Source organism: Streptomyces sp. SCSIO ZS0520, assembly GCF_025643355.1.
Classification (GTDB): domain Bacteria; phylum Actinomycetota; class Actinomycetes; order Streptomycetales; family Streptomycetaceae; genus Streptomyces; species Streptomyces physcomitrii.
Genome location: NZ_CP092644.1, coordinates 4871183 through 4928853, shown reverse-complemented (window position 1 = coordinate 4928853; position 57671 = coordinate 4871183). Strand labels below are relative to the sequence as shown.

Annotated in this window: 41 protein-coding genes (1 of these 41 cut by a window edge); 13 read left to right on the top strand and 28 right to left on the bottom strand. The window is 73.7% G+C overall.

Translation table 11 applies throughout. The annotated features are described in order from the left end of the window. Positions 1–33: 33 nt before the first annotated feature. From MID12_RS19460 to rsmI, 12 genes are all read right to left on the bottom strand, one after another. Entirely contained in the window at positions 34–1017 is a 984-nt protein-coding gene (locus MID12_RS19460) for a helix-turn-helix transcriptional regulator (protein WP_040257771.1), read from the bottom strand. Between the two features lie 43 nt (positions 1018–1060). After that, the gene (locus MID12_RS19455) at positions 1061–3253 is read right to left on the bottom strand and encodes an alpha-galactosidase (RefSeq protein ID WP_263169211.1); all 2193 of its coding nucleotides are present in this window, start codon (positions 3251–3253) and stop codon (positions 1061–1063) included. Between the two features lie 235 nt (positions 3254–3488). Next, the gene (locus MID12_RS19450; protein WP_040252503.1) at positions 3489–4166 is read right to left on the bottom strand and encodes a LuxR C-terminal-related transcriptional regulator; all 678 of its coding nucleotides are present in this window, start codon (positions 4164–4166) and stop codon (positions 3489–3491) included. 248 nt (positions 4167–4414) lie between these two features. Beyond that, on the bottom strand, positions 4415–6310 hold the full coding sequence (locus tag MID12_RS19445; protein ID WP_263169207.1) for a PQQ-binding-like beta-propeller repeat protein: 1896 nt from the start codon (positions 6308–6310) through the stop codon (positions 4415–4417). 42 nt (positions 6311–6352) lie between these two features. Further along, a complete protein-coding gene (locus MID12_RS19440; protein ID WP_263169206.1) occupies positions 6353–8176 on the bottom strand; it encodes a PQQ-like beta-propeller repeat protein in 1824 nt (607 codons plus the stop codon). A gap of 191 nt (positions 8177–8367) precedes the next feature. Beyond that, the gene (locus MID12_RS19435) at positions 8368–10185 is read right to left on the bottom strand and encodes an ABC-F family ATP-binding cassette domain-containing protein (protein WP_040252498.1); all 1818 of its coding nucleotides are present in this window, start codon (positions 10183–10185) and stop codon (positions 8368–8370) included. A 203-nt stretch (positions 10186–10388) separates the two neighbouring features. Continuing rightward, a complete protein-coding gene (locus tag MID12_RS19430; RefSeq protein WP_263169204.1) occupies positions 10389–11282 on the bottom strand; it encodes a 4-(cytidine 5'-diphospho)-2-C-methyl-D-erythritol kinase in 894 nt (297 codons plus the stop codon). Between the two features lie 131 nt (positions 11283–11413). Beyond that, complete coding sequence (rsmA, locus tag MID12_RS19425; protein ID WP_263173286.1) at positions 11414–12250, bottom strand: 16S rRNA (adenine(1518)-N(6)/adenine(1519)-N(6))-dimethyltransferase RsmA; 837 nt, start codon at positions 12248–12250, stop codon at positions 11414–11416. 413 nt (positions 12251–12663) lie between these two features. Continuing rightward, the gene (locus MID12_RS19420; protein WP_263169201.1) at positions 12664–14064 is read right to left on the bottom strand and encodes a resuscitation-promoting factor; all 1401 of its coding nucleotides are present in this window, start codon (positions 14062–14064) and stop codon (positions 12664–12666) included. 130 nt (positions 14065–14194) lie between these two features. Continuing rightward, positions 14195–15079: a TatD family hydrolase gene (locus MID12_RS19415; protein WP_040252494.1), complete on the bottom strand. Its 885-nt coding sequence runs from the start codon at positions 15077–15079 to the stop codon at positions 14195–14197. 386 nt (positions 15080–15465) lie between these two features. Continuing rightward, positions 15466–15963 carry a hypothetical protein gene (locus tag MID12_RS19410; RefSeq protein WP_040252492.1) on the bottom strand — a complete coding sequence of 166 codons (498 nt, stop codon included), beginning with the start codon at positions 15961–15963 and terminating at the stop codon, positions 15466–15468. Between the two features lie 464 nt (positions 15964–16427). Continuing rightward, the gene (rsmI, locus tag MID12_RS19405) at positions 16428–17288 is read right to left on the bottom strand and encodes a 16S rRNA (cytidine(1402)-2'-O)-methyltransferase (RefSeq protein ID WP_040252490.1); all 861 of its coding nucleotides are present in this window, start codon (positions 17286–17288) and stop codon (positions 16428–16430) included. A gap of 242 nt (positions 17289–17530) precedes the next feature. On the opposite strand from rsmI, the gene MID12_RS19400 reads away from it, so the two are divergent. The 4 genes from MID12_RS19400 to MID12_RS19385 all read left to right on the top strand — a co-directional run bounded on the left by MID12_RS19400 (position 17531) and on the right by MID12_RS19385 (position 25432). Beyond that, complete coding sequence (locus tag MID12_RS19400; protein ID WP_263169193.1) at positions 17531–19267, top strand: dolichyl-phosphate-mannose--protein mannosyltransferase; 1737 nt, start codon at positions 17531–17533, stop codon at positions 19265–19267. Positions 19268–20480: 1213 nt separating this feature from the next. Continuing rightward, positions 20481–21083, top strand: coding sequence for a nitroreductase family protein (locus tag MID12_RS19395; protein ID WP_263169191.1), 603 nt, complete (start codon positions 20481–20483; stop codon positions 21081–21083). 72 nt (positions 21084–21155) lie between these two features. After that, complete coding sequence (locus MID12_RS19390) at positions 21156–22703, top strand: 3' terminal RNA ribose 2'-O-methyltransferase Hen1 (RefSeq protein WP_263169189.1); 1548 nt, start codon at positions 21156–21158, stop codon at positions 22701–22703. Then, positions 22700–25432, top strand: a complete 2733-nt coding sequence (locus tag MID12_RS19385; RefSeq protein ID WP_411576982.1) for a polynucleotide kinase-phosphatase — start codon at positions 22700–22702, stop codon at positions 25430–25432. Before MID12_RS19390 ends, MID12_RS19385 begins: the two co-directional genes overlap by 4 nt. A 68-nt stretch (positions 25433–25500) precedes the next feature. On the opposite strand, the gene MID12_RS19380 is transcribed toward MID12_RS19385, so the two are convergent. Next, on the bottom strand, positions 25501–28263 hold the full coding sequence (locus MID12_RS19380) for a SpoIIE family protein phosphatase (RefSeq protein WP_263169186.1): 2763 nt from the start codon (positions 28261–28263) through the stop codon (positions 25501–25503). Between the two features lie 433 nt (positions 28264–28696). Between MID12_RS19380 and MID12_RS19375 the strand changes: the two genes are divergently transcribed. After that, positions 28697–29398 (top strand): hypothetical protein, encoded by a 702-nt coding sequence (locus tag MID12_RS19375; RefSeq protein ID WP_263169183.1) that lies wholly within the window; start codon positions 28697–28699, stop codon positions 29396–29398. 341 nt (positions 29399–29739) lie between these two features. Continuing rightward, positions 29740–31440, top strand: a complete 1701-nt coding sequence (locus tag MID12_RS19370) for a penicillin-binding transpeptidase domain-containing protein (RefSeq protein ID WP_263169180.1) — start codon at positions 29740–29742, stop codon at positions 31438–31440. An 86-nt stretch (positions 31441–31526) separates the two neighbouring features. On the opposite strand, the gene MID12_RS19365 is transcribed toward MID12_RS19370, so the two are convergent. Continuing rightward, complete coding sequence (locus MID12_RS19365; protein WP_040252479.1) at positions 31527–32423, bottom strand: polysaccharide deacetylase family protein; 897 nt, start codon at positions 32421–32423, stop codon at positions 31527–31529. 106 nt (positions 32424–32529) lie between these two features. Between MID12_RS19365 and MID12_RS19360 the strand changes: the two genes are divergently transcribed. Further along, entirely contained in the window at positions 32530–33021 is a 492-nt protein-coding gene (locus tag MID12_RS19360; RefSeq protein ID WP_263169177.1) for a MerR family transcriptional regulator, read from the top strand. Between the two features lie 22 nt (positions 33022–33043). On the opposite strand, the gene MID12_RS19355 is transcribed toward MID12_RS19360, so the two are convergent. The 4 genes from MID12_RS19355 to MID12_RS19340 form a co-directional block, all read right to left on the bottom strand. Further along, positions 33044–34318: a serine hydrolase domain-containing protein gene (locus MID12_RS19355; protein ID WP_411576981.1), complete on the bottom strand. Its 1275-nt coding sequence runs from the start codon at positions 34316–34318 to the stop codon at positions 33044–33046. Beyond that, positions 34315–35073, bottom strand: a complete 759-nt coding sequence (locus MID12_RS19350) for an energy-coupling factor ABC transporter ATP-binding protein (protein ID WP_186095456.1) — start codon at positions 35071–35073, stop codon at positions 34315–34317. Before MID12_RS19350 ends, MID12_RS19355 begins: the two co-directional genes overlap by 4 nt. A 97-nt stretch (positions 35074–35170) precedes the next feature. Then, on the bottom strand, positions 35171–35932 hold the full coding sequence (gene cbiQ, locus MID12_RS19345) for a cobalt ECF transporter T component CbiQ (protein WP_040252474.1): 762 nt from the start codon (positions 35930–35932) through the stop codon (positions 35171–35173). Position 35933: 1 nt separating this feature from the next. Next, a complete protein-coding gene (locus tag MID12_RS19340) occupies positions 35934–37058 on the bottom strand; it encodes an energy-coupling factor ABC transporter permease (protein ID WP_040252473.1) in 1125 nt (374 codons plus the stop codon). 532 nt (positions 37059–37590) lie between these two features. Here MID12_RS19340 and MID12_RS19335 point away from each other — a divergent pair. After that, positions 37591–37950, top strand: a complete 360-nt coding sequence (locus MID12_RS19335) for an SsgA family sporulation/cell division regulator (protein WP_040252471.1) — start codon at positions 37591–37593, stop codon at positions 37948–37950. Positions 37951–38159: 209 nt separating this feature from the next. Here the strand turns inward: MID12_RS19335 and MID12_RS19330 are convergent, their stop codons facing one another. After that, a complete protein-coding gene (locus MID12_RS19330; RefSeq protein ID WP_040252468.1) occupies positions 38160–40391 on the bottom strand; it encodes an MMPL family transporter in 2232 nt (743 codons plus the stop codon). Between the two features lie 114 nt (positions 40392–40505). After that, complete coding sequence (locus MID12_RS19325) at positions 40506–41096, bottom strand: TetR/AcrR family transcriptional regulator (RefSeq protein WP_040252466.1); 591 nt, start codon at positions 41094–41096, stop codon at positions 40506–40508. 387 nt (positions 41097–41483) lie between these two features. Here MID12_RS19325 and MID12_RS19320 point away from each other — a divergent pair, with 387 nt between their 5' ends. Continuing rightward, complete coding sequence (locus MID12_RS19320) at positions 41484–44939, top strand: S41 family peptidase (RefSeq protein ID WP_263173278.1); 3456 nt, start codon at positions 41484–41486, stop codon at positions 44937–44939. A 170-nt stretch (positions 44940–45109) separates the two neighbouring features. On the opposite strand, the gene MID12_RS19315 is transcribed toward MID12_RS19320, so the two are convergent. The 4 genes from MID12_RS19315 to MID12_RS19300 all read right to left on the bottom strand — a co-directional run bounded on the left by MID12_RS19315 (position 45110) and on the right by MID12_RS19300 (position 48946). After that, positions 45110–45307 carry a hypothetical protein gene (locus tag MID12_RS19315; protein WP_263169170.1) on the bottom strand — a complete coding sequence of 66 codons (198 nt, stop codon included), beginning with the start codon at positions 45305–45307 and terminating at the stop codon, positions 45110–45112. Between the two features lie 263 nt (positions 45308–45570). Continuing rightward, positions 45571–46458, bottom strand: a complete 888-nt coding sequence (locus MID12_RS19310) for an SDR family oxidoreductase (protein WP_040252462.1) — start codon at positions 46456–46458, stop codon at positions 45571–45573. Then, a complete protein-coding gene (locus MID12_RS19305; RefSeq protein WP_263169166.1) occupies positions 46455–47378 on the bottom strand; it encodes an alpha/beta fold hydrolase in 924 nt (307 codons plus the stop codon). Before MID12_RS19305 ends, MID12_RS19310 begins: the two co-directional genes overlap by 4 nt. Beyond that, on the bottom strand, positions 47375–48946 hold the full coding sequence (locus MID12_RS19300) for a flavin-containing monooxygenase (RefSeq protein WP_263169164.1): 1572 nt from the start codon (positions 48944–48946) through the stop codon (positions 47375–47377). Before MID12_RS19300 ends, MID12_RS19305 begins: the two co-directional genes overlap by 4 nt. A 267-nt stretch (positions 48947–49213) precedes the next feature. On the opposite strand from MID12_RS19300, the gene MID12_RS19295 reads away from it, so the two are divergent. Then, entirely contained in the window at positions 49214–49909 is a 696-nt protein-coding gene (locus tag MID12_RS19295; protein ID WP_040252456.1) for a MerR family transcriptional regulator, read from the top strand. Between the two features lie 91 nt (positions 49910–50000). Here MID12_RS19295 and MID12_RS19290 read toward each other — a convergent pair whose 3' ends face one another. Next, complete coding sequence (locus MID12_RS19290) at positions 50001–50801, bottom strand: exodeoxyribonuclease III (protein WP_263173274.1); 801 nt, start codon at positions 50799–50801, stop codon at positions 50001–50003. Positions 50802–50976: 175 nt separating this feature from the next. Here MID12_RS19290 and MID12_RS19285 point away from each other — a divergent pair, with 175 nt between their 5' ends. Both MID12_RS19285 and MID12_RS19280 read left to right on the top strand, forming a co-directional pair. Next, the gene (locus tag MID12_RS19285) at positions 50977–51456 is read left to right on the top strand and encodes a GNAT family N-acetyltransferase (RefSeq protein WP_040252449.1); all 480 of its coding nucleotides are present in this window, start codon (positions 50977–50979) and stop codon (positions 51454–51456) included. A 101-nt stretch (positions 51457–51557) separates the two neighbouring features. Further along, positions 51558–52577 carry an aldo/keto reductase family oxidoreductase gene (locus MID12_RS19280; RefSeq protein ID WP_263169161.1) on the top strand — a complete coding sequence of 340 codons (1020 nt, stop codon included), beginning with the start codon at positions 51558–51560 and terminating at the stop codon, positions 52575–52577. 99 nt (positions 52578–52676) lie between these two features. Here the strand turns inward: MID12_RS19280 and MID12_RS19275 are convergent, their stop codons facing one another. Continuing rightward, positions 52677–53117 carry a hypothetical protein gene (locus tag MID12_RS19275; protein ID WP_263169159.1) on the bottom strand — a complete coding sequence of 147 codons (441 nt, stop codon included), beginning with the start codon at positions 53115–53117 and terminating at the stop codon, positions 52677–52679. A gap of 236 nt (positions 53118–53353) precedes the next feature. On the opposite strand from MID12_RS19275, the gene MID12_RS19270 reads away from it, so the two are divergent. After that, positions 53354–53791: a hypothetical protein gene (locus tag MID12_RS19270; protein WP_263169156.1), complete on the top strand. Its 438-nt coding sequence runs from the start codon at positions 53354–53356 to the stop codon at positions 53789–53791. A gap of 1378 nt (positions 53792–55169) precedes the next feature. On the opposite strand, the gene MID12_RS19265 is transcribed toward MID12_RS19270, so the two are convergent. Together MID12_RS19265 and MID12_RS19260 are read right to left on the bottom strand one after the other, a co-directional pair. Then, a complete protein-coding gene (locus tag MID12_RS19265; RefSeq protein WP_263169153.1) occupies positions 55170–57410 on the bottom strand; it encodes a tetratricopeptide repeat protein in 2241 nt (746 codons plus the stop codon). A 167-nt stretch (positions 57411–57577) separates the two neighbouring features. Further along, on the bottom strand, positions 57578–57671 hold the 3' end of the coding sequence (locus MID12_RS19260) for an enoyl-CoA hydratase-related protein (protein WP_263169149.1). 572 nt of this gene lie beyond the right edge of the window; only the last 94 of its 666 coding nucleotides appear in the window; the start codon falls outside the window, past its right edge; it ends in the stop codon at positions 57578–57580.

The window sequence follows — 57671 nt, the reverse complement described above, 5'->3', positions numbered from 1 at the left end:
TGTCCGGGATCCGCCCGGACCGGGGCAGAGGCCTCACAGCCACCCGCGGCGCTGCGCCTGGAGCGCCAGCTGGAAGCGGGTGCCGGCACCGAGCCGCGCCATCAGCACCTCCACCCGGCGGAACAGGGTGCGGCGGCTGATCCCGAGTTCGCGGGCGATGCCGTTGTCGCCGACGCCCGCCGCGAGCAGCGAGAGCAGCCGCCGGTCCGCGGGGGTCGGCCGCCCCGGCTCCGCGCCGCCGCTCCGCAAGGGCAGCGCGTCCCGCCACGACTGCTCGAAGAGGGCCACCAGCGCCGAGAACAGGCCGCAGGGCTGCACGATCAGCAGGGTGTTGTCCACCTCGGCCTCGGCGATCGACAGCGACACCAGCGCGTACGCCTCGTCGACGAGGATCAGCTTGACCGGCAGCGAGGGCAGCACCCGGGCCTGCTCCCCCGCCGCGATACAGGGCTCGATGTTGTCGACGAGATTGCCGGGGTACTCCAGCGAGGCCCGTGAGTAGACCACGCGGTGGGTGACGCCGCGGGCGAGGGTGGCGAGCGCGTCGCCGGTGCCGCCGCCGAAGGAGAAGTAGGGCGGGCTGTCCAGCTGGCGGATCTGCTCGCGCGCGCTGTTCCACGCCTGCTGGGAGCGGGGCCAGATGTCCTGCCCGGTCACCACCTCGACGACCTGGTCGCCGAGGGCCGCCGGCCTCTCCCGCCGGAAGGACTCGAAGGCCCCCGCCACGGCCAGACCGCAGGCGTCGATCTCGGCGGTCCGGTACCGGGTGAGGATGCGCAGCGCGGCACCCGGGGGCAGCGGGGCGACCGCCCGCTCCTCGCCCGCGACCGCTCCGGCCAGCCCCGCCTCGGCCAACTCCGCGTAGGCCGCGGCCAGTTCCTCACCCGCGAGTCCGGTACGCTCCGCCAGCCCGGACAGCGGAAGGGGCGCCAGTTCGAGCAGGGCGAGGTAGACCCGCACGGCCCCGGCTCCGATGCCCAGCCCGCGCAGCGCCTCGCCCACCTTCGTACGCGTCATGGCCCCGGAGAATACGCGCGCCCCCGGCCCGGGCACGGCGCTCTCACCGGGCGGCCCGGTCCACGGCGGAGACATGCACGAGCACCGAGTGCTCGGGGTGCATGACGGGCACCTGGAGGCCCACCCGGGCGAGCACCGCCCCGGTGATCTCGACGCCCTCCTCGTCCCACCACTCGGGAGGCGCGAAGCCGGGCGGCGGGCCACCGGTGAGCAGCGGCCGTACGCGGTAGCGGCGCCGGGGGTCGAGGCCGGTGAGGCGGGCGTGCGGCGGCGCCGCCGGGGCGCACCAGGTGAGCGAGACCAGTGCGTAGAGCGCCTCGGAGCCGTCCTCGGCGATCACGCCGTGCGTCTGGAGGCTGTCGTCCGGGTCGGGCCCGCGCCACACCCGGCCGGTGTGCAGCAGTCGGCGGTGCTCCTTGTGGAGGGCGATCCACCCGGCCAGCTCCCGCCGCTCCTCCTCACTGGCGGCGGCGAGGTCCCACTCCACCCCGAGGTGGCCGAAGAGCGCGGTGGCGCCGCGGAAGGAGAGGTCGAGCCGCCGGCCGGTGGTGTGCGAGCGGGGCGAGGAGATGTGCGAGCCCATCAGCTCGGGCGGCAGCAACTGGCCGGTCCAGCGCAGCAACCGCTGCTGCTCGACGGCGTCGATGCAGTCCGAGACCCAGACCCGGTCGGTCAGCTCCAGGATCCCGAGGTCGACCCGTCCGCCGCCGCCGGAGCAGGACTCGATCTCCAGCCCCGGATGGGCCTCCTTGATCTCGCGGAGCATGCGGTAGAGGGCCAGGGTCTGCGCGTGCTCGGCGGGCACCCCGCCCTCCGGCCGCGAACCCGCCTCGACGTGGTCGCGGTTGTGGTCCCACTTCAGACTGCCGATCGGGTACGTGTCCAGGATCGCCAGGAGCTGGCCGAGGACCGCCTCGTAGCAGGCGGGCAGGGACAGGTTCAGGACCTGCTGGTGGCGCTGTTCGAGGGGCGGTTCGCCGCGGGCCGCCATGATCCACTCGGGGTGGGCGCGCGCCAGGTCGGAGTCGGGGTTGACCATCTCCGGCTCCACCCACAGCCCGAACTCCATGCCCAGCCCGCGTACGGCGTCGACCAGCGGGTGCAGTCCCTCGGGCCAGACCTCCGGGGAGACCTGCCAATCGCCGAGCCCCGCGCGGGCGTCGCGGCGGGCTCCGAACCAGCCGTCGTCCAGGACGAAGCGCTCGACCCCGGCCTCGGCGGCCAGCTCCGCGAGCCGGATCAGGCGGTCGGGCTCGTGGGCGAAGTAGACCGCCTCCCAGACGTTGAGGGTGACCGGCCGGGGGCGCCGGGCATGGTGCGCGCGCCCGCGCAGATGGTCGTGGAAGCGGTGCGCGACCCGGTCGAGGCCCTCGCCGTAGGCGCCGTACACCCAGGGGGTGCGGTACGACTCGCCGGTGGCCAGGCGGACTTCGCCGGGCAGCAGGAGTTCGCCGCCGCCGAGCAGCCGTACGCCGGTGCTGTCGTGTTCGGCCAGGTGCCGGTGGTTGCCGCTCCACGCCACGTGCACCGCCCAGCTCTCGCCGTGCCCGAAGCCGCTGCCGCGCTCGGTGGCGTGCAGGACGTGGGCGGCGTCGAAGCCGGTCCGTCCCCTGCGGTTCTCGCGCAGATGCGTGCCCACCCCGAACGCGCGGCGCTGGGCGAGGCGTTCCATGCCCCAGCGGCCGGAGAAGTCGAGCAGCTCGGTGGCGTGCGCGGGCACCGGCAGATGGACGGACAGCTCGGAGAGCTCCAACTCCTCGCCCTCGTTGGTGAGTTCGGCGCGCAGCCGGACCAGCCCCGAGTCGAGCAGCTCGATCCCGGTGACCAGCCTGAGGCGGCTCTCCGGGTCGACCGCGGTGGCCTCGACGAGTCCGGCGCCCCGCTCGGCCCAGCCGGGGACCGGGGCGCCGTCGAAGGTGACCCGGGTGAGGGTGAAGGCGGGCGACCAGTCGCGGCCCCGGCGGGAGGCGAGCAGCCCGGGGCGCCCCGTCCAGCCGGTCCACGGCTCGGGCACGACCGAGGTCAGCTCCGCGTCCAGCTCCCCCGGCCGGCGCCCGACCCGGGCGGCGGCGCGGCTCGCCCCGGCCGCGGCGGTCTCGTCCAGCGGGCCGAGGTCCGCGCCCCAGTGCCGGACCAGCGGGAGCCGCCGGGGGGTGAGTTCGAGCAGCAGCGAACAGCCCGCCGCCCGCAAGTGCAGCCTCGACGCGGGTACGGGGGCGGACTTCGGATCGGGCACCTGGGCTCCTGCGGGTCTGCGGTACGGCGGGCGGGCCCCCGCACCCTCTCCGGTCCGGCCGAGCGCCACCTCGGAAATTCCCCCTGAATCGACACGCAAGGTACCCGGGTCCGGCCGGGCTCAGGACACGGATCGGCCATGACGCGATCTCGCCACGCCCGCGACGACATCCGAGAGCGTGCGACGACATCCGAGGGCGTGCGACGGCGTCCGAGGGCGCCGCGGCTCGCGGCCCTCACGCGCCGTGCCGCGCCCCGGCCCGTTCGAGCAGCCCCGTCCGGGCCGCGAGGGCCGCCGCCTCCAGGCGGGAGCCCACGCCGAGTTTCATCAGCACCCGCTGCACATGGGTGCGGGCGGTGGACGGGGCGATGCCCATCCCGGCCGCGATCAGCCGGGTGTCCTCGCCCTCGGCCACCCGGACCAGGACCTCGGCCTCCCGGGAGGTCAGCACCTCCAGCAGCCGGGCGGCCTCGTCGTCGGGGCGGGCCGCCGGGTTCAGCAGCTCGCAGAAAGCTTCCTCCAGGAGCGCCGGGGCGACCGCGGCCTCCCCCGCCCGCGCCTTGAGCATGGCCCGCTCGACCCCCTCGATGCGCTCGTCGGACCGTACGTAGCCGGAGGCGCCCGCGGCGAAGGCCTCCGCGATGCCCCGGGGCGCGGGCACCGGGCCGAGCACCACCACGGCCACCTGCGGCCGCTCCTTCTTGATCCGCCGGACCGGATCGAAGACCCCGGCCCTGCCGGGCTCCCGGGTGCCGAGCAGGCAGACCTCCGGGGCACGGCTGATCACCAGCTCCGCCGCCCCCGCCGCCGGGGCCGCCGCGGCGAGCACCCGGTGCCCGCGCTGCTTGAGCGCGGAGGCCAGCGCCTCGGCGAGGAGCCGGTGATCGTCGAGAACCATCAGCCGCACACTCATCGCATCCCCCAGTCCCCCGCCGGGCGCCCCCAGGCAGATCCCGGCCCGCTGTGCTGGGGAAGCTACACGGATGCGGCGCCGAAGGGACCCACTATCGCGGAGTACGTCCGCCTCCGGCGGGCCCGCCCGCGGCCGTACCGCACCGGGGACCCGCGGCCGGACACCCGGGAGCGGGCACGCGGAAGGGGCCCGGCCCCGCCCTGGCAGGCGGTTCCGGGCCCCTTCGCCGCGAGGGCCGGAGCCGGGCGTCAGTTCCTGCTGAAGCCCATCCCCAGGTAGTTGAACTCGCTGCCCGCGGACGGCTTGCTGATCAGCTCCTCGCTGAGGAACATATGGCCGTTCCTGTACCGCAGTTCGGCCCGGTCGGGCGAGAGCCCGATCAGCGCGCGCAGCACCTGCCGGTCGTCCGTGGTCTCCAGGAGCTTGGTCTGCTTCATCGTCTTGCTGTCGATGGAGACGACCTGGTGCCCCTTGTCGTACGGACCGCTCTTGTACGCGAGGAGGTTGGTGCCGTCCATGCGCATCGGGAAGAGCTTGTAGCCGTTGCCGCCGTCCATCCGGTCGCCGGTGAGCTTGCCGGTGGCCAGCGAGAAGGCGACGACCTCGTTGGTGCGCTCGTAGGACTCGCCGCCGGTGCCCTCGTGCTCCTCGGTCGGGACGTAGAGCTTGTCGTTGCCGACCACGATGCCGCTGCAGCTGTAGACCTTGTTCACCTCGCAGCGGTGCATGCTGTACCGCTCCGGGTCGAGGGAGATCTTGAAGCGCAGCTTGCCCGCGTCGTCGAAGGAGAAGACGTCGGAGGTGCCGGGCAGGGTCTGCTCACCGGAGTCCACGCCGACGACGACCGGCTTGGTGGAGATCACCTTGGCGTTGTCGACGCCCGCGGCGAGCGGGTACTTCCAGATCGGCGAGCCGTCCTTCGGGTTCAGCCGCTGGATCTCGTACTTGTAGTCGCCGTAACTGCCGCACCGGTAGAGGGTGATGAGCTGCTCGCCGCCCGCGTAGCCGACGTCCTCGCAGGGGTCGCCGACGCCCGGGCTCCACAGCTTCTTGCCGGTCTTCACGTCCCAGGCCGCGCCGCCGCTGAGGCCCGAACCGGCCGCGACGGTGTCACCGACGATGGTGACCTCCTCGAACTTCATCGGCTGGTCGGAGACCTCGAGGTGCTTGGTCCACTTCTGGCTGCCGTCGTTCAGGTCGAAGGCGGTGACCTCGGTGCAGGGGTTGTACTTCTCCTTCTTGGACGCGGCGTGCAGCACCACGGCCACGCCGTCCGCGGAGAGCTCCTTGGAGCCGCCGCAGGTCTCGCCCTTGAGCGGCAGGGTCCAGCTCTCCTTGCCGGTGCCGAGGGCGTAGCCCTTGACCTCGGCGTAGGAGGACTTCGCGTAGATCTTGTCGTTCAGCCAGGAGCCGGAGACGTTGCGGACCTCGTCCTTGGGCACCTCGGGCTGGGGGATCTGGAGCGAGACCTTGGCCGAGGGGTCCGAGGGGACCTTCTCCTCGCCGCCGTAGCCGCCCTTCTCCCCTTCGCCGCCCTTGCCGCCGTCGCTGCCGCCGGAGCTGGAGCCCGCCTCGTCCTTGCCGTCGTCGGAGCTGTTGGCGTAGAGCACGCCGCCGCCGATGATCAGCGCCATGGCGGCGACCGCCGCGGTGATGATCCAGACCACCGGGCTGACCTTCTTGCCGCCGCCGGGGCCCTGGCCGCCGCTGAGCACGGTGTGGGGCTGGGCGTAGCCGCCGGGCTGCTGGCCCGGGTAGCCGTAGCCCGGCTGGCCGCCCTGCACGGTGCCCGGCGGCGGGGGCGGGGCGGTGCCCGGTCCGCCCGGGTAGCCGTACGCGGACTGCCCCGCGATCATCGTCGGCTGCTGGGAGATCTGGGTGGGCTGCTGGGCGGGCGGCGGCGGAGGCGCCGGGGCGCCCGCGGGCGGCGGCGGGGTGGCCGGAGGACCGGCGGGCGGCGGCGGGGTGCCGGGGGCCTGGCCGGGCTGCTGCGGGTAGCCGTAGCCCGGTTCCGGCGCCTTCTCGAAGCTCGGCGGGTTCTGGCCCTGCTGCGGGTTCTGGCCCGGCGGGTTCGGCGGCGGGTCCTGCGGGGCGCCGAAGCCGCCCTGCGGGGGCTGGTTCGGCGGCTGGGGCGGCTGCGTCATGGCGTGTCTACCTCTGGGGACGTGGTGGTCAGGAGCGGGCGGTCAGTTGCCGTAGGCCAGCATGAGTTTCTGCTGGGTGCCGGAGTTGCTGAGCCGCGTGCTGGAGATGTAGAAGCGCCCGTCCACGTAGTCGATGTCCCGGGAGAAGAAGCTGTTCTCGATCTCCGAGGGGCCCGAGGGGTTCTGCAGGAGCTTCTTCGGCGTGTGGCTCTTGCCGCCGGCCGGGATCGCGTAGACGGTGCCGCCGCCGTCGTAGGTGGGCTCCAGATACGCGATCAGGTTGCCGTCCTCGACCTTCATCGGGAGCAGCGTGCTGTCGCCGGGCGCCTTGGTGCGCCACTTCTCCTTGCCGGTGTCCAGGTCGATCGCCACGACCTCGTTGGCGCCGCCGGTCTTGTCGGTCGGCAGGTAGAGCGTGTCGGCGTCGGCGGCGACCCCGGAGCAGCTGCTCAGCTCGCGGCCGATGGAGAACATCCCGCACTCCGGGGCGAAGGGCCCGTCGACGCTGACCTCACTGCGGGCCGCGCTGCTGTTCTCCTTGAAGGTGGTGATGTTCCACTGCTTCTTGTCCTTGTTGGTGAGGTACACCACGACCGGCTTGGTCGAGTACACCTTGTCGACCGTCCAGCCCTTGGGGAACGCCTTGTTCCACTTGGTCTTGCCGGTCTTGGCGTCGATCTCCTCCAGCTCGTCGTGCTCGTTGGGCTGGCTCGCCGCGCAGGACAGCGAGACGAGGATCTTCTCGCCCCCGGCGAAGCCGTTGGGGAAGCAGACGCCCTCCTCCTTCTTGCCCTTCTCCCAGATCTTGTCGCCGCTGGAGAGGTCGTAGCCGGTCCCGGACATCGAGCGCCCGACGACCAGGGTGTTGCCGGTGATGCCGAGGCTGACGCTGATGGTGCTGTCGAACATCCCGCCCTCGCCGAGGGTCCGGGTCCAGCCCTTCTTGCCGGTCTTGAGGTCGATCAGCTGGAGCTTGTTGCAGCGGGCGGAGGTGGACCGGCCGTTCTCGTAGGCCACCACGACCTTGCCGTCGGCGCTGGCGGTCTGCGTCGCCCCGCAGATCTTCGCCGGGAAGGTGATCTTCTCCCAGGCCGGCTGGCCGCCGTCGATCTTGTAGCCGACGACCTCCTTGTACGCGGCCTTCACCGCGACCTGGTCGGTGATCCACATGCCGGGGGCGTCGCCGCCCGAACCGGGCACGTCCGGGGCCTCCTTGTACCAGAGGACCTTCGCCTCGCCGTCCTTGCGGCCCTCGTTGAGGTCCTCCTGCTCCTCCTTGCCGTCACCGCTGCCGTCACCGGGGTTGATCGGCGCGGAGGCGGAGGGCTTGGGGTCCTTCTCCTTGGCCTCGGGCTTCTTGTCGTCGTCGCCGCTCAAGGTCACCGCGGCGACCACACCGCCCGCCACCAGGAGCACCGCGACGGCCGCGGCGATCACGATGCCGGTCTTGCCCTTGAAGAAGCCGCCGGGACCGCCACCGGGACCGCCGGGACCGGGAGCGCCCGGGAACTGCTGCTGCGGATAGCCGTATCCGGGCTGCTGGCCGTAGGGACCGGGCTGCGTCGGCGCGTTGTACGGACCCGGCTGCCCCGGCTGCTGACCGTAGGGCCCGGGCTGCTGGCCGTAGGGACCCTGCTGGGTCGGCTGGCCGTACGGGCCCGGGGCGCCCGGAGGCTGCTGCGGGTAGCCGTAGCCGGGCTGGCCCGCGGTGGGCGGGGTGTTCGGGGGCGGGGTCGGCGGCATGCCGGGCGGCGCGGCGGGCGGCGGGCCCGCCGGGCTCTGCGGCGGCCGGCCGGACTGGCCCTGCTGCGGATCCTGCGGTGGTCCGAAACCGCCGGAGGGCGGCTGGTTGGGCGGCTGAGTCATCAGCGCTTCCCCCTTCACTGATTTTTCGGCACGCCAGTCATGCACAGGTCGTTTCTCGGTCGTCTTTCTATCACCCGGGGGTGCCCGGGTTTGCCGCCGGTGCGCCCCCTGTACCCAAGGGAGGACCGGCTTGTGATGCCGCTGTTACGCGGCGGCGCGCGCGGTGAGCGGGCGCAAACGGGGCGTACCGCTCAGGCGTCCTCGGCGAGTTCGAGCCAGCGCATTTCCAACTCCTCGCGCTCGGCGACGAGTTCCCGCAGCTCCGCATCCCATTTCGCCACCTTTTCGAAATCAGTGGCATTGTCGGCGATCTGCTGGTGCTTGTCGGATTCCTTCTGGGAAATCCGGTCGAGTTGCCGCTCGATCTTCTGCAATTCCTTCTTCGCGGCCCGCTGTTCGGCCGCCGAGACCTTCTTCTCCTGCTTCTCCTCGGCCGCGGGACCGCTCGCGGGCACCGCCGGGGTGCTCGCCTCGGCCATCCGCGCCCGGCGCTCCAGGTACTCGTCGATGCCGCGCGGCAGCATCCGCAGCGTGGTGTCGCCGAGCAGGGCGAAGACCCGGTCGGTGGTGCGCTCCAGGAAGAAGCGGTCGTGGGAGATGACGACCAGGGAGCCGGGCCAGCCGTCGAGCAGGTCCTCCAGCTGGGTCAGGGTCTCGATGTCGAGGTCGTTGGTCGGCTCGTCGAGGAAGAGCACGTTCGGCTCGTCCATCAGGAGCCGCAGCAGCTGGAGCCTGCGCCGCTCGCCGCCGGAGAGGTCGCCGACCGGGGTCCACTGCTTCTCCTTGGAGAAGCCGAAGGTCTCGCAGAGCTGCCCCGCGGTCATCTCGCGCCCCTTGCCGAGGTCGACGCGCTCGCGGACCTCGGAGACCGCCTGGAGGACCCTGAGCGCCGGGTCGAGTTCGGAGACCTCCTGGGAGAGGTAGGCGAGCTTCACCGTGCGGCCGACCTTGATCCGCCCGGCCGCGGGCTGCACCTCGCCCTCGCTGCGCGCGGCCTCGGCCAGCGCCCGCAGCAGCGAGGTCTTGCCCGCGCCGTTCACCCCGACCAGGCCGATGCGGTCACCGGGCCCGAGCTGCCAGGTCAGGTGCCGCAGCAGCAGTTTGGGTCCGGCCTGGACGCTGACGTCGGCCAGTTCGAAGACGGTCTTGCCGAGCCGGGAGGAGGCGAACTTCATCAGCTCGGAGCTGTCCCGCGGCGGCGGTACGTCCTTGATCAGCTCGTTGGCCGCCTCCACCCGGAACCGCGGCTTGGAGGTGCGCGCCGGTGCCCCGCGGCGCAGCCAGGCCAGCTCCTTGCGGACCAGGTTCTGCCGCTTGGCCTCCTCGGTGGCGGCGATCCGCTCGCGTTCGGCGCGCGCGAAGACGTAGTCGGAGTAGCCGCCCTCGTACTCGTAGACCGTGCCGCGCTGGACGTCCCACATACGGGTGCAGACCTGGTCGAGGAACCAGCGGTCGTGGGTGACGCAGACCAGGGCGGAGCGGCGGACCCGCAGATGGCCCGCGAGCCAGGAGATGCCCTCCACGTCGAGGTGGTTGGTGGGCTCGTCCAGGACGATCAGGTCCTGTTCGGCGATGAGCAGCTTGGCGAGGGCGATCCGGCGCCGCTCGCCGCCGGAGAGCGGGCCGATGACGGTGTCCAGGCCCTGCGGGAAGCCGGGCAGCGCGAGCCCGCCGAAGAGCCCGGTGAGCACATCGCGGATCCGGGCGTCGCCCGCCCACTCGTGGTCGGCGAGGTCCCCGACCACCTCGTGCCGCACGGTCGCCGCCGGGTCGAGGGAGTCGTGCTGGGTCAGCACCCCGGTCCGCAGCCCGCCGCTGTGCGTGACCCGCCCGGTGTCGGCCTCCTCCAGCTTGGCGAGCAGCCGGATCAGGGTGGTCTTGCCGTCGCCGTTGCGCCCGACGACACCGATCCGGTCACCCTCCGAGACGCCGAGGGACACCCCGTCGAGCAGGGCGCGGGTGCCGTAGACCTTGCTGACGGTCTCGACATTGACCAGATTGACGGCCACCAGGACTCCTTCTTGCGGTTCGGCCGCACCGCAGCGCGCGGGGCGGCTCGGCGTTCCAGCCTAGGCGTTCGGCCGGGGGGCGGGCGAAGCCGCAGCCGCCGGTCCCTCCGGTACCGGTCCTGCGCGCCGCTCCCGTACGAGCACGTCCGGCCCGCCGTACGAAAGCGTCCCGGCTGCCGTACGAAAGCGCCCGGGCCCGGCGGTCAGACGACCGTGGCCCCCGGGGCGGGCGAGGTGGCGGTGCGGGCGGTGCGGCAGTGGCCGGAGGCGGTCAGGGCGGCGGCGATCCGCTCGGCGGCGCTCTCGTCGGCGGCGAGGAAGGCCGTGGTGGGCCCCGAGCCGGAGACCAGGGCGGCGAGCGCGCCCGCGGCGGTGCCGGTGGCCAGGGTGTCCCGCAGCGCGGGGAAGAGCGAGAGGGCGGCGGGCTGGAGGTCGTTGGCCAGCCGGGCGGCGAGGGCCTGCGTGTCCCCGGTGCGCAGCGCCGCGAGGAGCTGCTCGTCGGCGGCGGGCGCGGGCACCCGGCGGCCCTCGGCGAGCCGGTCGAACTCCCGGTAGACGGCCGGGGTGGAGAGCCCGCCCTCGGCCGCGGCGAAGACCCAGTGGAAGCCGCCGCCGACGTCGAGCGGCTCCAGCTTCTCGCCCCGCCCGGTGCCGAGCGCGGCCCCGCCGACCAGAGCGAAGGGCACATCGCTGCCCAACTCGGCGCAGATGTCGAGCAGTTCGGCCCGCGAGGCCCCGATCCCCCACAGCCGGTCGCAGGCGAGCAGGGCCCCGGCCGCGTCCGCGCTGCCGCCCGCCATGCCGCCGGCGACCGGGATGTCCTTGGCGATGTGCAGCTGGACGTCGGCCGGGCGCCCGTACCGCGCGGCCAGGGCGAGCGCGGCGCGGGCGGCCAGGTTGGTCTCGTCCAGCGGCACCAGCTCGCTGCCCGGTCCGGTGCAGCTCAGCGCGAGCGCGGGCGCGGGGGTCGCGGTGACCTCGTCGTACAGGCCGACCGCGAGGAAGACATTGGCGAGGTCGTGGAAGCCGTCGGGGCGCGCGGACCCCACCGCGAGCTGGACGTTGACCTTCGCCGGAACCCGGACCGTGACCCCCACCGCGTACCGCCTCTCCCCGTGTGCCGCTGCTGCCGTTGCCTGTGCTGTTGCTTCCGCCGCTGCTGGTGCTGTTCCCGCTGCTTCGGCTACTTCCGTTGACGCCGCTTCCGGTGGCCGGCCCGCCGCCTCGCTCACCCGCGGGCCTCCGCGATCCGGGCGAACTCCTCGACGGTGAGCGCCTCCCCGCGGGCCTGCGGGGAGACCCCGGCCGCGCGCAGCGCCTCCTCGGCGGCGGCGGCCGAGCCCGCCCAGCCCGCGAGGGCGGCGCGCAGGGTCTTGCGGCGCTGGGCGAAGGCCGCGTCGACCACCGCGAAGACCTGCTTGCGGGTGGCGGTGGTCACCGGCGGCGACTCCCGGCGGACCAGCGAGACCAGTCCGCTGTCGACGTTCGGCGCGGGCCAGAAGACCGAGCGCCCGATCGCCCCGGCCCGCTTCACCTCGGCGTACCAGTTGGCCTTCACCGAGGGCACCCCGTACACCTTCGAGCCGGGTGCGGCGGCGAGCCGGTCGGCGACCTCGGACTGCACCATCACCAGGGTGCGTTCGATGCTCGGGAAGGTCTCCAGCATGTGCAGCAGGACCGGCACGGCGACGTTGTACGGGAGGTTGGCGACCAGCGCGGTCGGCGGCGGCCCCGGCAGTTCGGTGACCCGCAGGGCGTCCTGATGCACCAGGGCGAAGCGCTCGGCGCGCTCGGGCAGCCGGGCGGCGACGGTGGCGGGCAGGGCGGCGGCGAGCACCTCGTCGATCTCCACGGCGGTGACCCGGTCCGCGGCCTCCAGGAGCGCCAGGGTCAGCGAGCCGAGGCCCGGGCCGACCTCGACGACCACGTCCTCGGGCCGTACGTCCGCGGTGCGCACGATCCGCCGCACGGTGTTGGCGTCGATGACGAAGTTCTGGCCGCGCTGCTTGGTCGGGCGGACGCCGAGGGCGGCGGCCAGTTCGCGGACGTCGGCGGGCCCGAGCAGGGCGCCGGACTCCGCGGCGGCGCTGTCGGTGGGGCCGGCGGCGCGGCCCTCGGTGCGGTCGGCCGCGGCGTGGTCCGCGCCGGCCCCGGGGCCTGCTGCCGCGCCGGATCGGTCCGCGCCGGATTCAGTGGTGCTCACCGCACCAGGTTACGGGGGCCCGGGCACCCGCCCCGCCACCGCATCCGACCACCACCGCACACCGCACCCGCACCCCCGCCCGGGGCGGACACCGAGGCGCCCGGGTACCGCCCTCGCGGGGGCGGTACCCGGGCGCCGGGTGGGTGCGGGCACAAGGCGCGACCCCGCACCCCGGACGGGAGGACCGCCCCGCCGCGCGGACGGGAAGGCCCCGGGGCGGCGGGCTCAGCCGCCGCGCATCCCGTGCGTACGGCTCCCCGCCGGACCGGCGCCGCTCACAGCCGCGCCCCGCAGACCGGCCAGGGCTGGGCCCCGCGCTTGGCGTAGAGCTGCTTGGCGCGGGCGGTCTGCTCCTCCGGGGAGGCGTGCTGGGGCAGTCCGGTGCCGCCGAGGCTCTGCCAGGTGCGGGCGTCGAACTGGTAGAGCCCGCCGTAGGTGCCGCTCGGGTCGACCGCGCCGGGGCGGCCGCCGGACTCGCACTGGGCGAGCGCGGCCCAGTTCGGGCCGCCGGAGGAGCGGGGGATGTGCACCGGGGCGCCCGCGGCCGGGATGTGCGGGCGCTCGGCGGGCGGGCGCTTCTTGGTGCCGGTGCGCACCACCTCGGGCCGGGGCTCGCGCAGCCGCTCGGCGTGCAGCCGCTGCGGCTTCTGCCGCTCGCCGTCCACGGTGCGCACCCGGTAGGTGACCCGCTCGCGGCCCTTCCTGCCGTCCTGCTGCACCACCTCGCTGCCGCGCAGCAGGCCGCCGTCCTTCTTGCGGCGGACCGGGAAGGGCACGTCCTGCTCGCGCACCTCGGTGGTGGTGCGGATCCGGGTGACCGTGACGGTCTGGCCCTCGCGCGGGAAGGCGGACAGTGCGAGCGAGGTGATGTCCTCGCCGCGCAGCCGGATCCCGGCCCGGTGCACCGCCTCGGCGACGGTGGCCGCGTTGGTCCGTACGGTGCGCCGGTCGCCGTCGGCCACGATGGTGAACTCCCGCGCGGTACGCACGTCCAGGGCGAGGCCCCTGCGGTCGATGCCGCGTGAGACGGGCGCCGAGAGATAGGCGCCCTCGGCGCGCACCCCGGCCTCGCGCAGCGCGCCCCGCACCGTGCGCTGCACGGTCCAGGAGGTCACGGCGCGGCCGTCCAGGTTGAAGGTGACCGGCCTGCGGTAGCGCACCGCGACAGTGTCGCCGTCGTGCAGTTCGGCCCCGGGGCCCGGCGCCACCACGTCGTGCTCCTCGACCTCGATGCCCTCCTTGGCGAGGAGTTCACCGACGTGGTCGGCGGTGGTGTGCAGGGTGCGCCGCTCGCCCTCGATGCTCAGCTGCACCGTCTTGTCCTGGGCGAGGGCCACACAGGTCCCGGCGGCCAGGGCGGCGACCACCAGCGCGGGCGGCAGCAGCCGCCGCACGGTGACCCGGCGGGTGGGCAGGGGGCGGCGGACGGGACCGGGCCCGGGGCCGGTGCGTCCCGCGGGGCGGGGCTCCGGCAGGCGCCGGGCGAGCACCGGACCGTCGGCGGGCTTGGTCAGGCACACGGCGGGCTGCTTCGCCGCGCAGGGCACCTTGCCCTTGCGGCGCCGGACGTGCCCGGTGGCGCGTCCGGCATGCGGGCGGTGCCCGGCCTCGGGGGCCGGCACCGGCTGCCTATCGTGCGACTCCTTGGAGTTGCGGCACTTCGTGTTACTGCTCACCACGGGGTCTCCCTAACGGGGCGGACAGAACCGGTGGCGAGCCTCGAACGCGCAGCGCGGTGAAACAAGCACCTTGTGTGATGAACTTTCGCGTGGCGCATCCGCCAGAGGTGTGAAAAATGATGATCCGTCAGTAGCCAAACGCCCGCGCGGTATTCGCGGACAAGGCCTCGGCCAGCAGGTTTTCCTCAAGTCCGCGCACTTTGGCCATGGCCCTGACAGTGAGCGGAATCAGATACGGCGCATTGGGCCGTCCGCGGTACGGCATCGGCGTCAGATAGGGCGCGTCCGTCTCCACCAGGACCAGTTCGAGCGGCGCCACCGCCAGCGCCTCCCGCAGCGGCCGGGCGTTCTTGAAGGTGACCGTCCCCGCGAAGGAGAGGAAGTAGCCCGCCTCGGCGCACTCGCGGGCCATCGCCGCGTCACCGGAGAAGCAGTGGAAGACGGTCCGCTCGGGGGCGCCCTCCTCCTTCAGGATCCGCAACACGTCCGCGTGCGCCTCCCGGTCGTGGATGACCAGCGCCTTGCCGTGCCGCTTGGCGATCTCGATGTGCGCCCGGAAGGACCGCTGCTGCGCGGCCACCCCCTCCGGCCCGGTGCGGAAGTAGTCGAGCCCGCTCTCGCCGACGCCCTTGACCTGGTCGAGCCCGGCGAGCCGGTCGATCTCGGCGAGCGCCTCGTCCAGCGCCGCCTCGCCCCCGGCGGGCCGCGCCGACTGCCGGGGCCCGCCGTGCCCGGCGTCCCCGAGCACGAGCCGGGGCGCCTCGTTGGGGTGCAGCGCCACCGTCGCGTGCACCTGCTCGTACTCGGCGGCCAGTCCGGCGGCCCAGCGCGAGCCGTCCAGATCGCAGCCGACCTGGACCACGGTGGTCACCCCGACCGAGGCGGCCCGCGCCAACTGCTCCCCCGGCGTGCCCGCCTGCATGTCCAGATGGGTGTGCGCGTCGGCCACCGGCACCGCGAGCGGCTCGGGCAGCGGGGGCGGGGTGTTCTTCGCGTCGTCCTTGGCGGGCATGCTCCCGATCCTACGGAGCCCGGTTCCGCGGGGCGTACGGGAGGCCCCGCGGGGCCTCGGCTTCCGGTACTCCTGGGAGTCGGCCGGAGCCGCCACGGGGCACGGCGTGTACGCCGGGCACGCGGTCCACCACCTCGTCTACGCCGGGCACGCGGTCCACCACCACCTCGTCGGGTGGCTGGCGGACGGCCCGGAGATCACCCCCGCCGACCGCCAGGGCCTCCGCCGCCTGATCGACCGCCTCCGCCCCCAGCTCGGCGAACCCGCCTGGCAGGCGATGGCGATGGGCGATGGCGATGGACCGCGCCTACCACCGGCTGAACGCCCCCGGAACCCGCCGGCCCCAGCCGGTCGGAGCCGACCGGCCCCCAGCCGGTGCCCCGATCTCAGCCCCGGCGCCGCTGGAAGGGGTGCAGCAGGTCGGAGAGCTGCCAGCGGTGTGCGCCCCCGGCGCCCTCGTCCGCGTGCGCGCCGGGGCGCACGGGCTTCTCCGCGGGCGCGGAGTCCCCGGCCCCGGAGCGCCGGGCGGTGCCGTAGTCCACCGGGACCGCACCCGCCGGGCCCGAGCCCTCGGCGGGCTGCTGCGGCATCAGGTACGACTGCACCGAGGAGACCCGCCCCGGCCGCATGATCCGTACGACATGGCCGCCGCAGTTCAGACAGGTCGGCCTGCTCAGCGGCGAGGGCACCCGCACCCCGTTCGCGAGGTACGTGACGTAGGGCTGCCCCTCGGCGTCGACGTGGTGCTCGATCTCGTACGCCTGCTCCCAGCCGTGGCCGCAGCGCATGCAGGCGAAGGAGTAGGCCTCGTGGACGGTGCTCCGCGCACCGGAGGGATCCGGGGCCGCCGCGCCGCGTGGGCCGGTACCGGTGATCTCGCTCATGCCAGCTCCTGAGTTCGCTGGACAGTCGCTCCCGGCGGCGGGCCACGCCTGCCGGAGGCACGGGACGGGTGCGTCCCCGCTTTCCAGTGGACGCCCCGGACGGCGTGCGGTCAGCAGTCCTGTTCGACTATTGGCCCCGATTTGGCCTTTTCCTGGTCAAGGACCCGTCCGCACGGCTTTTCGCTTTGCTTTTCACGATAGTCCTTTGCCCGCGCATGAGCCGCGCCGAGCCCCCGAACTCCCTGCTCAGCACCGGTTCCCGCGCCCCACGGGGCCCGCCGGAACCCCCCGAACCGCCCGCCCCACGACTCCGCTACGAGAGCCCCCGCCCGGCACACCGAGAGCCCGCACCGAACACCGCGGACACCCAGAGGCCGGCGCAGACGCCGCAGGCGCCGCCGCGGACGCCGCAGCCACCGCAGAGGCTGCGGCAGACACCGCCCAGGATGCGGACACCGCCGCCCCTACCCGCCCGCCTGATCCGCCTTCTTCGCGGCCACCACCGCGTCGAAGACCTCCCGCTTCGGCAGCCCGGCCTCGGCGGCCACCGCGGCGATGGCCTCCTTGCGGCGCTCCCCGGCCTCCTCGCGCACCCGCACCCGGCGCACCAGCTCCCCGGGCCCGACCTCCTCGGCCCGCTCGGGCGCCCCGGCGACCACCACCGTGATCTCGCCGCGGACCCGCTCGCCCGCCCAGTCCGCCAGCTCCCCGAGGCCTCCCCGCCTGACCTCCTCGTACGTCTTGGTCAGCTCCCGGCAGACGGCGGCCCGGCGCTCGGCGCCGAAGGCCTCGGCCATGTCGCGCAGCGCGTCCTCCAAGCGGTGCGGCGACTCGAAGTAGACGAGGGTGCGGCGCTCCTCGGCGGCCTCGCGCAGCCGGGTCAGGCGCTCGCCCCGCTTGCGCGGCAGGAAGCCCTCGAAGCAGAACCGGTCCACCGGCAGCCCCGACAGCGCGAGCGCGGTGAGCACCGCCGAGGGCCCCGGCACCGCGGTGACCCGGATGTCCCGCTCCACACACGCGGCCACCAGCCGGTACCCCGGGTCCGAGACCGACGGCATCCCCGCGTCGGTCACCAGGAGCACTCGGGCCCCGCCCGCCAGCGCCTCGACCAGATCGGGGGTCCGCGCCGACTCGTTGACCTCGTGGTACGAGACGATCCGGCCGCCCGGCTGCACCCCGAGGGACTGGGCGAGCCGCCGCAGCCTGCGGGTGTCCTCGGCGGCGATGACATCCGCCGCCCGGAGTTCGGCGGCCAGCCGCGGCGGGGCGTCGGAGACCTCCCCGATGGGGGTGCCTGCCAGAACGAGTGTGCCTGTCGCTGTCATCGAGCCCTTCTCACCGCGCCTGCCGCCCCGCCCCGGTCCGCCCGCGGCCGGCCCGCCGGCGGAGCACCGGCACCGGTCCTGTCCACGGACGTCCACTGTAGAGAGGTGCGCGGCGCCCGCTCGCCCCGCGGCGTACCGGCCCCCGCCGCCCGGCCCCCCGGCAGGGGCCGCCGAGCGGAGTCGAGGGCAGTGGAGAGGACCGGCCGCGGGACTCCCACAGCCGGGTTCCCTACGATGGCGCGGTGACCAGTACCGCGTCCTCCCCCCAGACCCGGCAGGGCAAGACCGCCGCCCGCGCGCAGTCGGGCCGGCGGTGGCCGCGCGTTCCCGGCCGCAGGGCCCGGGCCGCCGAGGACGTACGCGAGCGCCTGGTGCCGCCCTTCGCGGTGATGGGCCCGCGCGGTCTGCTCGCCCTCGGACTGCCCGCCGCCGACGCCGCCCGGCTCTCCCGGGTCTTCGCCTGGCTGGGCCCGCTCCTGGTGACCCTCGCCGCCGGGCTCATGCGCTTCTGGCACCTCGGCAGCCCCAAGGCCGTCATATTCGACGAGACCTACTACGCCAAGGACTCCTGGGCGCTGATCCACCGCGGCTACGAGGTCAACTGGCCCAAGAACGCCAACGACCAGGTCCTGGAACAGGGCAGCGGCATCACCCTGCCCACCGACCCCTCGTACGTGGTGCATCCGCCGGTCGGCAAGTACGTGATCGGGCTCGGCGAGTGGATGTTCGGCTTCACCCCGTTCGGCTGGCGGTTCATGACCGCGCTGCTCGGCACCCTCTCGGTGCTGCTGGTCTGCCGCATCGGGCGCCGGATGTTCCGCTCCACCTTCCTCGGCTGCGTCGCGGGCGCGCTGCTCGCCGCGGACGGGCTGCACTTCGTGATGAGCCGCACCGCGCTGCTCGACCAGGTGCTGATGTTCTTCGTCCTCGCCACCTTCGGCTGCCTGGTCCTGGACCGCGAACGCGCCCGGGCCAAGCTCGCCGCCGCCCTCCCGGTGGACGCCGAGGGCCGGGCCCGCCCCGATCTGCGGATCGCCGAATCCTTCCGCTTCGGCCTGCGCCCCTGGCGGATCGCCGCCGGGATCTGCCTCGGCCTCGCCTTCGGCACCAAGTGGAACGGCCTCTACATCCTCGCCGCCTTCGCCGTGATGGCCCTGTGGTGGGACGTCGGCACCCGCCGCACCGCGGGCGCCCGCCGCCCCTACCGGGCCGTCCTGCGCCACGACCTCGGCTGGGCCTTCCTCTCCACGGTGCCGGTCGCCTTCACCACGTACCTGCTCTCCTGGCTCGGCTGGATCCTCTCCCCCTCGGACGGCAGCGGCGGCTACTTCCGCGACTGGGCGGCCACCGACGGCAAGGGCGGCAGCTGGACCTGGCTCCCCGACTGGCTGCGCAGCCTGTGGCACTACGAGTACGAGGTCTACAAGTTCCACGTCGGCCTCGACTCCCCGCACACCTACCAGTCGAACCCCTGGAGCTGGCTCGTCCTCGGCCGCCCCGTCTCCTTCTTCTACGAGTCCCCCGCCCCCGGCAAGGACGGCTGCCCCCCGGGCACCACCGACAAGTGCGCCCGCGAGGTACTGGCCCTCGGCACCCCCCTGCTGTGGTGGGCCGCCTGCTTCGCCCTCGCCTACCTCCTCTACCGCTGGTTCTTCCGCCGCGACTGGCGCGCCGGCGCCCTCACCTGCGCCATCGCCGCCGGCTACCTCCCCTGGTTCCTCTACCAGGACCGCACGATCTTCTACTTCTACGCCGTCGTCTTCGTCCCCTTCCTCTGCCTGGGCCTCGCCATGCTGCTCGGCGCCCTCCTCGGCCCCCCGGGCGCCGACGAACGCCGCCGCGTCATCGGCGCGGTCGGCGCGGGCACCCTGGCCCTCCTGATCTTCTGGAACTTCATCTACTTCTTCCCGCTCTACACCGGCCAGCCGATCCCGATCGGGGGGTGGCGGTCGCGGATGTGGCTGGATACGTGGATCTGAGGGGGCAGATGTATCCGGCAGCGCTGACCTGCGGCGGAAGCACCACGCACACACCGGCTGCGGCAGGAGGCGCGATGCGAGGCCACTGCTTCTGATCCGCGCTCTAGCACATCACTCGTCTCCGTACCCGGCATTCACTGCAAGACATCGCGCATAACGCCAGGTTTCGCCACCCTCACTCGGCGCCCACCTGGCCTTTCTCCGTTCTGCGCCAGACAACGCCAGGCCCCGCCACACCCAGTCGCCATGGGCAAAAGCCGCAAATTGCCTGGCAGTTCGCGAGCAGGGCTTGCTTGACCTCGTTGACTTGCGCTTTTCTCACCTCAGGGCACCTCAGGGGGCCTCAATCGGTCTCAAACGACCGCAAGCGAGCAGATCGTTCGCGGTCCATGTCTCCCCGCGTACGCACAAGGGCCTGGCTCCGGATGCCGCCGAAACCAGGCCCGTGCGCGGGGCAGGGTGGGTCCGGCCGAGTAACCGGCGGCCGGGCTCACTCACAATCCCGACCAGTCTTCCGGCTCACCCTTCGCACGTCACAGAAAGTGCTCGACGCACCCCGCGATGGCAGTGACCGTGGTGAGGAACAACGCCGCCAACTGCACCCGGTCCGTCCGCGGTCGATCCGCTCGAACCCGGCGCCTGCGACGCCTTCCCCGCCTCTTCGATCGCTCCATCCCGTCCGGCCTCCCATCCTTCTGCACCCCCAACTGCACGGGGTCCCACCCGATTTGGGCAGGGGCTTCTGGAAGGACACCACCGGACAACACGCAACTTACCGGCGCGCCAGTCATCCGCTCGACCACGCGCCACCATTCGCCAGGGTCCGCCACGCTGCCCGCCGGACATGCGGGCACCGACGAACACTCCGGCGCGAAAGACGGCCTCAGGAAGTGCGGTACGGGGCTTCACGGCGTCGAGAGACGGGTCGGGAGCACCCCCCATTCATGTGACAAGTAAGATGATCATGAGTCTTTCCCGGGCACTCCCACCTGGCGACTCCCTCGCACGCATGCCCTTCAGCAAGTCTCTCGGAGCTCCCAGTTGAACCATCTCCACGCCGCTTTCCTGTCTGCCTTTTCCGCGTGCATACCGATGATTCTCCTGTTGAGCCGCATAGGGACAGCGATCCCAAGCTGACCGCCCGTCAGGCGAGGGCGCTCGTCTCACCCCGCCCCCTGTCCGCGAAGCCCCGGCGCTGCCAGGATCACTCCCCATGGATTTCTCCGAAGTGGTCCGCCGTCGCCGCATGATCCGCCACTACGCCGACAAGCCGCTCGCCCCCGAGGTGATCGAGCGGGTGCTCGACAGCGCGCTGCGGGCGCCCTCGGCCGGGTTCTCGCAGGGCTGGGCCTTTCTCGCGCTGACCGAGCCGGCTGACCGGGCGCGCTTCTGGCCGTTCGTGCCGCGGCGGGTGGAGCAGACGCCGACCATGCAGGACGCGCCCCTGGTCGTGGTGCCGCTCGCGCACAAGGCGGCCTACCTGGAGCGTTACGCCGAGGCCGACAAGGGCTGGGAGGACCGCGCGGAGGCCCGCTGGCCAGCGCCGTACTGGTACATCGACACCGGGATGGCCGCCCTGCTGATGCTGCTCTCGGCGGTCGACGAGGGGCTGGGCGCCTGCTTCTTCGGCATCATGCCGGAGCAACTCGACGGATTCCGCGCGGAGTTCGGCATCCCCGAGGAGTACGCCCCGATCGGCGGCATCTGCGTCGGCTACCGCGCCGAGGACGTTCCCCCGCAGCCCGCCCGCATCGCCGAGCGGCGCCGGGACAAGGAGGATGTCGTCCACCGGGGGCAGTGGGGGCGGCGCGGCTGAACGGGCCGGACGCCCGCGACCGGCCCCGAAAAGCCTTAGCCGACCCGAACGCCCCCAGCCATACTCGTACGCGTGTTCCTGACGATCGAGACCACCGGCAATTCGGAAAGCCCCGCGACCGACCTCGGGTTTCTGCTGCACAAGCATCCCGGGAAGGCGCAGGCCTTCTCCACCTCGCACGGCACCACGCACGTCTTCTACCCGGAGGCGGAGCAACAGCGGTGCCGGGCCGCGCTGTTGCTGGAGGTCGATCCCGCGGCGCTGGTGCGGCGGGGCAAGGGGAAGGGGCGCGGCGGGGCTCCGGACGCGGCGCTCGCGCAGTACGTCAACGACCGGCCGTACGCGGCGTCTTCGCTGCTCGCGGTGGCGCTGAGCGCGGTGTTCTCCAGTGCGCTCAAGGGGCAGTGCACGGCGCGGCCCGAACTGGTGGGGCGGGTGCTGCCGTTGCGGATCGAGGTGCCGGTGCTGCCCGCGCGCGGGGGTGTGGAGCTGGTGCACGCGCTCTTCGGGCCGCTGGGCTGGGCGGTCGAGGCCGAACCGGTGCCGCTGGACACGGAGTTCCCGCAGTGGGGCGACTCGCGGTACGTACGGCTGGTGCTGAGCGGGGAGTCGACGCTCGCGGCGGCGCTGCGGCACCTGTATGTGCTGCTGCCGGTGCTGGACGACGCCAAGCACTACTGGGTCTCGCCGGACGAGGTCGACAAGCTGCTGCGGGCGGGCGAGGGCTGGCTCGCCGAGCACCCGGAGCAGCGGCTGATCACCGACCGGTACCTGGCACGGCGGCGTTCGCTGACCGAGGCCGCGCACGAGCGGCTGGAACTGGTGCGGCTCGCCGAGGCGGACGACCGCGAGATCGAGGCGGTCGACAACGCGGTGGACGAGGAGGTGGACACCGAGGAGCGACCGGTGCCGCTGGCGGTGCGGCGGCGTACCGCGCTGCTCGCCGCGCTGCGCGAGGCGGGGGCCCATCGGGTGCTCGATCTCGGGTGCGGCCAGGGGCAGTTGGTGCAGGAGCTGCTGAAGGATCCGGCGTTCACCGAGATCCTCGGGGTGGACGTCTCGGTGCGCGCGCTCACCGTCGCGGCCCGGCGCCTGAAGCTGGACCGGCTCGGCGAGCGCCAGGCCTCGCGGGTACGGCTCGTGCAGGGCTCGCTGACCTACACCGACGCCCGGCTGAAGGGGTACGACGCCGCCGTGCTGAGCGAGGTGATCGAGCACCTCGACCTGGCGCGGCTGCCCGCCCTGGAGTACGCGGTCTTCGGGACCGCGCGGCCGGGCACCGTCCTGGTGACCACGCCGAACGTCGAGTACAACGTGCGCTGGGAGACGCTGCCCGCGGGGCACACCCGGCACGGGGACCACCGCTTCGAGTGGAGCCGGGAGGAGTTCGCCGCCTGGGCGGACTCGGTGGCGGACGAGTACGGCTACCGGGTGCGTACCGCCCCGGTCGGGGACGAGGACCCGGAGGTCGGCGCACCCACGCAACTGGCGGTGTTCACACGGGACTTCACGGCCTCCTCCCCCAAGTCCGCCGGCTCCGGTGAGTCTGCCGATTCCGCCGGCTCCACCGACGGCAGGGCGCCGTCCACCGCCGCGAGCAGGAAGGGAGAGGCCGCATGAGCAGCGAGCAGGAGAGCAGGGACAGCGGAGAAGGCGCGAGCCGTACGGGCGGCGGACGGGATGAGAAGGGCCTCCGGCCCGCGGGGCAGGGCCGTGGGGCGGGCGTGCCGGAGGGGGTGACGGGGCGTGCCGGGAGGCGGGTGCTGCCGGTCACCGACCTCTCGCTTGTGGTGCTCGTCGGTGCCTCCGGTTCGGGCAAGTCCACGTTCGCGCGGCGGCACTTCAAGGGGACCGAGGTGCTGTCCTCGGACTTCTGCCGGGGTCTTGTCGCCGACGACGAGAACGACCAGGGGGCGAGCAAGGACGCCTTCGAGGTGCTGCACTACATCGCGGGCAAGCGGCTCGCGGCGGGACGGCTCACCGTGGTCGACGCGACCAGTGTGCAGTCCGAGAGCAGGCACCAACTCATCGCGCTGGCACGGGAGTACGACGTACTGCCGATCGCGATCGTGCTGGACGTACCCGAGGAGGTGTGCGCCGAGCGCAATGCGGCGCGGGCCGACCGGGCCGGTATGCCGCGCCGGGTCGTCCAGCGCCACATCCGTGAACTGCGGCGTTCGCTGCGGCACTTGGAGCGGGAGGGCTTCCGCAAGGTGCATGTGCTGCGCGGGGTCGAGGAGGTGGAGTCGGCCGAGGTGGTGCGCGAGCGCCGCTTCAACGACCTGAGCCACCTCACCGGACCCTTCGACCTGATCGGCGACGTGCACGGGTGCAGTTCCGAACTGGAGTCGCTGCTCGGCCAGTTGGGCTATGTGGACGGGCACCACCCGGAGGGCCGTACCGCGGTGTTCGTGGGCGACCTGGTCGACCGCGGCCCGGACAGCCCGGGGGTGCTGCGCCGGGTGATGGCGATGACGGCGGCCGGGGACGCGCTGTGCGTGCCCGGCAACCACGAGAACAAGCTGGGCCGCCACCTGGCGGGCCGCAAGGTCCAGCTCAGCCACGGCCTCGCCGAGACCGCCGCTCAACTGGCGGGCGAGAGCGAGGAGTTCAGGGCCCAGGTCGCGGAGTTCATCCGTTCGCTGGTCAGCCACTACGTGCTCGACGGCGGGAAGCTGGTGGTCTGCCACGCGGGGCTGCCGGAGAAGTACCACGGCCGCACCTCGGGCCGGGTCCGCTCGCACGCCCTGTACGGGGACACCACCGGGGAGACCGACGAGTTCGGGCTGCCGGTGCGCTATCCGTGGGCGGAGGAGTACCGCGGCCGGGCGGCCGTGGTGTACGGCCACACCCCGGTGCCCCGGGCGAGCTGGCTGAACAACACGATCTGCCTGGACACCGGCGCGGTCTTCGGCGGCAAGCTCACCGCGCTGCGCTGGCCGGAGCGCGAACTGGTCGACGTACCGGCCGAGAAGGTCTGGTACGAGCCGGTGAAGCCGCTGCACAGCACGGCGCCGGGCGGGGCCGACGGGCGCCCGCTCGACCTCGGTGACGTCGCGGGCAAGCGGGCCGTGGAGACCCGGCACGCGGGCCGGGTCGCGGTGCGCGAGGAGAACGCGGCGGCGGCCCTGGAGGTGATGAGCCGGTTCGCGGTCGACCCGCGGCTGCTGCCGTACCTGCCGCCGACCATGGCGCCCACCGCCACCTCCCGCCAGGAGGGCTATCTGGAGCACCCGGAGGAGGCCTTCGCCGGATACGCGGCGGACGGCGTCGGGCGGGTGGTGTGCGAGGAGAAGCACATGGGCTCGCGGGCGGTGGTCCTGGTGTGCCGGGACGCGGCCGCGGCCCGGGAGGCCTTCGGCGTCCTGGGCGAGGACTGCCCGACGGGCGCGGTGTACACGCGGACCGGGCGGCCGTTCTTCGGCGAGGCGGCGATGACCGAGGCGGTGCTCGACCGGCTGCGGACGGCGATCGGCGCGGCCGGGCTGTGGACGGAGCTGGAGACCGGATGGCTGCTCCTGGACGCGGAGTTGATGCCCTGGTCGCTGAAGGCCTCCGGGCTGCTGCGCACCCAGTACGCGGCGGTCGGCGCGGCCTCCGGGGCGGTCTTCCCGGGCGCCCTGGACGCCCTGGAGCGGGCGGCGGCGCGCGGCACCGACGTGGGCGCGCTGCTGGCCGCGCAGCGTGAACGAGCTGCGGACGCCGCCGCGTTCACCGAGGCGTACCGCCGCTACTGCTGGCCGACCGAGGGCCTGGACGGGGTGCGGCTCGCGCCCTTCCAGCTGCTCGCCGCGCAGGGCCGGAGCCTCGCGCTGCTGCCGCACGACGAGCAACTCGCCCTGATCGACCGGATCGTGGCCGAGGACGAGAGCCCGGCGGCCGGTGAGCAGAGCGGTCCCGCGACCTCGCCCGGGTCTCGACTGCCGGGCAGTGGCGGTCTGTTGCAGACCACCCGGCGGCTCTTCGTGGACACCGCGGACCCGGCCTCGGTACGGGCGGGCGTGGACTGGTGGCTGGAGATGACGGCGCGCGGCGGCGAGGGCATGGTCGTCAAGCCGGTGCGGCCGGGCGTGCGGGACGGCAAGGGACGGCTGGTGCAGCCGGGCGTGAAGGTCCGCGGCCGGGAGTACCTGCGGATCATCTACGGACCGGAGTACACCCGGCCGGAGCACCTGGACCGGCTGCGCGGCCGCTTCCTGGGCCACAAGCGCTCGCTCGCCCTGCGCGAGTACGCGCTCGGCCTGGAGGCCCTCGACCGGCTGGGCGGCGGCGAGCCGCTGTGGCGGGTCCACGAGGCCGTCTTCGCGGTCCTCGCCCTGGAGTCGGAGCCGGTCGACCCGCGGCTGTGAACGGGCACCGGGCCCGGATGCCCGAGGCCCGAGGCCGTGGCCCGAGCCCGCCCGGTTCAAGCACCCGCCTAGGTCCCCGCCCCCGTCCCCGTTCCGGTCCCGGTCCCCGGCCCCTGGAGCACCTGCTCGGCCCAGATCACCTTGCCCCCGCTGGGCGTGTAGCGGGTGCCCCAGCGGTGGGCGAGTTGGGCGACGAGGAAGATGCCCCGGCCGCCCTCGTCGGTGGTGGCCGCCCAGCGCAGATGGGGTGAGGTGCTGCTGGCGTCGGAGACCTCGCAGACCAGGGTGGCCGCGCGCAGCAGGCGTACCCGGACCGGCGGGTCCCCGTAGCGGATGGCGTTGGTGAGGAGTTCGCTGAGGAGCAGTTCGGTGGTGAAGGCGTGCTCCTCCAGGCCCCATTCGGCCAGCCGCCGCAGGCAGGCCGCGCGCAGCGGCGCCACCTCGGCGGGGTCCGCGGGCACCTCCCACTCGGCGACCTGCCCGGGGTCGAGCAGCCGGGTGCGGGCGACGAGCAGGGCCACGTCGTCGGTGGGCCGGGGGTCGAGCATCCGGGCGACCGCGGCCCGGCAGAGGCCTTCGGGTCCGGCCCCGGCCGCCTCGGTGAGCACCGTGCGCAGCTGGTCGAGGCCCCGGCCGAGGTCGCGGGTGCGGCTCTCCACCAGGCCGTCGCTGAACAGCACCAGCTGGGAACCCGCCCTCAGCCGCAGCTCGGTGACCTCGAAGGGGTGGCCGCCCACCCCGAGCGGCGGGGAGACCGTCACCTCGGGGTACTCCGCGCTGCCGTCGGGGAGGACCAGGGCGGGGCCGGGGTGTCCGGCGCGGGCCATGGTGCAGATCCCGCTGATGGGTTCGTAGACGGCGTACAGGCAGGTGGAGCCGGTGATCTGGGCGCCGCTGGACTCGCTGTCCAGGCGGTCGACGAGTTCGTCGAGGCGGCCGAGGACCTCGTCGGGCGGCAGGTCGAGGGTGGCGAAGTTGTGGACGGCGGTCCGCAGCCGCCCCATGGCGACGGCGGCGTGGATGCCGTGCCCGACGACGTCCCCGACGACGAGGGCGGTACGGAATCCGGGCAGCGTGATCACGTCGAACCAGTCGCCGCCCACCCCCGCCTCCGCGGGCAGGTACCGATGCGCGAGGTCGAGGGCGGTCTGCTCGGGCAGCACGCTCGGCAGCAGGCTGCGCTGGAGGGTGACGGCCATGTCGTGCTCGCGGCTGTAGCGGCGGGCGTTGTCGAGGGAGACGGCGGTACGGGCGGCCAGTTCCCCGGCGAGGGAGCGGTCCTCCTCGTCGAAGGGCGCCGTCCCCTCGCGCCGCCAGAAGGTCACCTCGCCCAGCGCGGTCCCGCGCACCCGCAGCGGCACCGAGAGGGCGGCGGGCGGCACCCGGCGGCGGCCCGCGTCCGGCGCCCCGGCACCGCCCGCCGCGCCGCGCCCGGCCGCGGGCTCCCCGGGCTCCCCGGGCCCGACCGCGGGCGCCCGCCCGTTGTCCGCAGGGCCCGCCCGCCCGTTCTCCGCGGCGCCCTGCCGCTCCTCCTCGGCCTCGCCCTCGGGCCCGTACTCCCCCGCGTCCTGGCCGTGCGAAGCCGCCGCGAGCAGCGGGACCCGCGCCCCGACCGGGCTCAGCGCCTCCCCTTCCCGGGCCCCGTGCAGGACCGCGCGCCGCAGCCGCCGGAGGCCGGTGCCCTCCGGGTCCTCGCCGCGGGCCACCTCCTCCAGGAGGTCCACCGCGACGATGTCGGCGAACCGCGGCACCGCCACCGCCGCCAGTTCCTCGCAGGTGCGGGTGGTGTCCAGGGTGGTGCCGATGCCCGCCCCGGCCTCGTAGAGGAGCTGCCGCCGCTGCCCGGCGGCCTCGACGCGGCCGGTGAGCTCGTACAGCTCGGTGGAGTCCCGCAGGGTGACCACGCTGCCGGGGAAGCCGCCGTACGGGGCGGTGGGGCGCTTGTTCACCGCGAGCAGGCGGTCCCCGGCGGCGTGCACCCCGTCGGTGATCTCGCCGGTCTCCTCGTCCGAGAGCAGCAGGCGCACGGTCGCCGGGTCGAGGCCCAGCTCGTCCACCCGGCGGCGCTCGGCCTTCCGGGGCAGGTCGAGGAGGCGCCGCGCCTCGTCGTTGGCGAGGATCAGGCGTCCGTCGCCGCCGATGATCAGGACGCCTTCGCGTACGGCGTGCAGCACCGCGTGGTGGTGTTCGTACAGCCTGGTCATGTCGGCCGGGCCGAGGCCGCGGGTCTGGCGCAGCAGCCGCCGGGAGGCGAGGGCGGTCCCGGCGGCGGCCAGGGCCACCGCTCCGGCGGCGCCGCCGAGCAGCACCGGCAGGTTGGAGTTGACCACCGCGTCCACCCGCTCGACCGCGATATTGGCGACGACGGCGCCCTTGGGTTCGCGGTTCGGGCCGAAGACGGGGACCGCGGTGGCGATCGCCTCGTAGCCGGGCTCGTCGAAGCTGAAGGTGACCGTGCGGCCCGCCCGCAGCTTGGGCACCACGTCGTTCTCCACCTCGGGGGGCGGGGTGTAGGGCCGCCCGATGTACGCGGGGTCCGGCGAGGTCAGCTGGAGGTAGTCCGGTCTGAGGATGACGACGGAGTCCACTCCGGTCGCCTTGCGGACCGCCTCGGTACGCGGCTGGAGCGCCGCCGAGGGATCGCGGCTGTCCAGCGCGGCGACCAGCCCCGGGGAGTGCGCGAAGGACTCGGCGACGCCCCGGGTGACCCGGCGGGCGTCGACCGTGGTGGTGGACCGGGCCTGGAGGACGAGGGCCGCCACCCCGGCGGCGACGAGCAGCAGCACGATCACCATCTCGACCAGGAAGACCTGACCGGCGAGGGTCCGCACCCTCGGCAGCACCCGCGAGCGACCGCGCCGCCGTGCGGGCAGTGCCTCACGATCACGCGGCGTCCGGGGCCGGCGTCTGCGCACCCTCCATCTGTAGCACCGGCCCCCGGGGACGGCATCCGTAGCGGCGGCCGGGGGAGGGCGGCGGTGCGGTGCGCGTTCCGGGCGGGGGCGGCGCCCGATTCCTCGGGCCGCCCGGACCGCGGTTCCTCCGGTCTCCCGGGCCGCCCTCACCGGGCCGCGCCCCTTGTTACCGAATGCGGACAGAACCCGGTGAACAACTCCTTCCCGGGCGCCATCTCCATGGATGTAGCGAACACACAGATGCGACACACAGCCGTGGCGCACAGCCGCGGCACACAGCCGCGGCGCCCGCCCTGCGGGAGCAGACGGAGGCGCCGCGCATGCCGATCACCCTTGGGGGGCTCCACTGATGACCACGCGCCGTACTCGCCGCGCCGCCCGCTCCGCCCGCACCGCCCGTTCCGCGGGGCTGGTGGCCCTCGCCGCCGCCGCGGCCCTCGCGCTGAGCGCCTGCCAGGGCGACAGCGGGGACGAGGGCGCCGCACCCGCGAAGCAGGACTCCGCCTCCCACGCCACCGGCGACGGGGGTACCTCCGGGGGCACCGGCGGCTCCGGTGCGGGCAAGACCCCGAACGGCGAGCAGGGCGGGACGCCCACCGAGGGCCGCACCGCCGCGCCGTCCGGCACGGCCGCGAAGGGCACCCCGTCCCGTACCCAGAAGCTGGTGGACGGCAGCACCGCCAAGATCTACGCCCTCGGCGGCCAGCGCCACCGCGCCGAGATCGTGAACGGCGGCGACCTCCTCGCCACCCTGGAGACCGGCGAGCACGACGCCGGGCTGGACGCCAACGGCATGTACGTGGTGCTCACGATGGGCGGCGACGTCCGCTCCTGGATGGGCGGCGAGCACCAGGGCCCGGGCACCTTCCGGCTCGCGGGCGGCTGGAAGGCCAAGGTGACGAAGGCCGGTGAGGGCCGCTACCGCGCGCAGATCCTCGGCCACGACGGCGAGGTCGCCCTGCTGGACGCGGACCAGCGGGACACCGGGGTCGTCGCCAACGGCATCTACATCGTGCTCAGTTCGGGCGGAGTGATCAGCTCGCACGAGTAACGGCGCCCGGGCGCAGCCGTGTTGAGGCACCGGGGAGGCGCACGGCCTTGAGGCGCGCGGGAGTTGAGACGCGGAGGTGCAGAGGCGGTGGCCCGCGGCCGCCGCGCCCCCTCAGGTCCCAGGACGGAAACGGCTTGCTCACACTGCGGGCAGGCGGCTGACCCCGCACGGTCACCGGGCCTATCGTGGGCCCGGTCGGCGGCGGCCGGGACAGTCGAGTGCCCGGGCCGCGCACCCCCGGACGGACAGCCCGGGGCGGCGGCATCCTTTTTGACAGCTCGCGTCACGCCCTGGCCTGCGTCCGGGGGCGTACGGGCCATGAGGGCAAGGGGCAGGGACACGTGGGGCAGAGACGAAGCGACGGGACGGACCGGGGAACGCGACCGGTGCTGTGGGGCGCGGTGTTCGCCGTGATCGTGGCCGGGGGCGCGCTCGGCGGGTACGCCCTCGCGGACGGCGGCGGCACGAGCGCCGACGGCAAGCCGCCGCTGACCGACCTGCCGCCCTCCCCCGAGGGCGTACGCACCGCCGCCCGCGCCTTCCTGGACGCCTGGCAGCGCGGCGACACCGGCGCCGCCGCCGCGGGCACCGACGACGCGAAGGCCGCCCGCGCCGCGCTCACCGGCTACCGCGAGGACGCCCGTATCGCCAAGGTGCGGCTGACCCCGGGCCGGGCGAGCGGCAGCACGGTCCCCTTCTCGGTCAAGGCGGAGGTCTCGTACGAGGGAAAGCGCAAGCCGCTGGCGTACCGGTCGAAGCTGAGCGTGGTGCGCAGACCCGCCGACGGCAAGGTGCTCGTCGGCTGGGCGCCCTCGGTGCTCCATCCCCAACTGCGGGGCGAGCGCGACCGGTTGCTGACCGGGGAGGCGGGCACTCCGCCGGTCAAGGCGGTCGACCGGGACGGCAGGGAGCTGGACACCGAGAAGTTCCCCTCGCTGGCCAATGTGGTCGACGGGCTGCGCGAGAAGTACGGCGAGAAGTCCGGCGGGCAGGCGGGCATCGAACTGCGTGCCGTGCACGGCGAGGAGGACGGCAAGGACAAGAAGGGCGCCGCGGCGGCCGGGGGCAGGAAGGGCGGCAAGGAGGACCAGCCCGACACCACGCTCCTCACCCTCTCCGAGGGCACCCCGGGCACGGTCCGCACGACGCTGAGCGCGACCTCCCAGGCCGCCGCCGAGAAGGAGGTCGCGAGCCGCCAGAAGGCCTCGGTGGTGGTGCTCAGGCCGAGCACCGGGGAGATCCTCGCGGTCGCCAACTCCAACCCCACCGGCTTCAACACGGCCCTGCAGGGCTCCCTCGCGCCCGGCTCCACGATGAAGGTCATCACCTCCTCGATGCTCCTGGAGAAGAAGCTGGCGGAGGTGAACCGGAAGCACCCCTGCCCCAAGTACTTCACCTACGGCGGCTGGAAGTTCCAGAACGACGACAAGTTCGAGATCAAGGACGGCCCCTTCCTCGCCAGCTTCGCCCGCTCCTGCAACACCGCCTTCATCAGCCAGGCCCCGAAGCTGTCCGACGGCGACCTGACCGCGCAGGCCCAGGAGGTCTTCGGGCTCGGCCGCGACAACTGGGCGATCGGGGTGCCGAGTTTCGACGGCGCGGTCCCGGTGCAGAGCGACGCGCAGATGGCCGCCTCCCTCATCGGCCAGGGCGCGGTGCGCATGAACCCGCTCAACATGGCCTCGGTCGCCGCCACCGCGAGCACCGGCACCTTCCGCCAGCCCTATCTGGTCTCCCCCGAGCTCGACAACCGCACCCTGGCCAAGGCCTCCCGCACCATGGCGAGCGGGACGGTCAAGTCCCTGCGGGAGCTGATGCGTTACACCGCCACCTCGGGTACGGCGGCCCAGGCGATGGCCTCGGTCGGCGGCGACATGGGCGCGAAGACCGGTTCGGCGGAGGTGGACGGCCAGAAGGAGCCGAACGGCTGGTTCACCGCGTACAAGGGCGACTTGGCGGCCTCCGCCGTGGTCCAGGCGGGCGGCCACGGCGGCGACTCGGCCGGGCCCGTGGTGGCGGCGGTGCTGCGGGCCGGAGGCTGACGGAGGGTCAGGTCAGCGGGGCACAGCCTCCCCGCAGCCTCAAGGGCGCCCGCCCCAGCGGGAGTTCACGCCCTCACCGCCGAGTGTCACGCCCGCTCCGCGCCGGTGGCCGCCCCGGCCGCCGGCGCGGTCGTACGGGCGTAGTGGTCGGCGATCTCGTCGCTGGTGGTCAGCCAGACGCCGGGGTGGTTCGCGATGTGGGCGAGCGCCCGGTCCAGATACCGGTGGCGGAAGGGCTGGTTGATGACGAAGGGGTGCAGGACGAGGGACATCACCCGGCCGCTGTCCGCCGACTCCTCGTAGAGCTGGTCGAGTTGGTCCTTGACGATCTGGAGGAAGTCGGGGCCGCTGAGGCTCTTGCCGACGAACATCTGCACGTCGTTGATCTCGATCGAATACGGCACGCTCAGCATGCCCGGCACCCTCAGCCGGTACGGCTGGTCGTCGTTGGCCCAGTCGAGGACGTACCGCAGGCCCAGCTCGGCGAGGAGTTCCGGGGTCCGGAAGGTCTCGGTGAGCGCCGGGCCGAGCCAGCCGCGCGGCCGGCGGCCGGTCGCCCTCTCGATGGTGCCGATCACCTCGGCCAGGTAGGCGCGCTCCTCGGACTCGGTCATGTCGGCCTGCAGGATGGAGTTGTTCCTGCCGTGCGCGGCCCAGACCCAGTCGCGCTCCAGGCCGGCCTCGATGATCTGCGGATAGTGCGCGGCCACATCGGAGTTGAGCATCACGCTGGCCCGCAGGCCGTGGCGGTCCAGGCTGTCGATCAGCCGCCAGATGCCGACCCGGGGCCCGTAGTCCCGCCAGCCGTAGTTGAGCGGGTCCGGGGAGAGGGTCCGGGTGTCGGCGAAGATGCTCGTGGAGGGGCGGTCGACCTGGTAGTGCTCGACGTTCAGCCCCACGTAGAAGGCGACCCGGGCGCCGCCGGGCCAGTGCAGCGGCTCGCGTTCGACGATGGGGCTGTAGTCGAAGAGCTGGTTGTCCATCGGGGTTCACCTCGTGCCTGGGCTGTACTGCGGCTTCGGTCGACGGATATCGTCGAACCTTCACACTGATGAGAAGGTCAAAGCAGCACCGTGTGAGGTGGGTTACATGCGCATCGGAGAGCTGTCGGAGCGCACCGGCACCTCCCGCAGGCTGCTGCGGTACTACGAGGAGCAGGGCCTCATCGCCGCCGCCCGCGGCGCCAACGGCTACCGCGAATTCGACGAGCGCTTCGTCGACCGCGTCCTGCAGATCCGGGGACTGCTCGACGCCGGACTGCCGACCCGCATCATCAAGCAGATCCTGCCCTGCCTCGACAAGCCCCGGACCATCTACTTCCGGGACGCCACCCCGGAGATGATCGCCACCCTGCGGCACGAGCGCGACCGGATGACCGAGCGCATCCGGTTCCTGACGCACAACCGGGACGCGATAGGCGAGTACCTCGACGCCGTGCTCGACTACGACCGAGGCGGCGCGCCCGCGGACGGCGGGGGCGCGGGCGGCCGGGGCGCGGACGGCGAAGGCGGGGGCGCGGCATCCCCGGCCACGACGGCGCCGACGACCCCGACGGCACCGGCGGCCCCGGCCGGAGAGTGACCGCGGCGGCGGCCCCGGCGGCTCAGGCGCCGAAGGCCTCGCCCTGGTCCGCCAGGACCGCGCGCACCGCCCGTACCAGCCCCTGCGCCCGCGGGTCGGCGGTGACGCCCTTCTGGAGGCCGTTGGTGACGTAGCCGAAGGCGATGCCGTGTGCGGGGTCGGCGAAGCCGAGGGCGCCGCCGCGGCCGGGGTGGCCGAAGGAGCCGGTGTCCAGGAAGGGCGAGGCGGGGCCGTGCAGCATCCAGCCGAGGCCGAAGCGGGTGGCGACGACCAGGACGCGGTCGGGTCCCGCGGCGGCCACCGCCCGGGCGCGGTCGACCGTCTCGGCGCTCAACAGGCGCTGGTGGCCGTCGACTCGACCGATCAGGGCGGCGTAGAAGCGGGCCAGGGCGGGGGCGGTGGCGATGCCGCCGGAGGCGGGGAGGCAGGCGGCGCGGTAGGCGGGGTCGTTCTCGTCGGGCGCCGGGTCGATGGCGCCGAAGGCGCGGCGGGTGAGGCTGGCGGGGTCGCGGTAGGCCTCGGCGACCTCGCGCTTGGCGCGGAGCCTGAGGCCGCCGCCCTTCTCGGGTGCGGTGACCGGTCCGATGCGTCCGGCGCGGTGCTGCTCGGCGGCGGGCATCCCCAGCCAGAGGTCGAGCCCGAGCGGCTCCGCGAAGTGCGCGGCGGCCCACTCCCCCACGCTCGACCCGGTGACCCGGCGCACGAGTTCATTGGTCAGCCAGCTGTACGTCTGCGCCTGGTAGCCGTGGTCGGTGCCGGGCTCCCAGTCGGGGCGCCGGGCGGCGACCGCGGCGGCGCCGAGATCCTGGTCGGCGGCCTGGGCGGGGGTCAGCGGCGGGTCGAGGACGACGACCCCGGTGCGGTGGGCGAGGACGTCGCGGACCAGGGTGTGCTGCTTGCCGTGCGCCTTGAACTCGGGCCAGTAGGCGCTCACCGGGGCGTCCAGGTCGAGTAGGCCGCGCTCGGCGAGGGCGAGGAGCACGGCGGCGGCCACGCCCTTGGTGGCGGAGCGCACGATCTGCGCGGTGCCGTGCTCCCAGGGCGCGGCACCGGGTCCGGCGGCGTCGAAGTCCCGTACGCCGCCGAAGAGATCGACCACCGGGCGCCCGTGCCGGTACACGGTGACGGCGGCGCCGCGCTCCCCGTACACCGGGAAGTTCCGGGCGAAGGCCTCGCGCACCGGCTCCCAGCCGGGGGCGGTGGTGCCGTGCACGGTCACCGGGGCGGGGGTCAACTGCCCTGCGGGTACGGGCTGTTCGGCTGCGGGCTGGTCGGCTGCGGGCTGGTCGGTGCTCATCGGCGGGCGCTTCCGGGGTCGAAGCCGAAGGGGAGTTCGAGGCGGTGGCTCGCCATCAGCTCCTGGTCGGCGAGGAGTTCGGCGGTGGGGGCGTCGGCGGCGATGACGCCCTCGGAGAGGATGACCGCGCGCGGGCAGAGTTCGAGGGCGTACGGCAGGTCGTGGGTGACCATCAGCACGGTGACGTCCAAGGAGCGCAGGATGTCGGCGAGTTCACGCCGGGAGGCGGGGTCGAGGTTGGAGCTGGGTTCGTCCAGGACGAGGATCTCGGGGCGCATCGCGAGCACGGTGGCCACCGCGACCCGGCGGCGCTGGCCGAAGGAGAGGTGGTGCGGCGGCCGGTCCGCGTAGGCGGTCATGCCGACCCGGTCCAGCGCCTCCCGTACCCGCTCCTCCAGTTCGGCGCCCCGGAGTCCGGCGGTCGCGGGCCCGAAGGCGACGTCCTCGCGCACCGTCGGCATGAAGAGCTGGTCGTCGGGGTCCTGGAAGACGATGCCGACCCGGCGGCGGATCTCCGCCATGTTGCCGCGGTCGACCGGGAGGCCCGCGACCTTCACGGTGCCGAGGCCGCCGCCGAGGATGCCGTTGAGGTGCAGGACGAGGGTGGTCTTCCCGGCGCCGTTGGGGCCGAGCAGGGCCACCCGCTCCCCGGCGGCGAGGGCGAGGTCCACGCCGAAGAGGGCCTGGTGGCCGTCCGGGTAGGCGAAGGCGAGCTTCGACACTTCGAGCGAGAGGGGTGCGGTCACACCCTCCATCCCAGCAGACGGGGCGGGGTGCGGGCCAGCGGGTGTCTCGCGGCTCACAGCGCCGGGTCCGGACCGGGCCGCCGGGCGCTCCCGGCGCGGGTCCGGCTCACAGCGTCCAGCCGAGGACGCAGACCACCAGCGCCAGGGCGGGCAGCGCGAGGGCGTACGACCACTGGGCGCGGGAGGCGGTGATCCGGTCGATCACCGGCATCGCCCCTGTGTAGCCGCGGCTGAGCATCGCCAGGTGGACGCGCTCCCCGCGTTCGTAGGAGCGGATGAAGAGCGCGCCCGCCGACTTGGCGAGCACGCCCCAGTGCCGTACGCCCCGGGCCTCGAAGCCGCGGGAGAGGCGGGCGAGGCGCATCCGGCGCATCTCGTCGGTGATCACCTCGCCGTAGCGGAGCATGAAGGAGGCGATCTGCACCAACAGCGAAGGCAGGCCGAGGCGTTGGAGCCCGAGCAGCACCTCGCGCAGTTCGGTGGTGGCGGCGAGCAGCACCGAGGCGGCGACGCCGAGGGTGCCCTTGGCGAGGACGTTCCAGGCGCCCCACAGCCCGTTCACGCTGAGCGAGAGGCCGAGGACGTCCACCCGCTCGCCCTCGGCGACGAAAGGCAGCAGGACGGCGAAGGCGACGAAGGGCACCTCGATCAGGAGCCGCTTCGCGAGGAATCCGGCGGGCACCCGGGCCAGCGCCGCCACCGCGCCGAGCAGCGCCGCGTAGAGGGCGAAGGCCCACATGGCGGTGCGCGGGGTGGAGACCACCACGAGGACGAAGCAGAAGACCGCGGCGAGTTTGCAGTGGGCCGGGAGCCGGTGCACCACCGAGTGCCCGTGGCGGTAGAGCTTGTGGGAGTGGCCGGCGCCCATCTCAGACCGCTTCGCGGTCGGCGGGGCCACTCGTACCCGCGCCGGTGGCCGAGGCGGTCTCGGCGGGCGAGGTGCCGGTGGTCCGGCGGCGGCGTACCGCCCAGAAGACGCCGCTGCCGAGGAGGATGGTGCCGCCGACGCCGATCACGCCCGCGAGGCCTCCGGCGAGGCGGGTGTTGTCGATGCCGCTGACGCCGTAGTCGGCGAGCGGCGAGTCCGCGATGTCGTGCTCCTCGGCCTTCTTGTCGATGCCCTTGTCGGAGGCGACCTTCTCCAGGCCGTCGGGGTTCGCGGAGGCGTAGAAGCTGACGAAGCCGGCGAGCAGCAGCGAGGCGATCAGACCGCCGATCCAGACCTTGCGCGGGTGCGGACCGGAGGCGGCGGGCGCGGGGGCCGGTGCGGCGGCCGGGGCGTCGACGAGTTCGCCGTCGACGCGCAGCTTCAGCGGGGCGGACAGGCCCCGGGCGCCGTAGACCAGGTCGGGGCGGACGGCGAGTACGGCGCTGACGGTGGCGGCGGTGATCAGGGCCTCGCCGATGCCGATCAGGACGTGCACGCCGACCATCGCGGTCGCCACCTTGCCGACCGAGACCTCGGTGGTGCCGCCGAGCCAGTACATCAGCGTGAAGGCGAGGGCGGCGGCCGGCACCGAGACGAGGGCGGCCGCGAAGGAGGCGGCGGTGACCGAACTGCGGCGCCGGGGAAGGACCTTGAGCAGCGCGCGGAAGAGGGCGTAGGCGACGACGACGGTCACCAGGGCCATGTTGGTGATGTTCACGCCGAGCGCGGTGAGCCCGCCGTCCGCGAAGAGCAGCCCCTGCATCAGCAGGACCACCGAGACGCACAGGATGCCGGTGTAGGGGCCGACCAGGATCGCCGCGAGCGCCCCGCCGAGGAGGTGGCCGCTGGTGCCCGCGGCCACCGGGAAGTTCAGCATCTGCACCGCGAAGATGAACGCGGCGACGAGGCCCGCGAGCGGCGCCGTGCGCTCCGCGCCGCCGAGCGCGGGCCCGGAGGCCGCCAGCTCCCGGCGGGCGCCCTTGAGCCCGACCGCCACCGCGGCCACGGCGACGACGCCGGTGGCGGCGGAGACGGGGGCGTTGATGAATCCATCGGGGACATGCATGGCTGCACCGCTTCCGGGCATCGGGGACGGTCGGGCATCGCACGGCTTCGGGCGATCACACGCTGGGGGCGGGGACAGCGGCTCGGGGGAGCCGCGGGCGGCGGGCCGGGGCCCTGGCTGTGAGGACAGCCATCTGATGATAGTGCTCTCTTGCGAAGACTTTGCAAGAGCGGGCGCAGACCATTTGAGGGTTCGGGCCAACAGCCGCGCACGTCACGGCACTTGGGCCCCTCGGGGCACGGTGGCCCCGCCCCCGGACCCGGGCCGGAGGCGGCGCGGCCCCCGCGCGCACCCGAAACCCCTGCCGACCGCCCTCCCACTCCACAGGCCCAACCGGACTGGAAGGAGGAATTGCACATATGTCACATTGGAGGGTGAACCTCACCAGTCGCAGGGGCCATGTCCTCGAAGACGGGGCGGACAGGGCGTGACCGAGGCGGCGGGTGCCGCCGGTCCGGGCGGGGCGATCCCGTCCGGGCGAGACCGGCGGGTGCCACCTGCCCGACGACGGCAAGCCAAGGGAGCCGCACCGATGCCCCAGGCCATCAAGAAGAACCTCCGCGCCCGCATCGTCACGGATTCCGCCGAGGACCCGCGCTCCATCCCGGTCACTCTGCGCTACGAACCCGACGCCGCCCCCGGGGACATCCGGCTCAGCTTCCGCGGCTCCGGCGAGCACGTGGAGGACTGGGTCTTCGCGCGGGACCTCCTGGAGCGCGGGATGCGGGGCCCGGTGGACAGCGGGGACTTCCGCGTCTGGCCCTGCGGCCGGGTGCAGGCCATGGTCGAGCGGCACAACGGGCACACCGTGGCGATGGTCCAGTTCGACATAGCGGCACTGGTGCGCTTCCTGCGCCTCACCTATCCGACGCCGACGCCGATCCTGCGCTGAGCCGCCGCCCCGCCGCCGGGTCCGGTACGACCGAGGCCCCCGCACACGCCGGAACCCGGTGCCAGTGCCGCTCACACTGCCACCGGGTTCCTGTGGCGCACCGTCCCCGTCCCCACGGGCGGTGCGGTGCCGGGACCGGCCCGCCCTGACGGCGGCCCCGGCGGTCTGCGGGGTCCCGGGCGACAGCGCCGCCCGGGACCCGGTCTCCGCTAGGCGCGGACCAGCTCCTTCTCCGCGTCCGGGTCGTCCTGGTCGCCGCGGCTTCCGTCGAGCTTGCTGAGGCCTTCGCCTTCGACGTCGACGTTCGGCAGCACCTTGGCGAGCCAGCCGGGCAGCCACCAGGCCGAGCGGCCGAGCAGCGCCAGGACCGCGGGCACGATCGCCATCCGTACGAGGAAGGCGTCGAAGAAGACCGCGATCGCGAGGCCGAAGCCGATCATCTTGATCATCTGCTCCGTGGAGCCGATGAACCCGGCGAACACGGCGATCATGATGACCGCGGCGGCGGTGACCACCCGGGCCCCGTACCGGAAGCCCGTGACGACCGCCTGCTTGGGCTCCTCGCCGTGGACGTAGGCCTCCCGCATCCGGGTCACCAGGAAGACCTCGTAGTCCATCGCGAGACCGAAGACCACGCCCACCATGAAGATCGGCATCATCGACATGATCGGGCCGGTCTCCTCGACCCCGAAAAGACCGCCGAGCCAGCCCCACTGGAAGACCGCGACGACCGCGCCGAGGGCCGCGAGGACCGAGAGCAGGAAGCCGAGCGCCGCCTTGAGCGGGACGAGCACCGAGCGGAAGACGATCATCAGGAGCAGGAAGGCGAGTCCGACGACCAGGGCCAGATACGGCACCAGCGCGTCGTTGAGCTTCTGCGAGACGTCGATGTTCATGGCCGTGCTGCCGGTGACCATGATCTCGGCGCCGTTGTCCGCCTTGATGCCGGGGCCCGCGTCGCGGATGGCGTGGACGACGTCCTCGGTCTCCTTGCTGCTGGGCTTGAAGTCGGGCACCGCCATGAAGGTCGCGGCGTCGCCCGCCTTGTTCAGGACCGGCTTGGTGACCGGGCCGACGCCGTCGACACCGGCGATCTTCTTGGCGGCCTCGCCCGCGGCGGCCTTCGGGTCACCGGAGCCCTCGAGGTCGGTGGCGATCATCAGCGGGCCGTTGTAGCCCGGTCCGAAGCCCTCCGAGATCATGTCGTAGGCCTTGCGCTGGGTGGTCTTGGTGGGCTGGGAGCCGTCGTCCGGCAGGCCCAGCTCCAGCGAGGCCGCGGGCGCCGCCATGGCACCGAGGGCGACCACGCCCGCGAGCAGCACCATGATCGGGCGGCGCACCACGAACTGCGCCCAGCGGGTGCCCCTGTTCGGCCCGGCGGCCTTCTCGGCGGACTTCCTGCGGCCGCCGCCGAGCAGCTTGGACTTCTCGCCCGCGGGGCGGACCCGCTTCTGGGCGAAGCCGAGCAGGGCCGGGATCAGGGTCAGCGCGATGAGGACCGCGACGGCGACCGTGCCGGCCGCGGCGGCGCCCATCTTGGTGAGCATCGGGATGTTCACCACGAAGAGGCCGACCAGGGCGATGACCACGGTGAGTCCGGCGAAGACCACCGCGGAGCCCGCGGTGCCGACGGCCCGTCCCGCGGCCTCCTCCTTGCCGCGCCCCTCGGCGAGTTCGGCGCGGTAGCGGGAGACGATGAACAGGGCGTAGTCGATGCCGACCGCCAGGCCGATCATCGTGGCCAGGGTGGAGGTGTTCTGGTCGAGGTTGAGCGTGCTGGACAGCGCGGCGATGCCGGAGACTCCGGCGCCGACACCGATCAGCGCGGTCAGCAGCGGCAGCCCCGCCGAGAGCAGCGAGCCGAAGGTGATCACCAGGACGACCGCGGCGATGGCGATACCGATGATCTCGGTGCTGCCGGTCTCCGGGGTGGCCTGGAGGGCGTCACCGCCGACCTCGACCGCGAGCCCGCCGCTGCGGGCGTCCTCGACGGACTTCTCCAGTGCCTCGCGGGAGGACTCCTCCAGCTCCATGCCGGTGACCTTGTACGTCACCTGCGTGTAGGCAGTGCTGCGGTCCTTGCTGACCCCGGCCGCCTTGAACGGGTCGGAGACGGAGTCCACCTCGGAACCGGAGCCGAGCTCCTTGACCGTGTCCGCGATGACCTTCTTGTTCGCGGGGTCGGTCATCTTCTGGCCGTCCGGCGCCTGGAAGACCACGCGGGCCTGGGCACCGTCGGCACTGGAGCCGGGGAATCGTTCTTCCAGCAGGTCGAAGGCGCGCTGCGCCTCGGTGCCCGGGATCGAGAAGGCGGAGGCGCCCGGCGAGGGGGCCTTGGCCGCGCCGAAGACCGCGAGGGCGAGCAGCGCGGCCCATATCAGGGCGAACCAGCGCCGGCGCCTGAAGGCGAGCCGGCCGAGCTTGTACAGGTACGTGGCCACGGAGGTGAACTCCCGGTCAGTTGAGGTCCAACAGGGCAGGGGTGGGTGACCTGGCGACATGAGCGGAGTACGCCGGGCGGTGCGCGAGGGGAGCGCGCGGGGGTCTAGGAGGGGTCAGACGCCGAGGGCGGGGAGGACCACGGAGTCGACATAGTCACGGAGGAAGGACTGGTTCAGGGGCCGGCCGTCGACCAGGTCCCTGGCGACATAGGCGCCGATGAGCATGTGGACCACGTAGGGCAGCGCGGGGTTGTCCGCACCGACCTCGCCCCGGTCCACGGCCCGCTGGAGCACCCGGCCGAGGCCGGTGACCTCCGGCGCGACCATCAGCTCGCGGAAGGCCTTGTGCAGATCGGGGTTGGCGTGGACGGCCATGGCGAGTCCCCGCATCAGCGCGGAGTCCTCCTCCATCCGGCAGTCGTCCTCGCTCTCCACGATCCGGTGGAAGTCGCCCCGCAGGCTCCCGGTGTCCACGTCCTCCAGGTTCACCCGCTTCTGGCTGCGGAGTGCCCGGACGGCGAGCTCGGCCTTGCTCCCCCACTGGCGGTAGAGCGTGGCCTTGCTGGACCGGGTGCGGGCCGCCACGGCGTCCATGGTGAGGCCGTCGTAGCCGACTTCGCGCAGCAGGTCGAGCACGGCGCCGTACAGCTCGGCCTCGCGCTCCGGCGTGATCCGGCTGCGGCGCGATACTGCCTCCGCCGTCACCGTCCTCACCTCCTCCTGCCGATGTCCGTACGGGGCCGGTCCTTCACGTACTGCCGGACCGGCGGTCCCTGCGGGACTTCTCGACGCTTGTGATCCACACTTCTGAACGAAACGGTTTCGTACACCGAGCCTACGTCCTCCCCGCAGCGAAACGGAACAGTTTCGAGGGGGATTCGAGGTGAGGTGTCTCACCCCGCCCGAAACGCCCTCGACGGGCCGGCGCCCCGCCGTGCCCGGCCCCACTCCCACGAGTTGCCGGTCCCAGGCCCCGGGCAAAGCATGGGTGGGGTGAGTGAGTCCACCGAGGAGACGGCCGAGCAGCAGGCCGAGCAGTCCGCCCGGCGGCGCCGCGAGGACGGCCGCACGGACGGGGACGCCCCCGGCTATCTGCGCTTCCCGCACCTCAGCGGCGAGTTGCTCTGCTTCGCCGCCGAGGACGATCTCTGGCTCGCCCCGCTGACCGCCGAGGGCGCCCCCGCGGGCCGGGCCTGGCGGCTGACCGTCGACCGGACCAAGGTCAGCCACCCGCGCTTCTCGCCCGACGGCAGCCGCATCGCCTTCACCACCTGGCGCAGCCTCGACCCGGAGATCCACCTCGCGCCGGTCGGCGGCGGGCCCGCCCGCAGGCTCACCTACTGGGGCAGCGTGGACACCCGGGTCTGCGGCTGGAGCCCGCAGGGCGAGATCCTCGCCGTCGCCTCGCACGGCCAGCCCTTCTCGTACTTCGCCTGGGCCTACAAGGTGCCCACCGACGGCTCCGCGGGCGGCAAACTGCCCTGGGGTCCGGTCTCCGACATCGCCATCTGCGAGCACGCGGGCGAGGAGAAGACCCTCCTGCTCACCGGCAAACCGCCGCACGAGCCCGCCGCCTGGAAGCGCTACCGGGGCGGCGCGACGGGCCGCCTGTGGCTGCACGGCCGGCGGCTGCTCCCCTCGCTGGACGGGCATCTGGAGTCACCGATGTTCGTCGGCGGGCGGATCGCCTTCCTCTCCGACCACGAGGGCGTCGGCAACCTCTACTCGGTCCTGCCCGACGGCGGCGACCTGCGCCGCCACACCGACCACGACGCCTTCTACGCCCGCAACGCCTCCTCGGACGGCCACCGCGTCGTCTACCAGTGCGCGGGCGAGATCTGGCTGGTGGACGAGCTGACCGCCGACTCCCGCGCCCGCCGCCTGGACATCCGCCTCGGCGGCCCCCGGGCGGGCCGCCGCAGCTACCAGGTGCCCGCCGCCCAGAACGTGGACGGCCTCGCGGTGGACACCACCGGCCGCGCGAGCGCCGTCACCGTACGCGGCAGCCTGTACTGGCTCACCCACCGCGACGGCCCGGCCCGCACCATCTCCGACACCCCGGGGGTACGGGTCCGGCTCCCGGAGATGCTGGGCGACGGCGGGCAGATCGCCTATGTGACGGACGCGGAGGGCGAGGAGGCCATCGAGATCGCCTTCCTGCCGCGCGCCACCGGCGAGTGGCCCCCGCGCCGGGTGGCCGCCGGGCAGCTCGGCCGGGTCCTGGAGATGGTCTCCGACCCGACCGGCGAACGCCTCGCCGTCGCCACCAACGACGGCCGCCTGCTCCTCGTCGCGACCTCGGCGGAGGAGCAGGGGGAGGAACTGGCCGCGGGGATCGAGGAGATCGAGGAGTGGGAGGCGGAGGAGGAAGCGGGGGCCGAGGAAGAGGCGGGAGCGGAGGAGGGAGCGGGGGCGGAGGAGCCGGAGGCCGAGAAACCCGGGACGACTGGTCCTGGGACCGCCGATCCCGGGACCAGCGACCCCGGCCCCGTCACCGAGCTGATCCAGTCCGTCAACGGCCCCGTGCGCGATCTCGCCTTCTCCCCGGACGGGGCCTGGCTGACCTGGTCGCACCCGGGGATCGGGCGCTCGCTGCGGCAGATCAAGATGGCGCGGATCAAGGACCGGACCATCGTCGACGTCACCAACGGCCGCTTCGAGGACGAGAATCCGGTCTTCACCCGGGACGGCCGCTTTCTCGCCTTCCTCTCCTGGCGGGGCTTCGACCCGGTCTACGACGTGCACACCGGCGACCTCTCCTTCCCGCTCGGCTGCCGCCCCTATCTCGTCCCCCTCTCCTCGGCGACCCTGTCCCCCTTCGCGCTCTCCCCGGACGGGCGCCCGGTGCCGGGCGGCCTCGACCCGAGCGGGGCGGCGGCCGGGGACGGCACCGTGCACGTGGAGATCGAGGGCCTGGAGAACCGGGTGGTGCCCTTCCCGGTCGCCGCCTCCAAGTACTCGGCGCTGAGCGCGGTCGCGGGCGGCGGCCTGGTCTGGCTGCGCTGGCCGATCTCCGGGGCGCTCGGCGAGACCTTCGTCAATCCGACGGACACCTCGGGGCGGCCCACCCTGGAGCAGTTCGACCTCGGCCGCGCGCGCAAGACCGAACTCCTGGGCCACCTCGACTGGTTCGCGGTCAGCGGGAACGGCGGGCGGCTCGTCCTGGTCGACGAGGGCGAGCTGCGCTCGGTGCCCGCGGCCGACCCCGGCGACCTCGACGCCACCGTCTGGATCGACCTGCGCCGCATCCTGCACGAGGTCGACCCGCCCGCCGAGTGGCGGCAGTCCTTCGACGAGGCGGGCCGCATCATCCGGGAGTTCTTCTGGGAACCGGACATGTGCGGCATCGACTGGCCCGCCGTGCTCGACCAGTACCGACCGCTGGTCGAACGGGTCGCCTCCCCGGACGAGTTCGCCGATCTGCTGCGCGAGGTCCTCGGCGAGCTGGGCACCTCGCACGCGTACGTCGCCCCCGCCCGGCGCAACGAGGGACCCCCGCACTACCAGCGCGCCATCGGCCTGCTCGGCGCCAACCTGGTCCCCCGGGACGGCGAGTGGTACGTCAGCCGGATCCTGCCGGGCGACTCCTCGGACTCCAAGGCGCGCTCCCCGCTGGCCGGTACCGGGATCCGCGAGGGCGCGGCGCTCACCCATGTCGACGGCCGCCCGGTCGACCCGGACGCGGGCCCCTTCCCGCTGCTCGCCGCGGCGGGCGGCACCACCGTCGAGCTGACCTTCCGCCCGGCCGAGGGCGGCGGCCGCACCCGCCGGGTCGCGGTGGTCCCGCTGGTGGACGAGCGCCCGCTGCGCTACCAGGACTGGGTGGCCAAACGCCGGGCGGTGGTACGGGAGTTGAGCGGCGGCAAGTGCGGCTACCTGCACATCCCCGACATGGGCGGCTCCGGCTGGGCCCAGTTCAACCGCGATCTGCGGATGGAGGTCTCCCGCCCCGCCCTGATCGTGGACGTGCGCGGCAACGCGGGCGGCCACATCAGCGAACTCGTGGTGGAGAAGCTGACCCGCACCATCCTCGGCTGGGACCTCACCCGCGACGCCCAGCCCGTCTCGTACGCCTCCAACGCCCCGCGCGGCCCGGTGGTCGCCCTCGCCGACGAGGCCACCTCCTCCGACGGCGACATGATCACCGCGGCCTTCAAGCTGCTCGGGCTCGGTCCCGTGGTGGGCAGCCGCACCTGGGGCGGGGTGGTCGGCATGACCGGGCGGCACCGGCTCGGCGACGGCAGTGTGATCACGGTGCCGATGAACGCGGCCTGGTTCGACGCCTACGGCTGGTCCATCGAGAACCACGGGGTCGAGCCCGACATCGACGCGCTGCGCACCCCGCTCGACTGGGCCGAGGGCCGCCACGCCCAGCTCGACGACGCGGTCTGGGTCGCCCTCGACCTGCTCGCCAAGGAGCCCGCCGCCTCCCCGCCCGACTACAGCGCCGTCCCGGACCGCCGCCGCCCGGCACTGCCACCCCGCCCGAGCACCTCGGACCGCGACGGCCACGGCGGCGAGAACCCCGGGCAGGGGGACAAGGCGTAGGACCGAGGGCCGGAAGAGGGTCGGAGAGGAAGAGAAGAGGAGCGGAAGGGGAGCCGAGGGCAGACCGCCGCGCCCCCTCCCGTACGGACGTCACGTACGGGAGGGGGCGCGGTGGAGGAGGCGCGGGGCCCTGGCGGATGCCCCGCTCAGGCCCTCGTACAGCTCGTCGCTCAGGCCTCGTACAGCTCGTCGGGGCGGTCGGCGCGCAGCGGGGTGCGTTCGTGCCGGTCCTCGCGGCGGGTGCCGGGGCGGGGGTCGGGGCGCGGGGTGGCGCGTACGCCGGGCTGGTCCTTGGTGTCGCGCGGCTGTTCCTCGGCGCGGGCGGCCAGCTGGTCGGCCTTGATCCTGAACTGGTCCCTGAGGCTCATCGAGTCCCCTCCCGTGGGGTCTTGGGCGGTCGGGCCTCGACCAGACTGCCACGGGCGGACATCTCGTGCATTTCGATCAATTCGCCCCCGCGGAGCGAGGGCGCGGGCGCCCCGGGAGCGGGGCGGGGAGCTGCGCCCGCCCCCACAGCGCGCGCAGCTCCCCAACCCCGGGCCTCGGCTCAACCCTCAGCCCTCAGCCCTCACCCCGCGGGCTCTAGGTCTCGGACCTCAGCCCTCACCTCGTGGGCTTCAAGCCCCAGCCCTCAAGCCGAGCCGCGTGCCGACCGCGTCTGCTCGTCGGCCTCGCCGCCCGCGCCGACCAGGCCGCGGGAGATCTGGCCGGCGCGCCCCTCGACCTTGCGCACCTCGCGCGGGCCGAAGGTGCCGATGACGCCCGGCAGATAGCCGCGCACCGACTGCATGCCGCGCAGCCACCACTGGGCGTAGACATGGGTGGCGCGGCGCTCGACGCCGGTGACGATCCGGTCGATGGCCGGGCCGAGCGGATAGGTCTTGTTCATCGGCCAGGGCAGCCGCTGGCGCAGCTCGCGCATCACGTCGTCGCGGTCGGCGCCGCGCACCATGTCGGTGTCGGTCCAGGAGAGGTAGCCGACGCCGACCTTGACGCCCTTGTGCGCGACCTCGGCGCGCAGGCTGTGCGCGTAGGCCTCCACCCCCGACTTGGAGGCGCAGTACGCGGACATCATCGGGGCGGGGGTGATCGCGGCGAGCGAGGCGATCTGGAGCAGATAGCCGCGGCTCTCGACGAGCGCGGGCAGGAAGGCGCGGCCGGTGACGGCGGAGCCGATGAGGTTGACCTCGATCACCCGGCGCCAGGACTCGGGGTCGGAGTCGGCGAAGGGCCCGCCGCTGGCCACCCCGGCGTTGGCGACCACGATGTCCACCCGGCCGAAGCGGGCCTTGACCTGCTCGGCGACCCGGGCCATCGAGGCGTGGTCGGTGACATCGGCGTACCAGTGGTCGCTGTCGGTGTGGAGCCGGGCGGCGACCCGCTTCAGCTCGTCCTCCTCCAGGCCGACCAGGGCGATCTTCGCGCCCCGCGCGGAGAGCTTGCGGGCGAGCAGTTCGCCGACACCCCGGGCGGCTCCGGTGACGACAGCGACCTGTCCGTCCAGACTCTTGCGGCTCATGCGGCGGCCTCCTTGGCAGGCAGGTATGCGGTGGTGAGTTCGCGGATACGGTCGTTGACCGCCTCCGGCGCCTCGATGGGCGACATATGGCCCACGCCGGGCAGCTCCAGCAGCCCGACGCAGTGCGGCAGGACGGCGACCAGGCCCTGGGCGTTCACCGGCGGGGTGAGGCGGTCGGCGGTGCCGGCGACCACGGCGGTCGGCAGCGCCAGGTCCGCCACGTGGTCGGTGAGTTCGAGGGTGCTGAGGACCAGTCCCCAGTCGTGCCGGGCCCGGGTCGGGCAGGCGTGCACGATACGGGCGCCGGCCTCCACCTTCTCCTTGACCGTGCCGGGGCCCATGGTGGCGTAGCGCAGGGCGGCCCGGGCGAGCGGGGTGACCGGGCCGAGCGGCAGCCGGGCGGCGAGGATCTGCTTGGTGAGGCGGGTACGGACCCTGCCCTCCCGCAGCGGCAGCACCGTGGAGCGCTGCGCCAGCTGGGAGCAGCCGGTGCTGGCGAGCAGTACCGCGGCGGCGTGCTCGCGGAGTGCGGGGCGCCGGGCGGCCGCCATGATCGTCATGCCGCCCATGGAGTGCCCGGCGAGGACGGCCTGCTCACCGGGGGCGAGGGTGGCGCGGAGCACCGCTTCGAGGTCGTCGGCGAGGAGTTCGGTGCGGTAGCCGCCGGGGACCTGCGGGGTGCGGCCGTGGCCGCGCTGGTCGTAGGCGATGACCCGGTGGTCGGCCGCGAGGTCGCGGATCTGGGCGGCCCAGAAGGCGGTGGAGCAGGTCCAGCCGTGGACGAGGACGACCGCGGGCGCCCCGTCGGGGCCGTGCACCTCGGCGTGGATGACGGCGCCGTCCGCGGAGGTCGCGGTCACCCGCCGCCTCGGCTCCGGCGGGGCGAAGGGGCCCGAGGTCACGTGCGGGGCGCGGCTCATGCGGCACTCTCCTGCTTCCGGGCCCGGCCGCGCTCGGCCTTGGCGGTGCCCTGGGTGGTGGTGGCGGTCGCGTCCGTCCCCTGTTTCGCGGGCGGCCGCAGGATGTCGTACTCGGCGAGGTCGGCGTAGCGCGTGGCGCGGCGGAACTCGCCGGTGGTGCCCGGCCAGATGGTGGTGTTGCGGCCGGAGGCGTCGAGGTACCAGCTGTTGCAGCCGCCGGTGTTCCAGACGGTGCGCTCCATGCGCTGCTGGACGAAGTCGTTCCAGCGTTCGACGGCTTCGGGGCGCGGGTCGAGGGCGGCGCGGCCGCCGAGGACGTTCAGCTGGCGCAGGTAGTCGGCGAGGTAGTTCAGCTGGGACTCGATCATGAGGATCATCGAGGAGTTGCCGAGGCCGGTGTTCGGGCCGATGACCGTCATCAGGTTCGGGAAGCCGCTGGCGGTCGCGCCGCGCAGCGCCGCCATGCCGTTGCCGGACCAGCTCTCGGCGAGGGTGCGGCCCTCGGCGCCCACCACGCGCTCCGCGATGGGCATGTCCGTGACGTGGAAGCCGGTGCCGAAGACGATCGCGTCGACCTCGGTCTCGGTGCCGTCGGCGGCGACCACGGTGGAGCCGCGGACCTCGGCCAGCCCGGAGGCGACGACGTCGACATGGGGCCTGGCGAGCGCCGGGTAGTAGCTGTTCGACAGCAGGATGCGCTTGCAGCCGATGCGGTAGTCCGGGGTGAGCTTGCGGCGCAGCTCGGGGTCCCGCACGGCGCGGGCGATATTGGCCTTGGCGAGGCTCTCCACCAGGCCCAGTTCCCCGGGGTGCTTGGTGAAGGCCTGCACCTGGAGTTCGCGGATGCCCCACAGGATGCCGCGGCGCAGCTTGGTGCTGGCCGGGAGCTGCCGGTGCAGCCAGCGCTCGGGCGCGGTGATCTTCCGGTCCACCCGGGGCATCACCCACGGCGGGGTGCGCTGGAAGAGGGTGAGCCGGGCGACGTCCTTCTGGATCGCGGGCACGATCTGGATCGCCGAGGCGCCGGTGCCGATCATGGCGACCCGCTTGCCGCGCAGGTCGTAGTCGTGGTCCCACTTGGCGGAGTGGAAGACCTTGCCGGGGAAGGAGTCCAGGCCGGGGACGGCGGGGATCTTCGGGTCGGACAGCGGCCCGGTCGCCGAGACGACCACATCGGCGGTGAGGGTGCCGCTCGCGGTCTCCAGCTCCCACCACAGCTTCTCGGTGTCCCAGCGGGCGAGCTTCACCTCGGAGTCGAAGCGGAGGTGCGGGCGCAGCCGGAAGGTGTCGGCGACGTACTCCAGGTACTCCCAGATGTGCCGCTGGCCGGAGAAGGTGCGCGGCCAGTCCGGGTGGGGCGCGAAGGAGAAGGAGTACAGGTGCGAGGGGACGTCGCAGGCGCAGCCCGGGTAGCTGTTGTCCCGCCAGGTGCCGCCGACGCCGCTCGCCCGCTCCAGGATCACGAAGTCCGTGATGCCCTCGCGGCGCAGCCGCACGGCGGCGCCGAGTCCGCCGAAACCGGAACCGATCACCGCCACCCGTACATGCTCGTGCTCGTGCCCGCTCATCGGCTCCTCCTCGCGTGCGGCCCCATAAACCTTGCCAGTAACCACTGGCACAATTGGAGAGTAAGGCAGGAGTTAACTGGTGGGTAGGGTTCCGGCCGGAAAAGTTACCGCGGGTAGGTGAACCGGGTCCGGACCTGCGGAAACACCGGTTTCCAGCGGTACGCCGCGCCCGCTCACGGCGGCCGGGGCGCCCCCGGTGCGGGCGGCGGGCTCTCCCGCGGACCCCTGAGGCGGATCCCGGACACCGCCTAAGCTGCGAGGGTGGCGATGGAGGAACAGCAGTACCGGGTGGACGAGCTGGCCAGACTGGCGGGCATCACGGTGCGCACCCTGCGCTTCTACCGGGAACGCCGGCTGATCCCGCCGCCCCGCCGCGAGGGCCGCATCGCCTGGTACGACGACCGCCACCTGGACCGGCTGCGCACCATCTCGGCCCTCCTGGAGCGCGGCCACACCCTGAGCGGCATCGCGGAGCTGGCCGAGGCCTTCGACAACGGCCGCGACGTCGGCGACCTGCTCGGCCTCGGCGCCCCCACCGAGGAGACCCCGGTCCGCCTCACCCCCGAGGAGCTCTTCGACTACTTCGCCGACGACGTCACCCCGGAGAACCTCGCCGCCGCCCTCGACCTCGGCTACCTCGGCACCTCGGGCACCGAGTTCGTGCACGTCAGCCGCCGCCTGCTGGACCTCTCCTCGGAGCTGGTCGGCCGGGGCATCCCGCTCGCCGAGGTGCTGCGCGGGGCCACCGAGGTACGCCGGCACGCCGAGGCCCTGGTCACGATCTTCGCCGACATGGCCCTCGCCCACGCCTCCCTGGAGGAGGTCCAGGAGATGCGCCCGATGGCCAAGTCCATCGTGGAGGCGGAACTCTCCATGGCGATGGACCGCCGCTTCGCCGAGGAGTTCGACAAGCGCCGCCAGGACGCGGCGGGGCGGCGACCGCAGGACGGCCCGGAGGCGTAGGGCGCGGCCCGGAGGGGTGGAGCGCGGCGCGGTCGCACCGGGCGGTCCGGGCGATCGGAGCCCGACCCCCGGCCCGCCGGCGCGGACCGCCTCAGCTCCCGTACGTCACCGTCACCGGCGCGTGGTCCGACCAGCGCTCGGCATGGCTGGCGGCACGCTCCACCCGGCCCTTGAGGGCGCGCTCCGCGAGGCCGGGGGTGGCCACGTGGTAGTCGATGCGCCAGCCGGTGTCCCGGTCGAAGGCCTGGCCCCGGTAGGACCACCAGGAGTACGGGCCCTCGACGTCCGGGTGCAGGCGGCGCATCACGTCCACATAGCCGCCCTCGCCCTCCCCCTCGCCGAAGACGGCGCCGAGCCACTCGCGCTCCTCGGGCAGGAACCCGGAGTTCTTCCGGTTGGCCCGCCAGTTCTTGAGGTCGGCCTCGCGGTGCGCGATGTTCCAGTCGCCGCAGACCAGGACCTCCCGCCCGTCGGCCGCGGCGCGCAGCCGCAGCGCGTCGAGATGGTCGCGGAAGGCGGCCATGAACCGCCACTTCTCCTCCTGCCGCTCGGTGCCGACCTCACCGGAGGGCAGATACAGGCTGGCCACGGTGACCCCCGGCAGGTCCACCTCCACATACCGCCCGCTGCTCTCGAACTCCTCGGCGCCGAAGCCGATCCGCACCCGGTCCGGCTCCCGGCGGCTGTAGAGGGAGACCCCGGCCCGCCCCTTCGCCGCGGCCGGGGCGTGCACCACGAACCAGCCCTCGGGCGCCCCCGCCTCGGGCGGCAGCTGCCCCGGCTCGGCGCGCACCTCCTGGAGGCAGACCACCTCCGCCTCGGTCACGGCGAGCCACTCCACGAAGCCCTTCTTGGCTGCGGCCCGCAGTCCGTTCACATTCACACTGGTCACAGTCAGCACCCCGGCACGATAACCGCCGGGTCCGACAACGGGCCGGGGAGCCGGACGAGCACCACCCCCGCCGCACGCACCAGGCCCCCGGCCCGCGACTCGTCGTACTGTGGCCGTTGCCTCACCCGCCCGTCACGACTCCTCCCCACCCACGCATAGAAGTACGATTACCCGCATGGATATACGTCCGGTCCCCTTCGACCACCCCGACGCCGTCGCGCTCAACGACCGCGTACAGCTGGAGTACGCCGAGCGCTACCAGGACGAAGGCGACATCACGCCCCTGGACCCGGCCATGTTCGCACCGCCGCTCGGCCTCTACCTGCTCGCCTACGACGGACGGCTCCCGGTGGCCACCGGCGGCTGGCGCGGCCAGGAGGAGAACGAGTGGGGCTACTCGGACGGCGACGCCGAGATCAAGCGGATGTACGTGGTCCCGGAGGCCCGCGGGCGCGGACTGTCCCGGGTGCTCCTCGCCGCCCTGGAGGACGACGCCCGGCTGCGCGGCCGGACCCGGATGGTCCTGGAGACCGGCACCAAGCAGCCCGAGGCGGTCTCCCTCTACACCTCCGCCGGATACGAGCCCTGCGCCAAGTTCGGCCACTACCGCTTCCACGAACTCAGCCTCTGCTTCGCCAAGCCCCTCCTCGGCTGAACCACCGAGCCGGCGAGCCGGCGAACCGCTGAACCACCGAGCCACCGAGCCCTCGACGGCCCCCGGCCGGAGGGACGCCACCCGCGCCGTAGGCTGGCGCGGTGACCATCGCGGACTCCCCCTCAGAACCGGAACCTGCACCCCTCGCCGCACCGGGCCCACCTGCCGGGCGCGCGGCGGAGCTCGACGGCGGCCGCCTGCTCTACGGCTGCATGGGGCTCGGCGGCAGCTGGGACGAGACGCCCTACGGCACCGCCGAGATCGACGAGGCCGAAGCGGCGATCGAGGCCGCCCTGGACAGCGGCATCACCGTCTTCGACCACGCCGACATCTACCGGCGCGGAAAGTCCGAGGCGGTCTTCGGCGAGGTCCTCGCCCGCACCCCCGGGCTGCGCGACCGCATCGTCCTGCAGACCAAGTGCGGCATCCGCCAGGCGGACGGCACCCTGCCCGGCCTCTACGACCTGCGCGCCGCGACCATCGCCCGCCGCACCGAGGAGAGCCTGACCCGGCTGCGCACCGACGTGCTCGACGTCCTGCTGCTGCACCGCCCGGACCCGCTGGCCGACCCCGCCGAGACCGGCGAGGCGCTCTCCGCGCTCCACCGGCAGGGCCTGGTACGGCAGTTCGGCGTCTCCAATATGAGCGGGGCGCAGATCGCCCTGCTCAGACAGCACACCGACGTACCGCTGGTCGCCAACCAGCTGGAGATGAGCCTGGACCGCCGGGACTGGGTCGAGGACGGCGTCCTCCTCAACACCCCGGCCGCCGCCCGCAGCGGCTTCCCCACCGGCACCCTCGAATACTGCCTGCGGCACGGCATCCGCCTCCAGGCCTGGGGCGCCCTGGCCCAGGGCCGCTTCACCGGCCGCCAGCAGACCCCCGAGGAGCGGGCCACCGCCGCCCTCCTGACCACCCTCGCCGAGGCCAAGGGCACCACCCCCGAGACCATCCTCCTCTGGTGGCTCCAGCGCCACCCGGCCCGCATCGCCCCCGTCATCGGCACCGCCCGCCCCAGCCGCATCCACGCCTGCCGCGACGCCGCCCTGCGCCCACCGGAACTGACACACGAGGAGTGGTACGTGCTGTGGGTGACGGCACGGGGGGCGGGGCTGCCGTGAACGGGCGGGCGACGGCCGTCTCGACGCACCGGTACGCCAACTCCCGCGCGGCGCACCGGTACTGACGTCAGCTCAGCGGTCGGGGCGCCCCGTCTCCGCTCACCGCGGATCCGGGCCCTGGAAGGTGATCGAGCCGTGGAAGCTCTGCCCCTGGATCACCGGTCCGTGCTGCACCCCGCCGGAGATCGTGTTGGTCACCGTGACCCCGGTGCCCTTGCCGGTCTCCGCCTCCCACTCGGCCAGCAGACGGCGCAGTTCCTCGGCGGCCTCCGGGTCCTCGCGCAGGGCACGCCGCATCCGCTGGCGCCAGGCGAGCTGGATGTCGCCCGCCTCCTCCTCGTCACCGGAGTCCCGGGCGGCCACCAACTCCCGTTGCGAGGAGCGCAGTTCCTCCTCCACCTCGGCCACGGCCTCCTCGCCGCCGCCCCTGCCGAGAAAGCGTGCCAGCCGCGAACGGCCCTGCTCCCAGGCCTCCGACAGCATCAGACCGACCACCGCCGTCGCGGCCGACGAGGCCAGTCCCGCCAACTCGGCTTCCATGAAACCCCCTTGCCACGGTGCGTACCCGCGCGGATGCGCTGAGGCCACCGTAGGGATCCGCATCCGGCTTGGGAAGCCGCCCCCACGGCGTGGCGCCCGGGCCGGGGGCAGCCGCCTTTCCAGCAGGCCGGGGCGCTGCGTAGGGTGCAGAGGTGCCCAGTACGGATCAAGGAGACCCCCGGCCGCGCCGCGCCGGACTCCCGCCGCACTGGCGCACCGTGCCCTACGAACGGTCCGTGCTCGGCGTCATCCACAACGTCACCTCGGCGACCCGCCTCCTGGACATCCTGACCGTCTTCGACGGCGACCCCCGGGTGCAGCTCTTCTTCACCTGCACCGGCTCGTCCCCGTTCACGGCGGGCGTACGGGAATTCGCGGCGCGGCACGATTTTCCCCTCATTCCCTGGGACGAGGCGAAGGAATACACCTTCGACCTCGCGGTGGCCACCAGCCGCGGCGGCGGACTCCATGAAATATCCGCCCCTCTCATAGGATTCCCCCACGGCGCCGGATACAATAAAAAACTCAGCCGGAAGCCGGAAGCCGGAAGCCGGAAGCCGGAAGCCGGAAGCCGGAAGCCGGAAGCCGGAAGCCGGAAGCCGGAAGCCGGAAGCCGGAAGCCGGAAGCCGGAAGCCGGAAGCCGGAAGCCGGAAGCCTTCGGGCTGACGGCTGAATGGCTGCTGCACGAGGGGGAGTTGCTGCACTCCGCGATCGTGCTCTCGCATGACGAGCAGCGGGAGCGGCTGCGGGCGGGCTGCCCCGAGGCGGTGCCCGTGGCGCACACCCTCGGCGATCCCTGCGCGGACGAGCTGGAGGCCTCCGCGCCCTTCCGGGAGGAATACCGCACCGGCCTCGGAATCGCACCGGGCCAGAAACTCGTGGTGATCACCTCGACCTGGGGGACCCGTTCACTTCTGGCACAGGAATGCGGCCGCCCGGAAATCCGGCACCGTATTCCCTTCGCCCTCGTGCACCGCGCGCTCGCCGAACTCCCGCGTGACGAATACCGCGTACTGGCCGCCGTCCATCCCAATGCCTGGTACGGCCACAGCGGCCGTCAGGTCCGCTCCTGGCTGGCGCCCTATCTGCGCGAGGGGCTGCTCCTCCCCCGCCCGGAGAGCGACACCTGGAAGGCGGCGCTCTGCGCGGCCGATGTCTTCCTCGGGGACCATGGCTCGCTGACCCTCTACGGGGTCCGGCACGGGCTGCCCGGGGTGCTCGCCGCCTTCGACGAGGACACCGTCGCCCCGGACTCCCCCATGGCCCTGCTCGGCCGGCTCCTGCCGCGCACCGCCCCGTTCGTCCCGCTGCGCGCACAACTCGAAGGCGCCATGCGGCAGCAGCCCGGCGATCCGGACCTGGCCCGGGCCGCCGGGGCCCTCACCTCGCGCCCCGGCGAGGCCCTGCGCGCCATCCGCACGCTCTGCTACGAGCGGCTGCGGCTCCCCGAGCCCGCCCACCCGGTCCACGCCCGCCCCGTACCGCTGCCGCCACCGGACCCGTCGGTACGGACCGCCCCGCTGCCCCCTCCGGTCCTCGCCGAGGTACGGCCGGTCGCGGGCGCCCGGGAGCGGGTGCGGATCCGGCGGTACCCCGCCTCGCTGCACCGGCCCGCCGACCTGGAGCCGCACGACCCGCACCTGGTGGTCACCGCCGGTGAACCCGAGCCCCACTGGGCGCACACCGCCGAGATCGTGGTGGCCCCCCGCACCGCCGACCCCGCCCAGGCCGCGACCGAGCTCTTCCGGCGCCACCCGGGCTGCGCTCTGGTGGCGGTTCCGGACCCCCGTGACCGCGCCCGCAGCACCCTCGTCCTGCGCGACGGCGGCAACCACCGGAGCTATCAGGCCCGTTGGGAGAACCCGGCCTGGTGGTCCGACACCGCGGCGGCCGCGTCGGTCCTGTACGGACGGCTGAGCGAGGGCGGGGACGAGACCGAGACCGAGGCGGAGGCGGAGGACGCAGTCGGCACGGAAGGCACCGGGGCCCCCGCCCACCGCATCACGGTCGGCATCGGCGCGCCCGGCCCGGGCCGCGGCACCGCCCCCGTCTCAGTCCTCGTCCTGACCCGGGTCGCCGACCCCGGTCCGACCGGGGTCGCCGCCCCCGGTGCCCGGCCCGTCGAGGGCGGCGAGCCGGCGCAGGGCCTCCTCGGCGCGGAGGCTGCCCAGGTCCCGGTAGAGGGCGAGCGCTGACTCCCAGTCCGCGCGGGCCGGTTCGGGCCGTTCCGCGGCGTGGTGGACGTCGCCGCGCAGCAGGAGGGCGTCCGCCCGGTCCTTGGGCGCGTGGACGGTGCCGTTCTCGTGGGCGGCGAGGGCCTCGCCCAGGCGGCCGAGAGCCTCCTCGGGGCGGCCCCCGGCGAGCAGGGCACCGCCGAGGCGGCTGAGGCTCTTGGCGGCGTTGACCGGATCGGGGAGAGCGGCGAAGTCCCGGTGGGCCGACTCCAGGAGGGCGGCCGCCTCCTGGTGGCGCCCGGCGGCGCTCGCGGCGTTGCCGCGGTGGAAGCCGAGCAGGACCCGGCCGCGCGGGTGGTCGACGCCCTCCAGAGCCTCGGCCGCCTGCGCGAAGAGGTCCATCGCCTCCTCGGAGCGGCCCTCCCGTACCGCGATCTGGCCGAGGCCCTCCAGGGCGGAGGACTCGGTACGCGGGTGTCCGGCCAACCGGGCTTGGTCCAGGGCCTGTTGGTAGTGCCCGGCGGCGCGGGTGAGGTCGTCCGCCGCGCCTCGGTCGACGTAGCAGAAGGCCAGCTCGTACTGCATGCGGGCGCGGACCAAGGCGGCGTCCTCCGGCAGGGCTTCGGCCGCCTTCAGGCCCCAGCGGCAGACCTCCAGCCAGTGCGAGTGCTGCCCGCGCGGGAAGTAGAAGTCCCGTAGCGCCTCGGTCAGTCGGGTGGCTGCCGCGTACTGCCCGCGGTCGTGGGCCAGCCGTACGGCGGCGGAGGCGTTGTCCAGTTCGGCGGTCATCGCGGCGAGCGCCTGGTCGCGGTCGACCAACTCGGCGGTGAGCAGCGCAGGTTCGGCGAAGAGCGGCCCGAAGTGCCAGCGCCTGGAGAGCTGGTGGGCGGCGGCGGTGGTGCGCCGCAGGTACCAGTCGAGCAGGGCGGCCAGGGCCGCCGCGTCCCGCTCCGGGTCCTCCGGGAGTTCGCGGGCGTACTCGTGGCCGAAGCGGGGCATCCGGCAGCGGCCCGGGCCCGCCGGTTCGACGAGCTGTGCTTCGAGGAGCTGCCGCCGTACCCGCTCGCCCGCGGCCTCGCCTCCGGCGAGGGCGCGCAGCAGGCCGTCGGCGAACTCCGGGGTGGGGTTGAGGCCGAGGGCGCGGTAGGTGTGCCGGGCGGCCGGGCCGAGGGTCTGGTACGCGGTCGCCCAGACGGAGCGCAGGGCCAGCTGCCGGGAGTGCCAGGACTGGTCGTAGGCGCCGTCGGGCTCGTCCTCGTCCAGGGCCAAGGTCAGCACCTCCAGGGAGGAACGCTGGGTCCGCAGGCGCCGGGCGAGCTCTTCGACGCCGCCGCCGAAGGGGTCGGCCGCGAGCACTCCGGCGATCCGGGCCGCACCCGGCAGCCCGCCCAGCAGGCCGACCACCGCGCGCACCGCCTCCGGCTCCGCACCCTCCGGTCGGCCCGCGAAGCGCAGGAAGAGTTCGGTGCAGGCCGCCTCGTCGAGCGCGCCGACCGGCAGCGGCGCGGGCCGGGAGGGCACCGCCTGGCCGAGCCCGCTGAGGCGGCTGCCGCTGGCGGCCAGGACCATGCCCTGCGGATGCCCGGGCAGCAGCGGGCGCACCTGGCCGGGCCGGGCCACCCCGTCGAGCAGCACCAGGCAGGGGTCCGCCGAGGTGAACGACCGGAAATGCGCCGCGAGTACCTCCGGTACGGCCGACAACTCGGCCCGGGGGACCTCCAGTTCGGCGAGGAAGCACTCCAGGACCGCCACCGGGTCCACCGGGCCCGAGGCGCCCGCGCTGAGGTCGTAGTAGAAGATGCCGCCGGGGAACTCCCCTAACCGGTCGGGGGAGTTGGCCCAGTGCGCGAGCAGTCCGCTGGTGCCGACGCCGGGCGGTCCGGTGAGCGCGGCGACCAGGGGTGAGGTGCGCCCGGCGCGGGTGGCGGAGAGCCGGTCGAGGGCGGCGCGCTGCTCCTCGCGGTCGACGAACTCCTCGGGCGCGTACGGGAGCATGCGGGGGATGCGCCGGTTGCGGGCGGCCGGGCCGTGCAGCACCAGGTTCTCGATGTGGTTGTGCGCGCCCTGCAGGACGACACCCTGGGTGCCGCCCGCAACGCCGTTGTTCACCTCGTCCACCCGCAGCTCCCGCCAGCGCCCGATCGTGCCCGGAATCCTCCCCGGAGTCTGTCAGTCCGCCCCGGCGCGGGGGAGGGATTCGGGCCAGGTGGCGTGTCCGCCCGCCGCGCCGGGGGCAGGCGCCTCGGCGCACCGCCGCGCCGGCCGCGGTCACCGCGGGGCAGCGGTCACCGGGTGGGAATCGCCAGCGAAGCCACCGTCTCCGCGTACAGCGTCTGCTTGATCTGCCCGCGGGCCGGGGTGGACTTGGCGGCGAGGGGG

What these genes read in the sequence shown, in the direction of transcription:
- MID12_RS19460 (WP_040257771.1), bottom strand. Translation starts at nt 1,017, where the DNA reads ATGACGCGTACGAAGGTGGGCGAGGCGCTGCGCGGGCTGGGCATCGGA.
- MID12_RS19450 (WP_040252503.1), bottom strand. Translation starts at nt 4,166, where the DNA reads ATGAGTGTGCGGCTGATGGTTCTCGACGATCACCGGCTCCTCGCCGAG.
- MID12_RS19445 (WP_263169207.1), bottom strand. Translation starts at nt 6,310, where the DNA reads ATGACGCAGCCGCCCCAGCCGCCGAACCAGCCCCCGCAGGGCGGCTTC.
- MID12_RS19440 (WP_263169206.1), bottom strand. Translation starts at nt 8,176, where the DNA reads ATGACTCAGCCGCCCAACCAGCCGCCCTCCGGCGGTTTCGGACCACCG.
- MID12_RS19415 (WP_040252494.1), bottom strand. Translation starts at nt 15,079, where the DNA reads ATGCCCGCCAAGGACGACGCGAAGAACACCCCGCCCCCGCTGCCCGAG.
- MID12_RS19410 (WP_040252492.1), bottom strand. Translation starts at nt 15,963, where the DNA reads ATGAGCGAGATCACCGGTACCGGCCCACGCGGCGCGGCGGCCCCGGAT.
- rsmI (WP_040252490.1), bottom strand. Translation starts at nt 17,288, where the DNA reads ATGACAGCGACAGGCACACTCGTTCTGGCAGGCACCCCCATCGGGGAG.
- MID12_RS19395 (WP_263169191.1), top strand. Translation starts at nt 20,481, where the DNA reads ATGGATTTCTCCGAAGTGGTCCGCCGTCGCCGCATGATCCGCCACTAC.
- MID12_RS19385 (WP_411576982.1), top strand. Translation starts at nt 22,700, where the DNA reads ATGAGCAGCGAGCAGGAGAGCAGGGACAGCGGAGAAGGCGCGAGCCGT.
- MID12_RS19375 (WP_263169183.1), top strand. Translation starts at nt 28,697, where the DNA reads ATGACCACGCGCCGTACTCGCCGCGCCGCCCGCTCCGCCCGCACCGCC.
- MID12_RS19365 (WP_040252479.1), bottom strand. Translation starts at nt 32,423, where the DNA reads ATGGACAACCAGCTCTTCGACTACAGCCCCATCGTCGAACGCGAGCCG.
- MID12_RS19360 (WP_263169177.1), top strand. Translation starts at nt 32,530, where the DNA reads ATGCGCATCGGAGAGCTGTCGGAGCGCACCGGCACCTCCCGCAGGCTG.
- MID12_RS19355 (WP_411576981.1), bottom strand. Translation starts at nt 34,318, where the DNA reads ATGAGCACCGACCAGCCCGCAGCCGACCAGCCCGCAGCCGAACAGCCC.
- MID12_RS19350 (WP_186095456.1), bottom strand. Translation starts at nt 35,073, where the DNA reads ATGGAGGGTGTGACCGCACCCCTCTCGCTCGAAGTGTCGAAGCTCGCC.
- cbiQ (WP_040252474.1), bottom strand. Translation starts at nt 35,932, where the DNA reads ATGGGCGCCGGCCACTCCCACAAGCTCTACCGCCACGGGCACTCGGTG.
- MID12_RS19340 (WP_040252473.1), bottom strand. Translation starts at nt 37,058, where the DNA reads ATGCATGTCCCCGATGGATTCATCAACGCCCCCGTCTCCGCCGCCACC.
- MID12_RS19335 (WP_040252471.1), top strand. Translation starts at nt 37,591, where the DNA reads ATGCCCCAGGCCATCAAGAAGAACCTCCGCGCCCGCATCGTCACGGAT.
- MID12_RS19315 (WP_263169170.1), bottom strand. Translation starts at nt 45,307, where the DNA reads ATGAGCCTCAGGGACCAGTTCAGGATCAAGGCCGACCAGCTGGCCGCC.
- MID12_RS19310 (WP_040252462.1), bottom strand. Translation starts at nt 46,458, where the DNA reads ATGAGCCGCAAGAGTCTGGACGGACAGGTCGCTGTCGTCACCGGAGCC.
- MID12_RS19305 (WP_263169166.1), bottom strand. Translation starts at nt 47,378, where the DNA reads ATGAGCCGCGCCCCGCACGTGACCTCGGGCCCCTTCGCCCCGCCGGAG.
- MID12_RS19300 (WP_263169164.1), bottom strand. Translation starts at nt 48,946, where the DNA reads ATGAGCGGGCACGAGCACGAGCATGTACGGGTGGCGGTGATCGGTTCC.
- MID12_RS19295 (WP_040252456.1), top strand. Translation starts at nt 49,214, where the DNA reads ATGGAGGAACAGCAGTACCGGGTGGACGAGCTGGCCAGACTGGCGGGC.
- MID12_RS19285 (WP_040252449.1), top strand. Translation starts at nt 50,977, where the DNA reads ATGGATATACGTCCGGTCCCCTTCGACCACCCCGACGCCGTCGCGCTC.
- MID12_RS19275 (WP_263169159.1), bottom strand. Translation starts at nt 53,117, where the DNA reads ATGGAAGCCGAGTTGGCGGGACTGGCCTCGTCGGCCGCGACGGCGGTG.